A 52,991-nucleotide genomic window follows, 5' to 3' on the forward strand; every position below is an offset into this window, starting at 1 on the left:
CGAGGCAGCCGACGAGGTGGACGAGGTCGGTCAGGAAGTGCCCGGTGACCAGGACCGCGAAGCCCGCGAGGGGCTTTCCGCCGCGCAGGCGCCGGACGGCGGCGCTCATCAGCGGCAGCTCCCCCGCGATGCGCACCACCTCGTGCGCGGAGAGTGCCTGGCGGTGCCATATCTCGGCCCAGCGCTCCAGTGAGGCCGACCCGGGCGCGGCGCCTCGTCCCGAGAGGCGCAGGTTCAGGCGCAGCAGGGGCGACCCGGCCCCGTCGCGGCGCATCTCCGTGGAGACGTACATCGCCGCGTGCAGGCCCGGTTCGAGGCGGGTGGTGAGTTCCCCGCCGGCCTGGGCGAGCACGGCGTCCGGCCCGGCGGCCTCGCACAGGCGGAGGGCGGCGCGGTGCAGGAGGCGCGGACCGTCCTCGGGGTCGCCGGCCACCTCGACCGCCGTCGCCGCGAAGGGGACCGGGCCGTCGGCCGGCCACCCGGCGCGGCGGTCCGGGCGCGGGGCGGTCAGGGTATTCGATTCTCGGTCCACTGGAATTCCCATCCGTTCCGCCCGGCTCGCGCGCACATGAGTTTCCGACAAGGGGATCGTCCGCCGATTTCCCGTGAATTCGGCGGGTTTTCACGGAGTGCCCTGCGCGGAGAATCGGTCAGCAGGTCACAGGAATGAGAATACGGTCATGCCGGAAATAGCCGCCGCATTACGGGTCGAATCATCCTCGAATCGCCCTGGAATCACGGCTCGGTCCCACCTGCCCGGCACATACTCGAGCGACCGATTCCCCATCCGAGGAGGCCCCGTGCCCACGGCACACGACTGGATCGACGCCCTCGGCCTGGAACCGCACGTGGAAGGCGGGTACTTCAGGCGGACCTTCCAGGCGGACCACCGCCCCCCGATCGCGACCGACCGGGGGGACCGCTTCACCCTGACGTCGATCCACTACCTGCTCACCCGGGAGTCGCCGGTCGGGCACTGGCACCTCAACCGGTCCGACATCCTGCATTTCCACCACCACGGCGATCCGATCACCTACCACCTGCTGCATCCGGACGGCCGGTACGCGACCGCCGTCCTCGGCCAGGACCCGGGGCGGGGCGAGGTGCTCACCCTGGCCGTTCCCGGGGGCGTCTGGAAGGCCTCCCACCTCACCGCCGGCGACCACGGCCTGATCAGCGAGGCCGTCTCGCCCGGGTTCGACTTCGCCGACATGACCCTGGGCCGGCCCGACGAGCTCCTGGCCCTGTTCCCGGACCACGAGGACCTGGTGCGCCGGTACTGCCGCCGCCCCGACGGCCCGGACGCCCCCGCCGGGTGAGGCCGCGCGGGGGGGGGCGGGGACGGGGATCGGGAAGGGCGGCGGACACGGGGGTGCACAGTCGTTTACCCTGAGGGTGAACAACTGTGCACCCCTTGGTGTCCCGCTCTCCACCGTCTGGAGCCGCATGCCCTCCGCGATACCCGCCACCGGCCGGCCCTCCCCGCACGCCCGGTTCGTCGTACCCGTCCTCGCCTTCTGCGGCATGGTCGTGGCCGTCATGCAGACCCTCGTGGTCCCGCTGCTGCCGCACGTCCCCGCGCTGACGGGCGCGAGCCCGGGGGCCGCCGGCTGGCTGGTGACCATCACCCTCCTCACCGGCGCGGTCTTCACCCCGGTGCTCGGGCGCGTCGGGGACATGTACGGGAAGCGGCGCGTCCTGCTGGCCTCGCTCGGCGTCCTCACCCTCGGCTCCGTGCTGTGCGCGGTCAGCTCCGACATCGGCGTGCTGATCGCCGGCCGGGCCCTGCAGGGCGCCGCCCTCGCGGTGATCCCGCTGGGCATCAGCATCATCCGCGACGAGCTGCCCGCCGACCGGGTGCTGCCCTCGATCGCCCTCATGAGCTCGACGCTCGGCATCGGGGCGGCGATCGGCCTGCCGGTGGCCGCGGTGGTCATGGAGAACTTCGACTGGCACACCATGTTCTGGGCCTCCGCCGCGCTCGGCCTGATCGACCTGCTCCTGGTGCTGTGGATCGTCCCGGAGTCCCCCGTGCGCTCCCCCGGCCGCTTCGACCTCCCCGGAACCCTCGGCCTGGCCGGCTTCCTCGTCGGACTGCTGCTCGCCATCACGCAGGGAGCGGACTGGGGCTGGACCTCCGGGCGCACGCTCGGCCTGCTCGGCGCGTCCGTCGCCCTGGGCCTGATCTGGGGCCGGTACGAGCTGCGCACCCGCTCCCCCATGGTCGACCTGCGGGTCTCGGCGCGACCCGCGGTGCTGCTGACCAACGTCGCGGCCCTCCTCATCGGCTTCGCCTTCTACGCGAACTCCCTCGTCACGGGCCAGATGGTGCAGGAGCCCACCAGCACGGGGTACGGGCTCGGCGCCTCCATCGTGGTGAGCGGCCTGTGCCTGCTGCCCGGGGGCCTCGCGATGGTCGCCCTCTCCCCCGTCTCCGCGCGGATCTCCGCCGCGTACGGGCCCCGCACAGCCCTCGCGCTCGCCGCCGTCGTCATGGCCGTCGGCTACGTGGTCCGCTTCTACACCAGCCACAGCCTCTGGCTGATCGTGGCCGGAGCCACCGTCGTCTCCTCGGGCACGGCCATCGCCTACTCGGCCCTGCCCGCCCTCGTCATGCGGGCCGTGCCGGTGGGCGAGACGGCCGCGGCCAACGGTCTGAACACCCTGATGCGCTCCGTCGGACAGGCCTGCTGCAGCGCCGTCGTCGCCGCCGTGCTGGCCCATCTGACGTTCACCGCCGAAGGCCGCACCGCCCCGACCCTCCACGCGTACCTGCTGATCTTCCTCATCGCGGCCGGGGCGGCGCTCGCCGCCCTCGCCGCCACCCTCCTCCTGCCGTCGGACCGGCCTCGCGACCGGACCGCCGGGGGCGCTACGGTCACGGTGTCGACGTCCGTGACAGCCGCCCGGGAGAGCGCATGAGCACCACCGACGGATCCGCCACCGCGCGGGCCGCCACCGCCGAGGGCGAGGCGGGCGCGGGGAGCGGACGGGACGCCATCGTGCGGGCCGCACGCCGGGCGTTCACCCTGCGCCCGTACGCCGAGGTCACCATGCGCGGGATCGCCGCCGCCGCCGGGGTGAGCCCCTCGCTGATCGTGAAGCGGTTCGGCAGCAAGGAGGCCCTGTTCAACACGGTCGCCGATTTCGGTGCGGCGGCCGACGCGCTGTTCGCGGCCCCGCCGGCGCGGCTCGGGCGGCACCTGGTCCTGACGATGGTCGAACTGCGGGACCGCTTCGGCGGGGACCCGCTGCTGCGGGTGGTGTTCTCCCTGGGCATCGAGGACGAACGCACCCTGCTGCGGGCGCGGTTCCGCGAGCAGGTCACCGACCGGCTGGCCGCCACCCTGGAGGGGCCGGACGCCGCGCTGCGGGCCGAGCTCATCGCCGGCCAGCTGCTCGGCCTCGGCGCCACCCTGAGCCTGCACCGCCCGGACGGCGCGGGCGCGCACACGGGCGCCGACCGCCTGGCCGACCTGTACGCCCCCGGCCTCCAGCGCCTCGTCGACGGCGCCTGACCCCCCGGCCGCCCTACGCCCCGAAGCCCGTGACCAGGGCGTGCGGCAGGTAGTCGGTGTCGACGGCCGGCAGCCAGCCGTGGGTGCGGTACGCGAGCGCGGCCAGGGCCAGCGGCAGGAGCGGGAGGAGGCTGCGCGGCCGGACGCGGGGGCCGGTCAGGGCGCTGTGGGGCGCCAGCAGCGCCGCCAGCCCGGAGTCGAAGGCCTCGCGCTCGCCGGCGGCCAGGGCGCGCAGGGCCCGCAGCCCCACGGCGTCGGCACGTTCGGGGGCGCCGCCGCTCTCCTCGGCCCAGCCGCGCATCCGCTCCAGCCCGGCGTCGAGGGCGGCGAGCTTCGCTTCGGCGGTCGGCGGATGGTCCTGGTCCTCGTCGCCCGTGTCCCCGATGACCTGCGCCATGAACCCCCTGACGAGCTCCGTGACCGGGTTGCCCCGGGCGTTCCCGTCCCACTCCTCGCGGGCGAAGTGGAAGGCCTCCCCGTGCTGGGCGACCTCGTCCGCGAGGATCGCCAGACAGAACGCGTCGATCCACTCCGAGGGGGTGACCCCGTCCAGCTCGTCGCGCTCGCCGCCGGGCCGGTAGCTCATCCCGAAGTTCACGTGCTCCAGGAAGACGTGGAAGGAGTCGTACGTGTTGTAGGCGGCGTACGATACCGCGCCGGCCGCCGCCGCGGCGGCGTCCTTCAGGACGGCCTCCGCCTCCGGTGTGTCGAGGGCGGGCGTCCCGACGGACAGGGCGCCGAGGTGGTCGAGGAGCTCCTCCGCGAGCAGCTGCCACTCGTACGTGGCCATCCGCCCCGCCCTCGACATCGTGCGGATCTCCCCGCCGATCCGGTCCTCGAAATCGTCGAGGGCCGCCGAAACCGCCGCTTCGCCCACCTGATGACGCTCTATCCGCACAGCCCACTCCTTGATCACTGAACTGGCCCCACCCTAGGCCCAGGCTCCGACACCGGACCGGGGCAGGGCGGCCGACGGGCAGTCAGGGGCCGTGCGGGGGCCGGGGCAGCGGGGGCAGGGACGGTTCGTCCAGCCAGGCCGCGCACAGACCGTCCGTCGGCCCGCTCGCGTAGCGGGCCGCGTGGGCGGTGAAGGCGGCCGTGGTCACCACGCCGTGGCGGTTCAGCGCGGCCCAGTCGCGCAGCATCCGGAAGAAGGCCTCGTCGCCCAGGGCGCAGCGCAGCGCGTGGAGGGTGAGTCCCCCGCGCTGGTAGAGGCGGTCGTCGAACATCAGCTTGCGGCCCGGGTCGGACAGCCTCAGGTCCTGCGGCCGGGAGGCGAGCAGCCGGTGCGCGGCGGCCGCCAGCGCCTGGGCCGTGCGGCCGCCGGAGCGTTCCGACCAGAGCCATTCGGCGTACTTGGCGAAGCCCTCGTTCAGCCAGATGTGCCGCCAGTCGGCGATGGTCACGCTGTTGCCGAACCACTGGTGGGCGAGTTCGTGGGCGATCAGCCGCTCCGAGCCGCGGGCGCCGTCCACGTGGTTGGCGCCGAAGGCGGACAGGCCCTGGGCCTCCACCGGGACGTCCAGCTCCTCGTCGGCGACGACGACCGTGTACTCGCCGAAGGGGTAGGGCCCGAACAGCTCCTCGAACAGGCGCATCATGGCGGGCTGGCGGGCGAAGTCGTGGGCGAACCGCGACAGCAGGTGCGCGGGCACGTGGGCGTTCTGGGGGACGCCGCCGGGGCCCGCGCCCTCCATCGGCACCGTCCGGTACAGGCCGACGGACAGGCCGACCAGGTAGCTGGAGGTGGGCGCGGACTGCTCGTACACCCAGGTGGTGGTGCTGGCCCTGGTGGTCCGCGTCAGGAGCCGGCCGCCGGCCGCCACGGTGTAGGCGGAGGGCGTGTTGAGCGAGATGTGGTAGGAGGCCTTGTCGGCGGGCCGGTCGTTGCACGGGTACCAGGAGGGGGCGCCGACGGGCTGGCTGGCGACCAGCGCGCCGTCGGTCAGCTCCTCCCAGCCGAGGCCTCCCCAGGGGCTGGGCACCGGCCTGGGGTTGCCCGCCCAGTGCACCTCCACGGTGAACGCGGCGCCGGGCGGCAGCGGTTTGGCCGGCCGGATGCGGAGCCGGCCCGCACGGTGGGTGTGGTGCGGGGCCCGGCCGTCGACCAGGACCCGGCCCACCTTGAACCCGGCCAGGTTGAGGAGGAACTCGGGCAGTGCCTCCGGTCCGGCGATCGCGCTGATCCGGGCCCGGCCGGTGAGCCGGTTGGGACCGGGCCGGTACTCCAGGGCGAGCTCGTACCGGTGCGCCCGGTAGCGCGCATCGCCGTTCTCCGGGAAGTACGGGTCCGGTGCCGCTGTCCGCTGACCGCTCACTGCCGTTTCCGCTCCCTGCGCCGTGCTCGTACGGGGTGCCGGCGGGCCGGCCCGCCCGCCGTGCCGGGGAACGCGGATCAGGAGCGCCACGCCTCGATCGGGTTGCCCAGCCAGCGGGTGTCGTCGGGGACGGACTCCCCGGCCATCACGAGGGAGGCGGGGCCCACCGTGCCGCGGGCCCCGACCGTGCTCCCGGGCAGGACGATCCCGCCCGGGCCCAGGGTGGCGCCCTCGCGCAGCACCACAGTATCCGTCCGCAGGATCCGGTCGTGGAAGAGATGCGTCTGCAACACGCAGCCCCGGTTGACGCTGGCCCCGTCGCCGAGCTCGACCAGGTCCGGCTCGGGAAGCCAGTGGCTCTCGCACCACGCCCCCCGCCCGATCCGGGCGCCGAGCCCGCGCAGCCACAGGGTGAGCAGCGGGGTGCCGGGCACCGAACCGGCCAGCCACGGCACGGCGAGGACCTCCGTGAAGGTGTCGGCCAGCTCGCCCCGCCACACGTAGGCGCTCCACAGGGGGTGCTCCCCCACCCGGTGGCGGCCCACCAGCAGCCATTTGGCGGCCACGCCGACCGCGCAGGCGGCCGCGCCGGCCGCGAGCAGGACCACGCCGGACAGCGCCGCGGCACCGGCCGGGCCCGGGCCGCCGGGGCCGGCCAGGGCGCAGAGCGCCGCCGCCGTCAGGACGGCCAGCGCGGCCGAGCAGAAGACGGGTAGGAGCCGGCAGAGCTCGACCAGGCCGCGCGCCCACAGCAGCCGCGCGGGCGGGTCGTAGGTACGGCTGTGGTCGGCGGCCGCCGCCGAACGCGGCAGCCGGACCGGGGGCAGGCCCAGGTAGGAGCCTCCCTTCTTGGCCTTCTTGGGCGTGGCGGACAGCACCCCGACCAGCCCGTCGTCGGGCACCGTGCGGCCGGGCGCTGTCATGCCGGAGTTGCCGAGGAACGCCCGGCGGCCGATCTGCGCCTGCCCGATCCGCACCCAGCCGCCGCCCAGTTCGCACGGGGCGGTCAGGGTGTCGTCGGCGAGGAACGCGCCGTCACCGACGGTGGTGAGGCTGGGCAGCCCGAGGACGGTGGAGACCTCCGCACGGCGGCCGACCCGCATGCCGAGCAGCCGCAGCCAGACGGGGGTGGCCAGCGCGGCGTACAGCGGGAAGAGCGTGTCGCGGGCCAGGTCCATGAGCTGGGTGACGGCCCAGGCCTGCCACCCGGTCCGGCTGTGGGTGGGATGGCTCCCGGTGCGCAGTCCGAGGCTGAGCGCCCGTACGCAGACCAGCACCAGCAGGGCGTACGTGAGCCCGTAGGCGAGCGCCCCCGGCACCACCGCGAGCAGCGCCCCCCGCAGGGCCCGGCCGGGGCCGGCGTCGGCGGGGACGAAGCGGGCCGCCACGCACAGGGCGGGCAGGGCGGCGACCAGGGGCAGGGCGGTCAGGCCCACGCCGGTCGCCCCGTACATCGCCCGCCACAGGAGCGGGCGCGGCGGACGCTGCGGGGGCCAGTCGTGCTTGGCCCGGCCGAGCCGGACGGCGGGGGCACCGGCCCACCGCTGGCCGGTCGGGACGTGGCCGACGACGGCGGAGCCGGGGGCCACCTCGGCCCGCTTGCCGACGCGCGCCCCGGGGAAGAGCAGGCTGCGGGTGCCGACGACCGCGCCCGCGCCGACCCTGACCGGGCCGATGACGAGCCGGTCCCCGTCCAGCCAGTGTCCGCAGAGGTCCACCTCGGCCTCTACGGCGCAGCCGCGGCCGAGCCGGAGCATGCCGGTGACGGGGGGCAGGGAGTGCAGGTCCACGTCGGGGCCGACCCTGGCCCCGAGGGCCCGCGCGTAGCGCTCCAGCCAGGCCCCGGTGAGCGAGGTGGCGCCGGCGCACTCGGCGAGCCGCTCGGCGGTCCACAGCCGCAGGTGCACGCCGCCGCCCCGCGGATGGCGCCCGGGGGTCACCCCGCGCAGCAGCAGGCGCGCGCCGCCCGCCGCGATCGCGAGGCGTCCGGGCGGGCTCAGCAGCAGCACCGCCCCGGCGGCGACGAGCCACCAGGACGCGGTCGGTGCCCACGGGTAGGGCCCGAGCCGGTGCAGGACGTTGCCCAGGGCGAACAGCACCACCGTCCAGCGCAGGCCGGCCAGGGTGAACAGCGGGAGGAGCAGCAGTGTCTGGAGGACGCGGGAGCGGAGCGTGACCGGCGTGACGGTCCGGGGCGCCTCGTCCTCCCGTACGGACTTCTCCAGCCGCCGGGCCAGTTTGCGCAGGACGGGCTGCTGGTAGACGTCGAGGACGGCCGCGCCGGGGTAGCGGGTGCGCAGCAGGGTGACGAGGCGGGCGGCGGCGAGGCTGCCGCCGCCGATGGCGAAGAAGTCGTCGTCGGCGCCGGTGACGGGCACGCCCAGGGCCTCGCTCCACTGCTCGGCGAGCCAGGCCTCGGTGCCGTGCAGTTCCCCGGCGGGCGGGGCGGTCCCGGCTCCGGGCAGGGGCCAGGGCAGGGCGTCGCGGTCCACCTTGCCGGAGGTGCGGGTCGGGAGGGCGTCGACGGGGGCGAGCAGCGGGACGAGCGCGGCGGGCAGCTCGGCGCGCAGCCGGGCGAGCGCGGCGGCGTGGTCCCAGCCGTCCTGGGTGACGAGGTAGCCGACGAGGAGCTGGTTGCCGCCGCGTGCGGTGCGTACGGCGGCGGCCGCGCCGGCGACGCCGGGCAGGGCCTGGAGGGCGGCGTCCACCTCGCCGAGTTCGATGCGGCGGCCGCCGAGCTTGACCTGTTCGTCGCCGCGGCCGAGGAAGACCAGGCCTTCCGGTTCGGCGCGGACGAGGTCGCCGCTGCGGTAGGCGCGCGGCCAGCCGAGGGACGGGAGCGGGGCGTACTTCTCGGCGTCCTTCCCGGGGTCGAGGTAGCGGGCGAGTCCGACGCCGCCGATCACCAGTTCGCCGCTGCCGCCCATCGGCACCGGCTCCCCGGCCCCGTCGACCACGGCGAGCTCCCAGCCGGCCAGCGGCAGGCCGATCCTGACCGGTTCCGCGCCGGTCAGGAGCGCGGCGCAGGCGACGACGGTGGCTTCGGTGGGGCCGTAGGTGTTCCAGACCTCGCGGCCCTCGGAGACCAGGCGCCGGCCGAGCTCGGGCGGGCAGGCCTCGCCGCCGAAGACCAGCAGCCGGACCTCGTCGAGGCTCTCGGGCTCCCAGAGCGCGGCCAGGGTCGGGACGGTGGAGACGACGGTGATCTCCTGGTCGACGAGCCAGGGGCCGAGGTCGGCTCCGGCGCGCACCTGGGAGCGGGGGACGGGGACGAGGCAGGCGCCGTGGCGCCAGGCCAGCCACATCTCCTCGCAGGAGGCGTCGAAGGCGACGGACAGCCCCGCCATGACGCGGTCGCCGGGGCCGATCGGCTCGTCGGCGAGGAACAGGGCGGCCTCGGCGTCGACGAAGGCGGCGGCGCTGCGGTGGGTGACGGCGACGCCCTTGGGCCGGCCGGTGGATCCGGAGGTGAAGATGATCCACGCGTCGTGCTCGGGTGCGGGCGGTGCGGAGCGGACCCGGCCGGGGGTGCGGGGGCCGGTGACCTCGATCCCGGGCCCGGCGCCGAGCACGGCCCGGACCCCGGCTTCGGAGAAGACGAGGTCCGCCCGCTCGTCGGGGTCCTCGGCGTCGACGGGCACGTAGGCGGCGCCGGCGGCGAGGACGGCGAGGATGGACACGTACAGGTCGTTGGTGCCGGACGGCACCCGTACGCCGACCCGGTCGCCGGGCCCGATCCCGCAGGCGGCGAGGACCCGCCGCCTGCGCTCGACCTCGGCGGCCAGGGCCCGGTAGGTGAGCCGGGCGGTGCCGTCGTCGAGCGCGGGCTCGTCGGGGTGGGCGCGCACGGTGGCCGCGAGGACGTCGACGAGGGTGCGGGCGGGGGCGGGGGGGCCGGCCGAGAACCGGGCGGACTTGCCGGTGTCCTCGTCGGGGTGCGGGCGGGGGCCGGGCGGATCGCCGCCGGGGCTGCGCGCCCCGTCCGCCGGCCGGTCCCCCTCCCGCTCCCCGTCGTCGTCGAGCAGATCGAGTTCACCGTGCCCCGGTGTGATTGCCATCGGCCCTCGCGTCTCGTTCCCGGTAGCGTCCGGAGCGCCGCCGGGCCCGGGCCTGCTTGGGTCGTGGCGTTCCGGCGCCGAACAACCCACCAGCCTAGTCCGGCGGTGGGGCGAATCGGGTCGAAGCGCCGCGCCTGGCCGGATCGCACCGCCCTTCGGGTGGTGGCCGGACGTGTCGGCGGGCGGCGCCGGTACGCGTTCGCGATGCTGGGCCGGGCGCGGCAGCAGGGCGACGGCCGGCCCTCCCGCACGGCGACAAGGAGAACGGCATGCCGACGGACTCGGTCGGACGGTTCCTGGCGGCTCTGGATCCCCGGCACCGGGAGGCCGTCGCGGACCGGTCGCGCGAGGAGCAGGAGCGGCTCGCGGCGGCCTGGGAGGAGGAGCTCGCGGCGGACGACGAGCTCGACACCCTCGACGAGCTGTCCCCTCCCGCGGCCGAGTCGGAGGCGGCCCGCCGCGTCATGGACCGCGAGTCCTGATCCCCGGTTCCCGCGGGGGCCCCGGGTCAGGGGCGGGCGGGCAGGCGGTGGAGGACGACCTCGCCGAGTGTGCCGCCGGCGGCGGTGAGGGTCAGGAAGGTGTGGTGCGGCTGCCGCCGGCGGTCGGTGGGCGATCCGGGGTTGAGCAGGCGCAGCCCGCCCGGGGCCGTGGAGTCCCAGGGGATGTGGCTGTGGCCGAAGACCAGGACGTCGGTGTCGGGGAACCGCTCGGCGCAGCGCCGCTCGCGGCCGGAGGCCGGGCCGGTCTCGTGGACGACGGCGAAGCGCAGGCCGCCCAGCTCTGCGCGGGCGATCTCGGGGAGGCGGCGGCGCAGGGCGGGGCCGTCGTTGTTGCCGTGGACGGCGATCAGCCGGCGGGAGCGCGATTCCAGCAGGTCGAGGGTGGCCTCGTCGGTCCAGTCGCCGGCGTGGACGACCGCGTCGGCGTGGTCGACGGCGGCCAGGAGTGCCTCCGGGAGCCGTTTCGCCCGTGTGGGGACGTGGGTGTCCGAGGTCAGCAGGATCCTCACGCGTCCACGGTACGCGCGCGGCGGGCGCGCACCCGCCGGCGGGGGAATCCGTCGGCGGGTGCGCGGCCGGGCCGGGCGGCCGTCAGCAGCCGAGGGTGACCTCGTGGACGACCGGCCTGGCGGGCCAGGGGAACGAGGCCACGCCGAAGGACGCGCGGACGGTCGACCCGCAGGGGACGGCCGCGGCCAGGGCGCGCACCTCGACGGTCGAGGAGGTGAAGACGACGGGCCGGTCCTGGGTGACGGGCGATCCGCTGCCGACGACCTCGACGGACAGCGTGGTGAACAGCTGCTTCGGCGCGGGGGCCGGGCTGCCCGGGGAGGGCGGGCCGGCGAGGCCGACGGTGCCGTAGAACTCGACGGTGGTGCCGGTGACCTCGGCGCACACCCTGGTGGCCAGACCCGCCTGGAGTCCGGAGCCGCCGCAGGAGGTGACGGTCTCGGCGGCGGCCGCGGGCGCGGCGGCGACGGCGGGCGCGGTCGCGAGGACGGTCAGGCCCACGGCGCCGGCGGCCAGAAGGGCTAAGCGGTTCATCGGGATTCTCCTCATCGGCGTGCGGATCACCGCCCGGTGGATGCCCCGGACGGGCTCTATGTCATGTGATATTTCACATCGTACAAGAAGCCGAGGTGATCACGAGCTGAACCGCTCCCGCCGGTGGCGTGACGCCTTCCCCCTTCCCCTGCGTCCGTTACGGCGTCCAGCGCGGGTCGCGGCCGCTCAGCCCGACCGTCCGGTCCAGCAGGGGGGCCTCGTCCGGTACGGGCACCACCCGCCCGAAGACGCCCCCGCCGTCACCGGCCTGCTCGGCGGCCGCCAGCAGGAAGCCGTGGGAGGCCCGGAGCGCGGCGGCGTCGGGGGCGTACTCCTGGCCGGTGGCCCGGGCCAGGTCCCAGCCGTGGACGACCAGTTCGTCCGCCGCGACGGCGGCCGCGACGGCACCGGGCAGGTCCACGCCGCCCGCGCGGGTCATCCCCGTCCAGGCGGCCGGGTCCCTCCAGGCCCCGGCCAGGTCGTCGAGCACCTTCGGGAGCCGTTCGCGCCAGTCGGCCGGCAGCCGGGGCGCCGCCGTCCCCGGCGGCGTGTCGGTGGTGGGGCCGAGGTCCTTGCGGGCGGCGTCGCGGAAGGCCACGGCCAGCCCCGCGAGGTGGCCCAGCAGGTCGCCGACCGCGTACGCGGGGCAGGGGGTGGGCCCGGCGAGCCCTGCGTCGGGCACACCGGACACGAGGCGGGCCACGACGGCCGCCTGGGGTCCGAGATCGAACGTGGTCGTGCCGGTCATCTGGCGCTCCCTCCGGAAGAAACGGGTCTGAAGGGTAGACCGGCGCCGGCGCCGGAACTCGTCGGACATGCCCGGGGCCGTCCGGAACGGCCTAGGATGCGGGCCGGGCGGGGTCGTAGCGCAGAGGTCGACGCGCGCGGTCTCCAAAACCGCGAGGACGCCGGTTCGACTCCGGTCGGCTCCGCCCGATCCCCCGCAGCCCGCGGAGCGCCTCATCCCGCCTGATCGGGCAGGGGCGCGGCGAGGCGGGCCAGTTCGGCCTCGGAGAGCGCGAGCCGGGAGGCACGGGCCGAGTCGGTGATCGAGGCCGGGCGGCTGGCTCCCGGGAGGGGGATGACGGCCGGGGAGCGGGAGAGGAGCCAGGCCAGGGCGACCTGCTGGACGGAGACGCCGCGTTCGGCCGCGACGCGGTGGAAGGCGGTGCCCGTGGAGGTCGCGCCGGAGGGGCCGTCCAGGGAGCTGCGGGAGATGCCGCCCAGGGGGCTCCAGGGGAGGAACGCCAGGCCCAGTTCGGCGGCCAGGCGCACCTGCGGCTCGCTGTCGCGGACGGCCGGAGAGTACTGGTTCTGCACGGAGGCGAGGCCGTCGCCGAGGATCTCGTGCGCCTCGCGGATCTGGACGGTGCTGACGTTGGAGATGCCGGCGGCGCGGATCGTGCCGGCGTCGAGGAGATCGCGCAGGGCGCCGACGGACTCCGCCCAGGGGACGGCCGGGTCCGGCTTGTGGAGCTGGTACAGGCCGATCGCCTCGACGCCCAGCCGCACCGCGGAGGCTTCGGCGGCGCGCTTGAGGTGTTCCGGGGTGCCGGTGACGGTCCAGCTTCCGTCGCCGGGGCGGCCCCGGCCGCCCTTGGTGGCGATCAGGACCCCGGAGGTGTCGCCTCCGTAGCGGGCCAGGGCGCGGGCGACGAGCCGTTCGTTGTGGCCCGCCTCGCCGGCGTGCCAGTGGTAGCTGTCGGCGGTGTCGATGAGCGTGACGCCGGCGTCGAGGGCCGCGTGGACGGTGGCGATCGCCCGGCTCTCGTCCGGGCGGTTCTCGATCGACAGCGGCATGGCGCCCAGGCCGATGGCGCCGACGGCGGTGTCTGCGAGGGTGCGGTACGGGTGCGGCATGGCGGTGCGTGTTCCTCAGTGGGTGGGGGCGGTGGCGGCTGCGGCGAGGGTCTCGGCGACGGCGCCGGGCAGCCAGTCGGCTGTACGGGAGAAGGTGAAGCCCAGGTCCTTCGCACGGGCGTTGCTCATGGCGTAGTGGCGGTCGAAGGAGAAGGGCGACGGCGTCTCGGTCGCGGCGGCCACCCGGTAGCGGGGCTCGCGGCCGACCTGCGCGGCCACGGCCGCGGCGACGGCGCGTCCGTCGAGCGGGCCGTCGGAGCAGGCGTTGAGCGGACCGCTGAAGTCCCCTTCGGTGGCCGCCCACAGCAACAGGTCCGCCAGTTCGCGGTAGTCGATGAACACCGTGGGCAGTTCGTCGGCGCGCACGGTGATCGCCTCGCCCCGGGAGACGCGCTCGGCGTAATGGGCCAGGCGGCCGGTGAACTCCTGGGCGCCGCCGCCGAGGACGTGCGCGCTGCGCACGGAGGCGAAGGTGAAGCCGCCGCAGCGGGCGAGGACGGCCTCCGCCTGGCGCTTGCCCTCGGCGTAGTGGGCCTCCAGGTAGGCCGCGTCGTGCCAGGGCAGCTCCGGGTCCACCGGCCAGGCGGCCGGGTCCACGTTCCCCTCCGGCACCGGGGTGTGCGCCGGTACGGCCGGCAGCGCGGCGGTCGCCGGATCGTAGACCTCGATGGTGGAGGTCATGACGTACCGGCGGGTGCGGCCGGCGAAGGCACGGGCGGCGATCGCCGCCTGCACGGGCGTGTAGCAGACCTGGTCGACGACCACGTCGAAGGTGCGGGAGCCGAGGGCGGCGACGAGGGCCGCCTCGTCGCCGCGGTCGACGACGAGGTGTTCCACACCGGCGGGCGGGCGGCTCGACCCGCGGTTGATCACGGTGACCTGGTGGCCGGCCGCCTGCAACCGCTGGACCAGGAGCTTTCCGAAGTACCGGCTTCCGCCGATGACGCAGATCCTTTGCATGCCCCCACTGTGGGGGCCCGCCGTCATCAGCAGAAGTCGTCGGTTGATGGATGGGTATTAAGGAAAACTGGTGACGGTCAGGGCTTCTGCGGGCCCGGGACGGGGTCCTTGCGGGCGTGCAGGACGTAGGCGTCCAGGGGCAGGGGGCTGCGGCCGTGGAGGTGGAGGCCCGCGTCGGCGAGCAGGCGGGCGTAGTGGTCGGCCCGGCGTTCGCGGCCTCCGACGTTGCAGAGCATGTGCAGGTCCCAGGGGGTGGCGAGGGAGGGGGAACCGTCCGCCGGCAGGAGGCGTTCGACGATCAGCAGGTCGGCGTGGTCGGGCATCGCACGCGCGCAGTGGCCGAGGATCTCCCGGCAGCGGTCGTCGTCCCAGTCGTGCAGGACGCGGGCGAGGAGGTAGACGTCGCCTCCGGAAGGCACGTCGGCGAAGTCTCCCGCCCGGTAGTCGCAGCGCGCTCCACAGCCCGCGGCGTCGAGCAGGCGGCGGGCCGCGGCGACGGCGTGCGGGCGTTCGAGGAGGACGCCGCGCAGGCCCGGGTGGGCCGTGAGGACCTGGCGCAGGAGCTCTCCGTTGCCGCCCGCGACGTCGACGACCGTGGCGGGCGAGGGCGCCTGGGCCGCGGCGGCGACCGCCGGGTGGGCGGGGAGCGGCCCGAACATGCGCGAGCCGGCGGCCATGGACCGGTCGAAGAGGTCGGCGAGTTCGGGGTCGCGGGCGAAGTGGTCGAAGTGGTTCTCGCCGTGCAGGTGGTCGAAGCCGGGCCGGCCCGTCCGTACGGCGTGGTCGAGCTCGCCGAAGGACCGGTAGAAGGGGCCGCCGTACATCAGGGCCAGGGGCCGCATCGACGCCGACGCGTCCGCGCGCAGCAGGGCCCCGAGTTCGGTCAGGCGGAACCCCTCCTCCGGCTCCTCCTCGCGGGTCACGGCGCCGAGCGTCGCGAGGTAGCGCAGGAGCGTGGCCAGGCCCCGGGGGTGGGTGGCCGTCAGGCGGGCGAGGTCCTCGGCGCGGCGCGCGCTGCGCGTGTCCATGGCGTCGGGCAGGTGCAGCCGGGCGAAGGAGGCGAGGGCCTGTGTGGCCCACGCGCCGGTGAGCAGGTGGAGGAGCGTTTCGGCAGGCGGCCGCCCGGCGGTGTGCGGGCGGGAGTGCCCGCCGGGGTGGTCCAGTTGGGCGGCGAGGGCGTCGCGGTGGTCGCCGGGCGCGTAGAGCTCCAGCCGCCGGTATCCGCAGGCCGCCTCGGCGGGGGCGGTGAAGTACAGGACGGTGCCGTCCTCGTGCGGGTTGTAGCCGCCGCCGTCGGGGCTCGCCCCGTAGCGGGCGAGGACCGCGCAGAGGCCGCGCAGCACCAGCGGGTCCGGGCGGTCGATCTCGAAGGCGAGGTGCGCCTCGTGCCCGCGGGCCCGTTCGTGGGCGGCGATCGGCTCCAGGCCCGAGTGCGGGGGCACGGTCAGCGCGAAGACCTCGACCGCCCGGCGCTCCCCGGCGGCACCGCGCACCTGCGGGCGCAGGATCCGCACGTCGAGGTCGGCCGGGTCCCGCCGGTGGCGCCGGGCCAGACGCCCGCGGACGACCACACTCGGGTGGGAGGGGGTGTCCACCGCCAGCCCGCAGTCCGCGAGTTGGGCCCGCAGGCTCTCCTCGTCCGGCGGGAAGACGAGCATCCCGGCGTGGGCGAAGCGGCAGTGTCCGGCCAGCGCCCGCAGGTCCGGTCCGCCGATGCCCGGCAGGAGGAGCGGCAGCAGGGCGGCGCTGTCGTGCTCGCGGACGAACGCGGCCGCCGCGCGCAGGCGGGCCGTGTCGTCCAGCAGCATCGTTTCGTCGGGGAATGTCATCGTCATCGGGGGAACGTCCTCAGGAGCCGGGAGTGATCAACGCAGGGCAGGGCAGGGCGGGGCAACGCAAGGCAGGGCAGGGCAGGGCAGGGCGAGGCGAGGCAGCGCAACGGGGGCGCGGAGCGGGAAGGGGGCGGGCGGCGGCGCGCGGCGGCCGGTCAGACGCAGACGTAGTTCTCGGCGAACCAGTCCCGGTGGATGGACGAGGTGCGCAGCGAGGCGATCCGGGAGCGGCGCAGGGCGGCCTGGAAGAGCGATCCGCCGCCCCCGTCCCTGTCCCCGTCCCCGTCCCCGTCCGCGCCGGGTGCGGCGTGCAGCAGCCGCGTCATCCACCCCGTGAACTCCTGCGCCCTCCAGATGTGGGCCAGGCACCGGTCCGAGTACCCGTCCAGTCCCCCGGTGTCGCCCCGGACGAGGGCCTCGGCCAGCGCTCCGGCCAGGATCTCGGCCTCCAGGACCGCGAGGTTGGCCCCCTTGGCGGCGGCCGGGGCGAGCAGGCTCGCCGCGTCGCCCGCGAGGAGGAGCGAGCCGTACCGCAACGGCTCGACCACGTCGCAGGTCAGGTCGAAGAGGCCGCGCTCCAGGAGCGCGCCCCGGCGCAGCGGCCCGTGGTCCGCGGCGCGCATCCGCACGTCCAGCTCGTCCCAGATCCGCTGCTCCGACCAGGCGTCGGCGGGGGTGCCGCGCTGCCACTGGAGGTAGTAGCGGGTCATCTCCGGGGTGCGGGCCATGTGTCCCGCGAAGCCGCGGTCGTGGAGGGCGTAGCCCACGGCGTCCAGGCTCGGCGGGGCCTGGGCGAGGAGGCCGAGCCAGGTCACGCCGTGGTCGTGGTGGCGGCGGACGGCGCCCGGGGGCAGCGAGCGGCGGGCCGCCCCGTGCCGCCCGTCGCACCCCGCGACGTAGCGGGCGCGCCACCGGGCGGGCCGGCCGTCGGGCTCGCGCGTCGTGACGGACGGCCGGGGGCCGTCCGCCTCGTGCACGGCGAGCGCCTCGGTGTCGAAGTGGATGCGGCCGCCGCGGTGGAGGTAGTGCCGCAGGAGGTCCGCCACCAGGTTCTGCTGCGGGTAGACGTGGTGCGGTCCGGCCTCTCCGAGGGCGCCGTAGTCGATACGGAACCGGCCCTCCTGCGTGCGGAACTCGCAGGTGCCGTGCCGGAGGCCGTAGCGGAGCAGGCCGTCGGCGAGGCCGTGGCGTTCCAGGATGCGTGCGGTGTTCGGGGCGAGGAACCCGGCGCGGGCCCGGGTCAGGACGTGGGAACGGGAGGCGCGTTCCAGGACGACGCAGTCGATTCCGGCGCTGAGCAGGAGGTTTCCGAGGACGAGCCCGGCCGGACCGGCACCGAGGACGACCACGTCGACTGCTGCGCGTAAGGCGCGAGGTGGCTGGCTTTCCGTCATAGCGGGTGAAGCATAAGCACGCGAAGATCAGCGAACCTACGCGAGCAACCCCTTAGCGGGATTAAAGCGACAATCACCCTGGACGTGTTCGACCGGTGCCCCCGGGCCCGCGACGGCCCGACCCGGGCCGGCCGGTAGCGCACGCCGGGCGCGCGGGGCGGGACACGCGCTCCGGCGCACCCCTGCCGCGACGCCGGGCCGCACCACCACCACGACCGGAACGGGGGCGGGCGGGGGAACTCCCCCACGGGGCGGGACGACACGGGTACGGCAGGCGGTTTCTCGTGTAACCTCAGCGCCCGTAGCGTGTTACACGTGTAACAGCATGGCGGACGCGGCTGTGCGGACCCCGTACGCCCGCAGAAAGAAGCGGAAATGACCCAGGCACCTCCCGGAGCCCCCACCGGACAGCCGGCCTTCGACCTCGACCCCGGAGCCTGGCCGCCGCCGCCCTTCCGAGCCCCGGCCGCACCCGTGACCGGCCGCGACGGGACCCGCCGCTTCGACGGCCTCACCTACGCGAGCACCCTCGGGTACCGGCCGTGCCTGCTCGACGTCCAGGTGCCCGCGGCCGACGGCCCGGTCCCCGCCGTCGTGTGGATCCACGGCGGCGGCTGGATCGAGGGCGACCGGCGCTACCCGCCGCCGACCGTGCCCGCCGAGCTGCTGCACGGCACGGTCCTGGGGGCCGGGCTCGCCCTGGTGGGCATCGACTACCGGCACAGCCTGGAGGCACCCTTCCCGGCCCAGCTCCACGACGTGAAGGCCGCCGTCCGGTACGTCCGCCGCCACGCCGCCGAGCTCGGCATCGACCCGGACCGGATCGGCGTCATGGGAGAGTCGGCAGGCGGCCACCTGGCCGCCCTCGCCGGGCTCGTCCGCCCGGACGCGGGCGGCGCCGGCGCCGCACTGGAGGGCGGTGTGGGCGTCCGGGGCGAGGACAGCGGGGTACGGGCCGTCGTCAGCTGGTACCCGGCCACGGACCTCGCCGCGCTACTGGCGCACCCGCTCCCGATGCCGCCCGCGCCGGACGGCGTACCGATCCCCGATCCGTTCGCCTCCCTGCTGGGCGGCACCCCGGACCAGTGGCCGGACCTCGCCCGCGCCGCCAGCCCGATCACCTACGCGGACGCCGGCACCCCGCCGCCGTTCCTCCTGATCCACGGGACCGCCGACCGGCTGCTGCCGTACAGCCAGAGCGAAACCTTCGCGGCGGCCCTCCGCGACGCCGGCGGAGAGGTCACCCTGGTGCCGGTGGAGGACGCCGACCACATCTTCCTCGGCGTCCCCGACGTCACGCCGATCGTCGCCGACAGCGTCGCCTTCCTCGCCCGCCACCTGGGCGGCTGAGCGGAGCCGGCGCGCCCCCCGCACGGGGCACCGCCGGCACGCACCCCGGTCAGGGCACCGTGCCGGCGGCGCCCCGCGAGCCGGCCGACCGCGGGGCGCGCCTCCGCGGCCGGCCGGCTCCGCTCCGTTCCCCGTTCCCCGGACGCGCCGGATCGGATCAGGAGGTCCGGCGGTGCACGAGGACCGGATCCACGCCCGGCACCCGCGGCGGCGTGCCGTGCTCCACCAGTTCGTGGAGGGCGTCGGCGACCTGCGCGGGCGTGGGCAGGTCCAGCCGTACGGACGTCAGCGGGGGCTGTTGCAGGGCCGACAGCACCAGGTCGTCGCATCCGACCACGGCGACCTCGTCGGGGACGCAGACACCCGCGTCGCGCAGGGCGTGCAGGAGCAGTGCGGCGTACTCGTCGTTGTAGGCGAAGAGGCCGTCGAGGCCCGTCTCGCGGCAGCGCGCGGCGACTTCGGCGGCGGATTCCCGGGTGAAGGACAGCTCCACCGCGGTGACGGTGGCGGTACTGCGGGCCGCGACCCCCTCGGCGCCGGCCAGCCTCGGGCGGGCGAACGTCGCCAGGCCGCGTTCCGCCGGCATGACCACGCCCAAGGTCCGCCGCCCCTGGGCGATCAGGTGCCGGGCGGCGATCGCACCGATGCGCCCCTGGTCGAGGTCGATGGTGTGGGCGCCGGCCACCTCGTGGGAGGCGAACGCCAGCACTGCGCGCACCCCGGCCCGGCCGAGCACGTCCACGGCCTGGCCGGACAGCCCGTCGCCGTCCAGGGCCACCACCGCCGCCGGCCGGAGTTCGGCCCAGGCCCGGGCGGCGCTCACGGGGTCGGGGAAGCGTCCGGCGTGCAGGACGAGGACGTAGCCGTGGCGCTCCAGCTCGCTCTCCAGGTCGTCGACCCAGGCGGCGACCAGCCGGCCGGCGGCCGAGACCGACGCCGGCATCAGCACGAGGTTGCTGCGGCCCGCCCGCAGCGAGCGGGCGGCGGCGTGCGGTACGTAGCCGAGCTGCTGGGCGGCCGCCAGGACGCGGGCGCGCGTCGTGTCGCTGACCCGGTGGGCCTGGGTGTTGTTGAGGACGAAGGACACGGTCGCCCGTGACACCCCGGCCAGGCGCGCCACGTCCGCGCTGGTGACGACGGCCGGTGCGGCCGGCTCCTTGCCCATGCTGTTCCCGGCTCCGCTCTCGCCCCGCTCACCGGCCGACTGGACACCGACCTGCAGTTCCTTCCAGGTTACACGCGTTACACGGCAGGGTGCCGGTGCGGACGGGACGAAGGCCGGGGGCAGGGGGCGGGGGGCCGGCGGGGAGGCGGTCGGGCCCGCGCCGAGCCGTCAGGAGTTCGGGACCGGCGGCATTCCCGGTGCCGGCCCCTCGTCCGCCCCGCCCCGACCGCGGTCCGTCGAGGCTCCGGGCACCCGACGGACCCGCAGGTCAGGCGCAGGTGTCCGTGTAGGCCCCGTCCCCCGGGGGGCGGCCGATGTCGGCCCGGATCCGGACGACCACCTCGTCCTCGCCCCCGGTCCGGCTCGGCAGGCCGGGGCCGCTGGAGGAGAACAGGGCGGAGATCTGTTCGGCCGCCTGTACGGCCGCCGACTCCAGGCCCCGGATCTCGATGGTGATCACATTCGCGCTCATGCCGAAGGAGAACGGGCGGACCCCCCTGACGGTTCCGGTCGCGGCCGCCGGTCACCCGAAGGGACGCGCGTCCGGCCGCCGGACCTTCACCCGGTCGGGCCAGGCGGCGGGCGTCCGCTCCTGCGAATGGCCCAGGATCCGGACACCGGGCAGGCCATGAGGCGGGTCTGCTGTCTAGCGTCGCTGTCAAGGAGACCGGTTCCCGACGCTTGGGGAGACGACCATGTCCCGTAGAAGGCGGTGGACGGCCGGCGCCTGCGTCAGTGCGGTCGCTGTCGGCCTGCTCGCCACCGGGGGCGGCCGCGCCCCGCAGCCGCGCGAGGCCTTCGGGGGCGGCTCGGGTTCCGGGGTCGCCGTGGGCGCCTATCTCCACTACGGCTCGCCCGGCATCGACCGGATGCAGGGGCTTTCGCGGTGGCTCGGCGGGACCGAGCTGCGCGCCGGGCACACCTATCTGCCCGGGGACACCTGGGCGAACATCGAGGGGGCGCCCGATTCCCTGCGCACCTGGGCGCGGTGGCGCAAGGAGAGGCGCGACCGGCTGTTCGTCCTGAACGTGCCGATGTTCGAGGGCAACGAGGCCGACGTCCCCGACGACCGGGTCGCCGAGCTGATCCGCGCCGGCGCGCAGGGCGAGTACGACCACCACTTCCGGCGGCTGGGCGAGCGGCTGGTCGGCCTCGGGGTGCCGGACACCGTGATCGTGCTGGGGTGGGAGATGAACGGCTACAACTACACCCACCGGTGCAAGCCCGACCCCGAGAACTGGAAGCGGTACTGGCGGCGCATCGTGGACGCCATGCGCTCCGTGGAGGGACAGAAGTTCCGCTTCGACTTCGCCCCCAACCGCGGCAGGGACTCCATCGCCTGGACCCGGTGCTATCCGGGGGACGACGTGGTCGACATCGTCGGCATGGACTCCTACGACCAGCCTCCGGGCGATTCCTTCGACGAGATGGTCGACCAGCCCTACGGGCTCCAGCAGCACGTCGACTTCGCGAAGGCGCACCACAAGCGGATCTCGTACCCCGAGTGGGGACTCTTCCGCAATGGCGACAACCCCGAGTACATGCGCCGGATGCTGGCGTGGATCGACGAGCACAGGCCGCTGTACCACAGCATCACCGACTACTGCCCGCACGGTGTGTGGCAGTGCGGTGAGAACCCGCGTTCCGCGCGGGTGTTCCGGGAGTTCCTGTCCGACCACCGGAGGGGACACCCGGCGCCTCCTGCGTCCCGTGGGACCGTGTGGGGCGGCGAGGGGTTCACGCCGGGCCGTCCGGGTCGGTGAAGGGGCGGCGGCGCCGGCGGCCGTGAGGCGGGGTGATCCGGCGCGCTGCGGGGGTCTGCGCCGTCCTCGGCGCGGGGCGCGGCGCGCGTCCAGGACGCGTATGACGGGGCCTCACACCGCCCCGGACCCCGCACGGACGCAGGGGATGCGCCCGGCCGCGGCCGGGCCCTGCCTGCCGTAGGCGCTTCCTCCGGCCGGGGCCGCGCGCGTCCGGACGACGCCGTCCGGCCGGCGCGGACGGCCGCTCCTCCATGCCCGCCCGGATCACCGGCCGGAGTCCGACCGAACAGCGGAATGGTCGGACAAATTCAAGGCATATCATCTCGGACGCCTTTGCCCAACCGAGATATTTCCTGTCGTGTCCGGCACCTCAGCCATGGCCATCTCGTGCAAAATGGGCGGTCGTCGGGAGCCGTAACGCAGTCACCGAGAACAGTCACCATCACGGTTTGTTCCTGTATCTGAATGCGGAGGTATCACGATTGCCGAAAACCAAAAAACGCGGGGAGAGTCATCGCTCTCCGGCCCTGTTGCTCGTATTCTCCGTAACCGCCGCAGCTCTATTCACTCCCACCGCCCCCGCCCAGGCCGCTTCGCTCTACGGGATAAAGGCCGTCGCCGTCGCCGCCTCCAAGAAGGGCGCCCCCTACGTCTACGGCGCCACCGGGCCCGGTGAGTTCGACTGCTCGGGCCTCACTCTCTACGCCTTCCGCGCGGCCGGCCGGGTCCTGCCCCGCACCGCGGAGGCCCAGTACGAGAGCACGGACCACATCTCGCGCACCGAGCGCGCACCAGGAGATCTGGTCTTCTTCCCCACCGGGGGAACCATGGGCCACGTCGGCATCTACGCGGGCCAGAACAAGATCTGGCACGCTCCCCGGCCCGGCACCCGCGTCAGGCTCGAACGCATCTGGACGGGCACCGTCCGCTACAGTCGGGCCAATTAACGCCGCCAGGGCGGGACGCCCGGCGATCTCCCGCGCGAAAGCCGCGCCGAAAAGGAATCGGCGCCGCGGGCGCGGACGACGGTGACAGGCGAACGGACCCGTCGGCCTGCGGAAAATCCTGCCCCGGGGGCGCCCGGCGGTCGGGTGGGTGGCGCTCAGTCCGCGTCGGATCCGCTCCGCCATGCGCGATGGAGCTGCTCCGCGGTGTCGGCGGCTTGGCGAAGACCCGCCTGATAGGCCGGCTCCCAGGCCGTCCGGTCGCCCAGGTCCGGGCCGAATGCGCGGAGGGCTGCCGGATCGGGCTCGATGGTCACCACTGTGTGCGCGGCGGCGACTTCCAGCTCCTGCTGGAGCAACTGGGGGGGAAACAGGTGCGCCTGCGGGTCGATCACGACGAGCGTACGGGCTCCGGCCGCGAGTCCGGCATTGGTCGCGGACCGCAGCGAGCCGTCCATGTACCGGCGGCCGTTGAGGGTGATCGGCGGGTAGACGCCCGGGAAGGCCGTGCTCGCCGCCACGGCGGACGGCAGCGGTGCGCCACTCGCCCGGTGGAAGACCTCCCGCTCACCGGTCTCGACGTTCGTCACGGGGATGAGCAGCGGCCGGTCCGGCCACCGGTCCGCGCCCGCCAGGGCGCGCATCCGGGCGACATGGGCCTCCTCGGGGCCGGTCTCGGCGGCGAGCGCGATCCGGCCCACCCGGCGCCGCGCACCGGCCGGGTCCGAGGCGGCGTTGCCGAGCACGGCGAAGGCCTCGCCCAGCCGGCGCCCGTCCACCCGGGGAGGCGTGCCGGAGGAGTCGGCGGGGCGCACCGGGGTGGCGAGCCGTCCGGGGTCCTGGCCGGTGGCGAGCAGTGAGCCGATGATCGCACCGGTCGACGTGCCGACGATCAGATCGGCCTCGCCGAGGTCCACCCCGCCGCGGCGCAGTCCGCAGGCCAGCCCGGCCGTCCAGGCCGCACCGACGGGGCCTCCGGCGCCCAGTGCGAGCGCCCGGTTCAGTGTGTGCACGATGGTCCCCTCCCGTTATTGAAACAGTCGTACCATATATTGGGGCGGGTTCGGATCCGCAGTACCGAGAGGATGGCCAACCGTGGGACGACCCCCAGATCCCGCCCGGCGGGAGCACACGCTGGCGCGGGCGACGGACTACGTACTGGCGCACGGCCTGGCCGGGTTGAGCCTGCGGCCGTTGGCGGCGGCTCTCGACACCAGCCCGCGGATGCTGCTCTACGACTTCGGCAGCAAACAGGAGCTGGTCTCCGCCGTCCTCGCGGAGGCCCGCCGTCGCGGCGCGGCACGGCTGGCCGAGAACCTCCCGCCGGAGGCGGCCTCCGCGGAGGAACGCCTGCGCGGCATCTGGGCCTGGATCAGCGCACCGGAGCGCACCCCGTACGTCCGCCTGATCTTCGAAGTGCACGCCGACGGCCTGGCCCACCCCGAGAACTACCCGGACCGGGCCGAGGCGGTCACGAACTGGTTCAACAGCCTCGGCGCCGCGTTCCGCGACCTCGCCGCCGACCCTGACGACACCGTCACCCCCACGCTGGTCATGGCCGTCGTCAGGGGCCTCCTGTTCGACCTCACGACCACCGGCGACCGCGACCGCACCGACCGCGCCCTGGACCGCTTCTGCGCACTCCTGCGGTATTGAACGAAGACCGGCTCGCGGGCCGGATTCAGGCGGGCCGAACCCCACTGTCACACACGGCGGTTGGGACTCGACCGCCCCCGGATCCACCCCGCGCGAACTGCTGGGGCATAGGGCCTGTTGCGAAAGTGGATCAAGAGGTGGGGTCGTCCTTGGGGAATGTCTGGTCTGGCCAGCCTCGTGACAGTGCGAGGCGGCCGGATCGGCGGGCCTCGCGTTGTTCAGCGACCCATTGCGCGATCTGGTTTGCGGAGTCCGTGATGGGCCTGTCCGTGGTGTCGATCAGGTGGGTGGACCATCGGCGGTCGTCGGCCGTCCACTCGGTCCAGCGTTGCCAGGCCATCTCCGGCCAGCTGTCGTTGATGACGACGTCGGGCCTATATCGGGGGTCCTGCGCATGCTTGCGGTGCCAGTCGGCCCATCCGAGAAATGCATCGACCGCCGACGGGTCCCACCGGCCGGGGTCGCGGTAGCTGAGTCTGCGGCGCCGGATCTCGTCGGACACATCGACCAGGCATACCGCGATGCCGTCCAGCAGTGGTGCCGAAGGCACCGCCAGGACTTCCCCGAGCGGGGACTGGCCGGTCAGCAAGAGGTCAAGGCCGTGGTCCTGGTACTCCAGCGCGCGACGCACCCACATTTCGGTCGTGCGGTTGCGCCATTGGCGGTCGGCGCCTTCCGGCACGCCGAGTTCGTCGAAGTCGTGCACGACGGCCTTCTCAAGGCGTTCGCCCACGGCGTTGGCGAGCGTGGTCTTGCCCGAGCAGCTGGAGCCGGTCAGTTTGAGCAGCATCGTGCCAGGGTGGCAGGTGAGGCAGATCATCCCCAACTGGCTTCTTTTGGTATTTTCTGCCGCGGGCGGGACTGGTCAGAGCCATTCGTTGATGGCTGCGACCAGCACGGTCGCTTCGAAGCGGACGGCGAGCTTGTCGTACCTCACAGCAACAGCACGGTGCCGCTTGAGTCGGTTGATCCCGCACTCGACCGCGTGCCGCTGCTTGTGGTCGTCCTTGTCGAACTTCGGCGGCCGCCCACCGTGTGATCCGCGCTTGAGTCGGTTGCGGACCCGGTCCGCCGGGACAGGGATGGTGGCCTTGATCCCGCGTCTGCGCAGGTAAGAGCGGTTACTGCGAGAGTCGTATGCCTTGTCGGCCCGCACCCGGTCCGGCCGCTTGCGCGGCCTGCCCAGGCCCAGCCTGGGCACCCGGATCGCCTCCAGCACCGGCTCGAACTGCGGCGAGTCACCCTGCTGCCCGGCCGTGATCACCACCGACAGCGGCTTCTGCCCCTGCTCGACCGCAAGGTGAACCTTGGTGGTCAGTCCGCCGCGGGAACGTCCGAGACCGTGGTCGGCCGGCTCGACTAACACTCCGCCAGGCGGTTCCTTCTGCAGGTCCCCCTTGTCGCCGCTCCGGCCGCGTGCTGGTGAGCCCGGCGGACGGTGGAGTCGACGTTCACGTCCCAAGTGATCAGGCCTTTCGCGTCGGCCTCGGCCTGGAGCTGCGTGAGGATACGCACCCACACTCCGTCCCGCTGCCAGCGCCGGAACAGGTCATAGACCCGGTCCCACGGCCCGTAGCGTTCCGGCACGTCCCGCCATGGAGCACCAGTCCGGGGCCGCCACCGTATGCCGTCTATCAGCTGTCGCCGCGTCCACACCTGCGGACGACCCGGCTTGATACCCGCCGGCAGCAACGGCACAAGCCGGGCCCACTGGCCAGTCGTCAGATCACCACGTCCCACAAGACGTGATCATGAAAACGAACAAGATCCACTATCGCAACAGGCCCTAGCGGTGCGTGCGCTGGGCCTCGACGATCCGGCGTACCGGGGCGTCGAGGCCGGCGCGGGCCTGGATCCGCTCGGCGAAGCCGGGGAACTGGCCGGCGACGGCGCTGAGCAGCCGCAGTTCCAGCGGTGCCACGTTGACCTCGCACCGGTCGTGCCGGACCGCCCGTACCACGCCGTCGGCGACCTGCCGGGGCGTGACGGTCCTGATGCCGCCCGGCGGGGTGGCGCCCGTGGCGGCGAACATGCCCGCGTCGCGGACGAAGCCGGGCTGGACGAGCGACACCCCCACCCCGGTGCCCCTGAGTTCCTGGCGCAGGGCGAGGGCGAATCCGCGCAGCCCGAACTTGGTCGCGTTGTACAGCGAGGTGGACCCGGTCGCCGCCTTCCCCGAGAGGGACCCGACCAGCACGATGTGGCCGCGGCCCCGGGCGGTCATGGGGGCCGCGAGCAGCCGGGCCAGCAGGACGGGGGCGCGGAGGTTGACGTCCAGGGCGCGGTCGAGCTGCTCCTCGCTGTAGTCGAGGAGGTCGCCGCTGGCGGGCAGGGCGGCGTTCGCGACGAGGACGTCCGTCTCCGCGCAGGCCTCGGCCAGCATGACGACGTCCGACCGGACGGCCAGATCGGCGACCACGGTACGGGCGCCGATGCCGCCGGCGGCCGCCGCGAGGGCCTCCTCGCGACGGCCGCTGAGGGTGAGGCGGGCTCCCTGCGCCGCCAGGCGGGCCGCGAGGGCGGCGCCGATGCCGCCGGTGGCGCCGGTGAGGAGGACGTTCGATCCGGATAGGTCCACGATGACTCCCGTGCGAAGACGCTGCCCCTGCTGTTCGTTCGAACGAACAGTAGGGATCGGCCCGCCTCCTGTCCACACCCCGGGCTCCCAACTCCCTTGCTCCGCACGGGTGTACGGCCATGGCGGGCCATGGGGCAGAATGTCGTCATGCCCGCCGCTTCCGACACCCGCCAGAGCATCGTCGACGCCGTGCTGCGGATCATCGGGCAGGACGGGATCGCCGCCGTCACCAACCGGCGGATCGCCAGGGAGGCCGGGGTCTCCCTGGGCTCGGTCACCTACCACTTCGCGACCCAGCACGAGCTGCTGCGCGAGAGCCTGCTCCGGTTCGTGGCCGAGGAGACCCGGCACTTCACGGAACTCGCCGACTCCTGCGCGGACGAGTGCTTCGACATCGGGCAGGCGGCCGACGTGGTGGCGCGGGTCGCGGGCGGCAACGCCTTCGACAGCCGCCACATCGCACCCTTCGAGCTGTACGTCCAGGCGGGCCGGGACGAACGGCTGCGCGCCGCCGCGGCCGAGTGCTTCACCGCCTACGACCTGCTCGCCACCCGGGTCCTGTCCCGCCTCGGCGTCCCGGACCCCGAACGCCTGGCCGGCGCGGCCGTCGCCCTGGTCTTCGGGCAGCAGTTGCGCCGCCTGGCCACCGGCGCCCCGGCCGAGGACCTCGTCGACGCCCTGCTCGTCCTCACCCGGCTCGCTCCGGCGCCGGCCCCGTAGGCGCCGGCCGCCCGGGCAGTCACCGGGCCCGGGTCAGGGTCGAGGGGGCGCCGGCGGACTGGGCGCCCTCCAGTTCGACGGTCAGGGTGTCGGGGCCCGTCATCGTGACCACGTAGAGGTTGCCCTTGGGGCAGTCGAAGGTGGCCGTACGGTCGGTGGGGCGGCTGGTCGCGGCGGCCAGGTACACGGTGGCGCCCCGGAGTTGGCGCAGCTCCAGGGCCTCCGTGCAGCCCAGGTCGCGACCGCTGGAGACCTCCCGGACGCTGCTGACCTGACGGCCCGTCACTTCACTTACGGAACCCGCCTGGAAGGTGACCGTGACGGCGAAGTCCCGGGTGCGGGCGCGGGTGATGCCGTCGGCGTCCGGGGTGCCGGGCCCGAGGCCGGTCCAGGTGCCGGCCCAGGAGGCGGGCAGGGCGGAGGCCGCCGGGGACGGGCTCGGGGTGGGCCGGTCGGCCGCCTTGCCGTCCCCGTCGCCACCGTCGCCGCCCGCGAGCCGGAGCAGCAGCAGGACCAGCGCGGCGAGGGCGGCCGACCCCGCCGCACCGCCCAGGAGCAGCCGCCGGCGGGCGGGAGCCGGCGACGCGGCGGGGGGCAGGGGCGGCATCGCCGGGCCGGATCCCGCGGGCTCCGGGGGCACGGGGAGCGGCGCCGGGGGCGCGGCGGGCGGCCGGGGCGCGGTGAGCAGGACGCGGAGTTCCGCCTCGCGGCGGCCCGTGTCGGCCACCAGGGCCGGCGGGGCCGCGCCGGCCCATCCGTCCCCCTCGGCGGGCCCCAGCCGGCTCCCGAGTTCCTCGGCGGTGGGCCGCAGGCCGGGATCCTTGGCCAGGCAGTCCCGCAGCAGAGGCAGGAGCGAGGGCGGCACGCCGTCGAGCCGGGGCTCGTCGTGGACGATGCGGTACAGCAGGACGGGGAGGCTCGGCTCCTCGCCATGGGCCAGGAACGGTCCGCCGCCGGTGGCGGCGTGGACGAGGACGGCGGCGAGGGAGAAGACGTCCGCCGGATGCCCGGCCGTGTCACCGGTGGCCTGTTCCGGCGAGAGGTAGCCGGGGGTGCCGATGACCGCGCCCGTCCGCGTCCGGCGCGGGTCGCGGACGGCGCGGGCGATGCCGAAGTCGATGAGGAACGGCCGCTCCGGGCCGAGCAGTACGTTGGCCGGCTTGATGTCCCGGTGCACCACGCCCGCCGCGCGTACGGAGACCAGGGCGGCCGCCAACTCCCGGGCCAGGATGCGCACGGCCGGTTCCGGGAGCGGGCCCTCGCGGCGCACCCAGTCGGCCAGGGAGGGGGCGGGGACGTACTCCGTCGCGAGCCACTGCGGCGACGAGCCCGCCGGGCTGAAGTCCACCACGGAGACCGTCCAGGGCGAGCGCACGCGGTCGTTGGTGCGGATCTCCCGGTCGAAGCGGTCGGCGAAGCCCGGATCCCGGCTCAGCTCCCGGTGCACGGTCTTCAGGGCCAGCGCCCGGCCCGAGGCGGTCCGGGCGAGGAACACCTCGCCCATGCCGCCCTCCCCGAGCCGGGCGAGCAGGCGGTATCCCCCGATGTCGAGCGGATCACCGGGTCGTAGCGGTTCCACCAACCCACCCCCGTCGAACAAGCGTTGCCGCGCAGAACTGTACGGGGCGACGCCGACGGCCGGGGCCGCCGGCCGGGACGGGGGGGTCCCGTCACCGACCCGGCGTGACACGCCGTTGGTCAGGTGAATGCCCGGCAAGAGGCCCCCGCAGGCGGTGTGATCCTGCTTCGACGTCCGTCATCGACTTTGGAGTGACATGCGTATTCGCACTGCGTTCGCCGCGACCGTGCTGGCCGCCGTCGGCATCCTCGGCGCCACCGGTTCCGCCGTCGCCGACGCCAACGCCAACGGTGCCGCCATCGGCTCCCCGGGCGTGCTGTCCGGCAACGTCGTCCAGGTGCCCATCCACATCCCGATCAACCTGTGCGGCAACACGATCAACGTGATCGGCCTGCTCAACCCGGCGGCCGGCAACACCTGCATCAACACCTGATCCACCCGCGGCCCCCGGGCCGCTGTGACGGCCCCGCCCGGTGAGCACCACGTCCGGGCGGGGCCGTCCGCCGCGTCCGCCGGGTCCGTGCCCCTCCGGCGAACGGGCGGTGCACGGAGCGCTGTCGGTGCCGCTGGCTAGGCTGAGCGGATGACCGAGATGGAGATCGTCGCCGATCAGGGCGCATGGCGGGGCGGGTTCGAGGAGCGGGTGCTGGCCGGCTACCGGGCGGCCGGCTGCTCGGAGCCCCTGGCCCGGGCCCTGCTGGAGCGGGCCCTGAAGGGCGTGGACGGCTGGACGCTGGCCACGGACGGCACCGGGTGGGCGGCCGTCGAGCTGACGCACGAGAACGGCGCCTCCACGGGCCGGATCCACGACCTGACGGTGCCCCGGCACCGCGCGTGGGCCGAGCGGTGGTGCGCGGAGCAGGGGGCCGAGCGGGTCCTCGTCCGGCTCACCGGCGGCGGAGCGGGGGCCTTCGCCGACTACCCCGTACGGGCGCAGAACCGGATGCGTGCCGCCGCCGCGGAGCCGCGGCTGCCGGCCGGGCTGACGGTCCGCCGCCTGCGCGAGGAGGAGTACCCGCGGTGGTACGCCCGCGAGGAGGCCTCGTACGTCGCGGACATCGTCCGGGCCGGGGTCCTGACGCCGCAGCAGGCCCAGGAGAAGTCCGACCGGGACTTCGCCGAGCAGCTCCCCCAGGGCTACCTGACGCCGGGGCACGCCTTCTACGCGATGGAGGCCGACGGCGCGGTCGTCGGCACCGGCTGGGTCGGCCACGGCTTCCTGCCGGGCGTCACCTTCGGCTTCTCCCTCGAGGTGTACGAGGAACACCGCGGCAAGGGCTACGGCCGGGCCGCGATGGCCGTGGGCGAGTGGGCCGCCCGGCAGGGCGGCGACGAGGCGCTGATGTTCAACGTGTTCGGCGGCAACGAGGTCGCGATGGGCCTCTACGACAGCACCGGCTTCACCGTGCTGGACGAGTTCCGCTCCATAGGGCTCTGAGCCGCGGCCCCGGGGGCGGGGCCCGGCCGCCCTACCGGGCGGGGCCCTCGCCCTCGAACGCGTCCGGCGTGCGCCGGGCCAGCGCGGAGTGGCGGAAGGAGTAGCCGAAGTAGATGACCAGGCCGATGAGGAACCAGACCACGAAGCGGATCCAGGTCTCCACGCGCAGGTAGGTGATGAGCCAGACCGAGGCCACGACGCCGAGGGCGGGGAGGAAGGGCATCATCGGGGTGCGGAAGGAGCGGGGCAGGTCGGGACGCCGGTAGCGGAGCACGATGACCGAGGTGCACACGACCGCGAAGGCCAGCAGGATCCCGATGTTGGTGAGCTCCGCCGCCTCGCCGATCGGTACGAAGCCAGCGATGACCGCCGACGCCGCACCCACGATCCAGGTCACGCGGACGGGGACGTGCCGCGTCGGGTGCGTCTTGGCGAACCAGTGGGGCAGCAGTCCGTCACGGCTCATGGAGAACCACACGCGGGTCACGCCGAGCATGAAGGTGAACATCACCGTGAGGATGCCGATGATGGCCCCGACGGCGATGACGTCGGCGACGGCGGGCAGCCCGACCGCCTTGAAGGCGCTGGAGAAGCCGCTCTCCGGGTCGATCTCGGTGTAGGGCTGCATGCCCGTCAGGACCAGGCAGGCGAGGACGTACAGCACCATGGCGATGCCGAGGGAGTAGATGATCGCCCGGGGCATGTGCCGTTGCGCGTCCTTGGACTCCTCGGCCGCCGTGCTCATCGCGTCGTATCCGAAGACCGCGAAGAAGACGGTGGCCGCGCCGGTGAAGGCGCCGCCCACCCCGAACGGGAAGAAGGGCGTGTAGTTGTCGGTGTTGATGTGGAAGAAGCCGACGACGATGACCAGCAGCACCACCAGCACCTTGATGCCGACCACGATCGTCTCGAAGCGGGCCGCGCTCTTCATGCCCAGGTTGAGCAGGTAGGCGGTGAACAGGCACAGGACGGCCGCGATGAGGTCGAAGCGGTGTCCCGCGCCGGTGCCCGGGGCTCCGAGCATCCAGACGGGCAGGGAGGTGCCCGTCTCCTCCACGAGGAAGTTGAAGTACCCGGAGATGCCGATGGCGACCACCGCGACGATGGCCGTGTACTCCAGCAGCAGGTCCCACCCGATGAGCCAGCCCGCCAGCTCGCCGAGGACGGCGTACCCGTAGGTGTAGGCGGAACCGGCCTTGGGGATCAGGCCTGCGAACTCCGCGTAGGAGAACGCCGCCGCGGCGCTGGCCACTGCGGCGATGAGGAAGGAGAGGAGCACCGCCGGGCCGGCGACGCCGTTGGCGACCGTGCCGGCGAGGGTGAAGATGCCGGCGCCGATGATGCCGCCGACGCCGATGGCCGTGAGCTGCCAGAGGCCCAGGGTGCGGGTGAGGCGCTCGCTGGGGGCGCCTTCGGGCTCTTCGATGTGCTCGATCGGCTTGCGGCGGAATACGCCCTGACCTGACCACAAGGTGGCCATGCTCCGTTCCTTTCCGCCGGGGATGACGAGCGCACATCATCTCGGAAGCACCGCCGTTGCGGAATTAGGCGCTCCGGTGGTGGACTTCCGCCCCTCCCTCCCCGCCCGGGACGCGGACCGCCCCCGGCCGCGCGGGCGGCCGGGGGCGGTGACGGGCGGGGCTTCGGCGCTCAGGCCTGCAGGACGCCGGTGCCCAGGAGGCCGAAGAGGAGCACGCCGACGACGAGGCGGTAGACGACGAAGGCGTTGAAGGAGTGCTTGGCGACGAACTTGAGCAGCCAGGCGATCGAGGCGTAGGCGACGGCGAAGGACACGGCGGTGCCGACGATCAGGGGAAGGGTGTCCACGCCGGCCCCGAGCGCGTCCTTCAGCTCGTACAGGCCCGCCCCGGTCAGCGCCGGGATGCCGAGGAAGAAGGACAGGCGGGTGGCCGCGACGCGCTCCAGGTCCAGCATGAGGCCGGTGGACATGGTGGCCCCGGAGCGGGAGAAGCCGGGGAAGAGCAGGGCGAGGATCTGCGAGGAGCCGACCAGCATGGCGTCCTTGAGGGAGGTGTCGTCCTCACCCCGCTTGTGCCGGCCCATCTGGTCGGCCGCCCACATCAGCCCGCTGCCGACGACGAGGGATCCGGCGACCACCCACAGGGAGGCCAGCGTCCCCTCGATCAGGGGCTTGGCCGCCAGGCCGACGACGACGATCGGGATCGTGGCGTAGATGACCCACCAGGCGAACTTGTAGTCGTGGTGGTAGCGCTCCTCGCGGTCGGCCAGCCCCCGCCCCCAGGCGGTGACGATCCGGGTGATGTCCTTGAAGAAGTACAGCAGGACCGCCGCGATGGCGCCGACCTGGATCACGGCGGTGAACGCGACGACGGACTTGTCGTCGACGGGGATGCCCATCAGCCCTTCGGTGATCTTGAGGTGGCCGGTGGAGGAGACCGGCAGGAACTCCGTCACCCCCTCCACGACGCCCAGGACTACGGCCTGGCCCACACTGATCGCGCTCACGTTCCTTCACCTTCGCTTGTTCGGACGGGGGCATCGGGCATCCTGGCGGACGCACGGGACGCATGCGACGCACAGAGTAACTTCTATTCGCGAATAGAAGTTACTCTGGACCCGGACGGCGAACGGAAGGAGGACGACGGTGCGCAGGCGCGAGGAGCCGCCGGGCCGGAGCGGCGGCGGACGGCGGGCGAACGGGGCCCTGGAGAACGAGATCGTCTCCCTCCTGCACGGCGCGGGCCGGGCCCTGACCCCCGGCGAGGTGGCCGAACGCCTCACCGCCTCCCCCGCCCACACCACGGTGGCCACCACCCTGGCCCGGCTGCACGCGCGCGGCGTCCTGGAACGCACCCCGCGCGGGCGGAGCTACGCCTACGCGCCGGTCACGGACGAGCCCGGGCTCACCGCCCGCCAGATGTACCGGGTCATGGAGGGCGGCAGCGACCGCACGTCGGTCCTGACGCGCTTCGTCGACGAGCTGTCCGACGACGACGAGGACCTGCTGCGCCGCCTCCTGGGCCCCGAGGGATAGGGCCCGCCCCCGCCATGCACCTGGCCCTCTACCTGCCCCTCCTCCTCCCCGCGCTGGCCGGGCCCAGCGCCGGACCGCTGGCCCGCCGGCTGGAGCCCCGCCTGGCGACCTGGCTGCTGACCGCGGCGGGCCTGCTGCTCGCCGCCTCCAGCACGCTGGTGCTGGGCCTGCTCACGCTGGCCGGGCTGGTGCGCATCCCGCTCGTCGACGCCCTCGAGGGGTATTCGCCCGGGGTGGTCGCCCGGCAGGACCCCGCCGCGTGGCCAGCCGCGCTCGCGGGCGCCGTCCTGCTCGCCCTCGCCGTCCTGGCCGCCGCCCGGCTGACCGCCCGGCGGGCCGGAGCCCTGTGGTCCGCCGCCCTGGAGGCCGCCTGCATGCCCGGGCCCGGTCCGGTCGTCGTCACGGACGACCCGGGCGCCGACGCCTACGCCGTGCCCGGGCTGCCCGGCCGGATCGTCATCTCCCACGGCATGCTCGACGCCCTCGACCCGGCCGGACGCGAGATCCTCCTCAGCCACGAGCGCGCCCACCTGCGCCACCACCACTACGCCTTCGTCTCCCTCACCCAGCTGGCCGCCGCCGCCAACCCCCTCCTGCGGCCCCTGTCCGGCACCGTCGCCTACACCGTCGAGCGCTGGGCCGACGAGCACGCCGCGCGGCACACCGGGAACCGCCGCGCGGTCGCCGAGACCGTCGCCCGGGCCGCCATCGCCGCCAAGCGCAGCCGCGGCGCGCGCCGCATCCCCGCCGCGGCCCTCGGCATCCTGGGCCGCCGGCCCGGGCCGGGCATGGTCCCCCGCCGCGTCGCCGCGCTCCTGGCTCCCCCGCCGCAGAGCCCGCCGCTGCTCCTGGCCGCCGCCGTGGCCCTGCTGGCGGCCACCGGGCTGTGCGCCCTCGAAGCGGCCCACGACCTCCACCGGTTCCTGGAGCTGGCGCACGCCCGCTGAACCCCGCGGGCGTCTACCGTGGCCCCATGAAGATCATCGACCTGGAACCGGACGATCCCCGGCTCGTAGCCGACCTGCTGCCCGTGCTGCGCGAGCTGCGGCCGCACCTCACCCCCGAGCTGTTCGGGGAGGTCTACGCCGAGGGGCACCCGCAGGGCCTGCGGTTCAGCGCGGCGTACGACGCCGACGGCAGGTGCACGGGGGCCGCCGGCTGGCGGATCGTCGCCGGCACCTGCGACATCCGCAAGCTGTACGTGGACGACCTCGTCACGGCCTCCGGCTCCCGCTCCACCGGCGTCGGACGGGCCCTGCTCGCGTACCTGGAGGACCGCGCCCGGGCGGCGGACTGCCGGCTGCTGGACCTCGACTCGGGCACCCAGCGGACGGCGGCGCACCGCTTCTACTTCCGCGAGCGGATGGGCGTCGTCGCCTTCCACTTCGGCAAGGAGCTCGACGCGGGACCCGAGCCCGCCTGAACCGGGGGCCGTGCCACCAAACGGCTGAGGATCGGGACACACCGGGTGACGAGGGACCTGAGGACGCGCCGGAACCCTAGCTTGGGGCGGGTTCCGCCCATCTGTTGAGAGGTGTCTCCCATGCGTTCCCTGCTGACCGCCCTCGCCGCCGGCGCCCTCGTCTTCGGCACCGCCACGGCCGCGAGCGCCGATGTGAACGTGGACTTCCACCCGCAGCCCTCGTACACCATCGTCTTCGGCCACTGGCTCCAGTTCGCGGCCGACGACGTGTTCAACGCGGGCCACGACAACACCGTCGGCTCCAACAACTGACGCACCGCGCCGGTACGGCGCGTACGGCAAGGGCCGCCACCCTCCGGGGTGGCGGCCCTCCGCACGACGCTGCGGCGCGGGTCAGAACGCGAAGACGGCGTTGCCGTTGAGGGTCGCGGACATGTCGCAGGTGTTGGAGAAGGTGTGCTTCCAGGAGACCCGGCTGCCCTGCCAGACACCGTCGGCGGTCACGGTCACCGGGGCGTAGTGCATGGGGCAGGCGCGGTTGGCGTCGGGGGCGGCGAGGAGCCGGTCGAAGCTGCCGCCGGTGGAGTTGAGGGCGGTACAGGCGGCCTTGGGGTCCGGGTGGGTGCCCTGGGCGGCCGGCATGCAGCTGAGGGTGGCGGCGCGCAGCACCGTGGCGCCGGCGGCGTCGTCGCCCTGGGCGATGGAGAAGACCATGGCGGACGGGGCGTACAGGCTGGTGGGCTTTGCCTCCGCCATGCCGGTGGCGCCGGCCAGGCACAGGAGGGCGGCGGCAGGGACAGCAGCGAAGCGGTAGCGCACGACGAAACTCACTTTCGATACGAAGGTTTAGCGCGGCATTTGGTTGCGTTGTCGCGCCTCGATGCGGCTGAGTCTGTCCGATGTGAAGGCGGGGCGCATGTCGATGACCTATTTACGGACAGAGTGTTCGACTATCGGATAACGCAAGGGTGTTCGGGCAGCTCAGCCGGGGTGCGCTCGCTCCGTGTCCGGGCGGAAACGGGGGGTGATCACCGGGACGGCCGTCCGGGCGGGGCCGCTGACCTGCTGCTGCGCACCCCGCGTACACCTGGAGGTCATTCAGCTTGTCCGGATCGGTACGGTTCCTGCCCCGGTGGAGGGGTCCCAGCGCTCCTCCCGGACCTGGACGGTCTGGGAGACGCCCGCCGCGCCGAGGCCGAGCACGAGGATGACCACGACCAGCACCTTGGCCGGCGTGCCGAGGAGCAGGGGCCGGGTGGCCGACGCGGCGGCCGGGGCGGGGGCGGCCTCCAGGCCCACCGGCGGCCCGTCGCCGAAGAGGCGCTTGGGGTAGGCGGAGGTCAGCATCATCGCGTACGCCTGGTAGCGCATCCGGAACCGCACCACCGCGGCAACGGCGCCGAACACGGGCACGGGCATCCGCCCCAGCACCAGTGTGATCAGCCAGAACACCCAGCTGACGGCCCCGAGGCCGTACTGCAGCAGGCTGGTCACGATCATCACCGGAATCATCAGGACGAGGCGGAACAGCACGGCCAGCCGGTTCAGCTCGCCGGGGCGCAGTTCGATCCGCACGGGGTGGCCCTGCCCCTCGAAGGAGAAGGGCGGGTACCGGTCCACCAGCAGCATCGCGCTCGACGCCACCCGGGTCTCGTACGCCAGGTACCCACCGAGGAACTCCGCGATGCCGGCCGGGAGGCGGCCCTGGAAGAGGGCGGCGAACCAGCCGACGATCGTCACGAGGAAGGCGGCGACGCCGAGCAGGGCCGTGACGATGAACTGGGGCAGGAGCAGGAGCCAGCGCAACAGGACCGTCCAGCGCCGCTGGCGCCCGGGCGGCGGCACGTCGAGCTCGGGCAGGTGCTCGGCCGCCGGGGGGCCGGACTGCGGCGGGTGGGTGTTCCAGCCTGTGGTCATGGGGCGCTCCTGCCGTCGGTGGGGCGCGCGGTCCGCGCCCCGCGGACGGGCTCCGGGCGGGCCGGGCGGCCGGGGGCGGGGACCGCGCGCGTACGCCCTGTCAGGGGTACCTCGCGGAACCCCTCATTCCAAGGATCCCGGCTGTACGGCGGCGCCCGTTGCCCTGAAGGGCCCTCCGCCGGACGTCCGCGCGGGGGTCCGGGTACGGCGGAGCGCCGACCCTCCGCCTCTTCGACGGTGGACCGGCGCTCCGGGTCGGGTACGACGGGGCCCGCTCAGGCCGTGGCCGCCTCCGCGGCCGCGGCGGGGGTCCCGTCGGGGGCGTCGCCCTCCTCGTCCGGCCGCGGGACGCGGTGCAGGCCCCGGCGGTCGTAGAGGGCGGTGACGGCGAAGCCGAAGGCCAGCGCGGCGACGAGGGCGATCCCCATCGAGGTCCAGGCCCGGGTCAGGCCCGCGTCGGCCTGGGCGCCGTAGTACAGCAGGGCGCGCATGCCCTCGGTGATCTGGCGCAGCGGCTCGAACTCGGAGAGCCCGCGGAAGAACCCGGGCAGTGCCTGCAGGGGCACGGTCGCACCGGAGGAGGGGACGGCCATCGCGACGAAGACGATGGTGGCCAGCAGCATGCCGGGCGTGCCGAACGCGGCGAACAGGGCCAGTCCGCCGATGCCCACGACGGCGATGGTGGCGACCGAGTAGAGCCACAGCAGGCCCAGGTGGGAGGCGTCCATGTCGAGGATCGAGACGGTCGCGACCTCGACGAGGGTGCCCATGACCAGCGACATGCCCAGCATCAGCACCACGCCGGCGGCGAGGGTGCGCACCCGGCTGGTGTGCTGGACGGGAACGCGCTTGCGGACCGGGCCGTAGTCGGTGTGCAGGTAGCCGAGGGCGGTGTCGACCTGGGAGTTGACCAGGTTGGCGCCGAGCATGCCGCAGACGACCAGGACGAGCGCGTAGTAGAAGGCGCTCAGGCCCATGGCGCTGCGGGCGCCCACGGGGTGGCCGTCGGCGACGGTCACGGTCACCGGGTCGGCGAGCTTGAGCTGGGCGGCGGTCGGCAGCGGGGCCTTCTGGGCCGCGGCCTGCTTCAGGAGCTCCTGGCCGATGTGGGCGGAGGCGGCGTGGGCGGCCTTCTGGGCGGCCTGGGAGGACATGGAGGAGCCGATGCTGCCGGCGGACTGGTTGGTCAGCACGGTCAGGGTCGGCGGGGCGGGCTGCTTGCCCTGGGGCGCGGGCTGCGGGGCGCCGAGGGCGGTCACCGTGGCGCTGAAGTCCTGCGGGATGACGAGGGCGCCGAAGACCTTGCCCCGGCCGAGGCGCTTGTCCGCCTCCTCGCGGCTGACCGGCTGCCAGTCGATGCTCTTGTCGGTCTCGGCGGCCTTGCGTATGCCCGAGACGACCTGCTCGCCGAGGTTGACGTGGCGTCCGCCCGCGTCGGCGCCGGCGTCGGCGTTGACCAGGGCCACGGGCAGGTCGCGCAGGTTGCCTCGTGGGTTGACGTTGCCGCCGACGTACAGCAGGGCGAACAACATCGAGACCACTGCGGCGATGAGCCCCGTTCCGATCCACAGCTGGGGTCGGCGGAGCACGGAGCGGGACGTGGGGTGGGGCATCGATTCTCCGGATTCTCCGGTGCGGCTGCGATGGGCTGCTTGGGCTGCGTTCCTGTGCTGGATACTTCTGGTATCCAGCTACTGGATAGTGGCAGTATCTTGTTGTGGTGTCCAATCGCCGATGCCGGACGCCGGACCGGATGACCAGCGGGGAGGCCGCGTGAAGATCTCGGAGCTCAGCCGGCGGACCGGCGTGCCGGTCGCCAGCATCAAGTACTTCCGGCGGCAGGGCCTGCTGCCCGCGGGCCGGGCGACCGCCGCGACCCTGGCCGAGTACGGGGAGGAGCACGCGGAGCGGCTGCGCCTGATCAAGGCGCTGACCACGCTCGGCGGCCTCTCCATCGCCGCCACCCGCGAGGTGCTCGGCGCGGTCGACCAGGCCCACACCACCGAGGGCGCCCTCGGGGCGATCAGCTACGCCCTCCCGGTGCCGGTCGCCTCCCAGGGCGGCGCGGGGGCGGAGGAGGACACCGCGGCCGAGGAGGCCGCCGGGGCGGAGGTGGCGGAACTCCTGGCGGCCCTCGACTGGCGGGCGCCGGGCACCTCGCCGCACGTGCGGGGGCTCACGACGGCCCTCAAGGAGCTGCGGCGCCTGGACGCGCAGTACGCCCCGGGCGAGCTCGCCTCGTACGCGAGGCTGGCCGAGTCGGTGGCCCGGCTGGACCTGGAGCGCGCCGAGTGCCTGGACGACCCGGTGGCCCTGGCGGAGCGGGCCGTGATCGTCTTCGCGATCTGCGCCCCCGTCTTCGAGCTGCTGCGCCGCCTCGCCCAGGAGGACCAGGTCCGCCGCCGGATGACGGACGAGGACGCCGCCGGGGCGGCCCCGGGCTGCGGTCCGCACTGAAACGCCCCCCCGGACCCCGGGCGCACGGCCCGTCGGCGGAGCCCGCGGGGAGATCGCCTGGTGGGGGTGGGTGGAGCCGGACGTGGTGGAGGCCTTCGCCCGCTACCGGGCCCTGGGCGGCCGAGCGGTGACGGGAGGGCGGCGGTGCGCGGGCGCGGGTCAGAACGGCGGCGGGGGGCCCGTCGTGAGGGCGGCGAGCCAGGCGCCGTAGGCGGCCCGGCGGGGGCAGGCGGCGACGGAGCGGGGGGTGGCCGCGCAGCCGTCCGGCCGGCAGTCCTCCGGGCCGCGCTCCCGCCGCAGGACGGCCCCGCCGTCCGTGAGGGCGGCGGACACCTGGGCCAGGCGGCAGTCCGGCAGGGCGTCGCGGTTGGCCGGGTTGCGGTAGGAGTGCCCGCCGTCGTCGGTGCGGACGCCGCCGGCGCCGGTGCTCCACCGGGACGGGCCGGCCATGCCCTGCCGGCGCAGGACGGCGGCGGCGAGCCGCCCGGGTTCGGCGGCGCCGAGGCGGTCCCGCAGGCAGGCCGCGAGCCGCCGGCCCGCGCCGGACGGCGGGTCCGCGTCGCCGAGTGCGGGCAGCAGCAGGAGCAGCCGGGTGCCGGGGTCGGTCGTGGTGCCGCCGGGCAGGCCGTTGTCGGCCGCGCCGGCCAGCTCGTCCCAGGACAGGCCCGGTCCCCTCCAGTGCCCGTCGTCCCGGGCGAGGAGTTCGGCGTGCTCCCAGTGGGCGTGGTGGACCGCGTAGTCGACCCCGCCGTCCTCGGTGTCGTTGCGGTAGACGACGTGCAGGCGCAGCCCGCCCGCGAGCGGCACCGTGAACACCGGTTGGTCTCCCCCGGCCCACAGGCGGCGCGAGAACGTCCGGGAGGCTGCCGGGTCGTGCCGCCCCAGCCAGGAGGCCGGTGTCCCGCCCCGCAGGCAGGCGCTCAGGTGCTGCCGCCAGAACAGGGGTTCCTCCAGGAGCTCCGGGCGGTGGGCGAAGGGACCGGCGTCCCGGGGGGAGAGGCGGGCCGGATGCAGGTCGGGAAGCGCGGACACACCGCCATCATGCAGGTCGCCGGCCGGCCAGATGACACAGGGCCACGGCGGCGTGGAGGGCCGTGCCCGCGGCCATCGCGTCCTCGTCGAAGACGACGCGGTCGCAGTGGCAGTCGGGGGCGCCCTCGGCCGGTACGCCGGGCGGGCGGGCGCCCAGCACCGCCATGGTGCCGGGGACCCGTTGCAGGACGTGGGCGAAGTCCTCCGCGCCCATGACCGGATCCGCCAGGTGGTGGACGGCCTCCGGGCCGAGGACGGCGGTCGCGGCCCGCCGCGCGGCTTCGGTGAAGTCGGGGTCGCTCAGCAGCGGCGGGAAGCTCTCGGTGAGGGTCACCTCCGCCTCGGCGCCGTGTGCGGCGGCGATGTGGCGGGCGGTGCGTTCGATGCGGGCGCGTACGGCCCGGCGGGTGGCGGGGGTGAGGGTGCGGAAGGTGCCGTGGAGTTCCGCCGTCGCCGGGATGATGTTGGTCGTGGTGCCCGCCAGGATGCGGGCGATGGTGATCACCACGGGGTCGAAGACGTCCACGGTCCGGGTCACCATCGTCTGGAGGGCCCCGACGATCGCGCAGGCCACCGGGATGGGGTCCAGGGCCAGGTGCGGGGCGGAGGCGTGGCCGCCGCGGCCCCGGACGGTGATGTGGATCAGGTCGGCCGCGGCGTACGTCGGGCCCGGCCTCAGGTGGACGGTGCCGGAGGCGAAGCGGGTGGTGACGTGCAGGGCGAACGCCGCGTCCACGCCCGTGCCGTCGGCGGTGTCCAGGACTCCCTCGTCGATCATGTCGGCGGCGCCGGTTCCGCTCTCCTCCGCGGGCTGGAACATGAACACGACCCGCCCGGCGATCTCGTCCCGCCGGGCGGCGAGCAGGCGGCAGGCGCCGACGAGCATCGCGGTGTGCAGGTCGTGCCCGCAGGCGTGCATGGCGTCCGGCAGCCGGGAGGCGTACTCCAGGCCGGTGTCCTCCGTCAGCGGCAGGGCGTCCATGTCGCCGCGCAGCAGGATCGTCCGTCCGGGGCGGGCGCCGTCCAGGGTGGCCGTGACGGAGCCGGTCCGCCGGCCGGTGGTGACGGTCAGCGGGAGCCCGGCGAGGGCGTCCAGGACCTTCCCCCGGGTGTGGGGCAGGTGGGCGCCGACCTCCGGGTGGCGGTGCAGGGCCCGGCGCACGGCCACGATCCCGGGCAGGAGGAGGCGGGCCTGGTGCAGCAGACCGGCCTGCCGGCCGGCCGGCTCGACGTCGGCGTTCATCGCGGCTCCCCCGGTCGGCTGTCGGCGCCCCTCGCCCCAGCCTGCCCACGCCCACCCGGACCACACCCTCCGCCCCGGCCCCGGGCCCGCCTGCGGGGCACGGTCGGGGGCAGGGGGGCAGGGGGTCAGGGGGTCAGGGGGTCAGTCGAAGCGGTCCTGGTACGGGCGGCCGGGGCAGGTCCGGCACTCGAACAGGTACACCCCGCCCAGGTCGCCCAGGACCAGGCCGGCGTGCCGGTAGTCGGCGCCCCTGTCCTCGACCGGGGTCCAGGTCAGCCGGGAGTGCGCGTCCGCCTCGCGGCTCTCCACCGTCAGCAGGTGCTCCATCGGCTTCCGGCAGTGGGAACAGGCCGGCCACCGCGGGTCCTGGCTCCACCCGGGGTACCCGCCCAGCTTGGTGCCCGGGGCGGTGGACAGGTGGTACTGGTAGTCCCAGCCGGTCTCGGCCTCCACCTGCCCGAACCGCGGCTCCAGCGCGTCCCAGAGGGCGTCCTCCAGGTCCCAACAGGGGTGTTCCGTCACCCGCTCGGGGTGGACGACGCACGGCGCCGGGATCCGCCCGGCCCGCGCCCCGGCGGGCGGGGGCGGCGCCGCACGCACGTCCCCGACCGCTGCCGCGGACCGCCAGTGCACCCCGGGTACGACCCAGCAGCCGTCGTGGTCGAGCGGACACCAGAGCACCTGGAGGAGGTCGCATCCGGCCGGGAACGGCACGAGGCCGAGGGCGTCGGCCTCGTAGACCTGGACGACCGGCACCATCGGCGACCCGGGGTGCTCCGGGCAGACGGGCCAGGGCTCGCACTCGGGCCACAGGAGCGGCCCGCCCACCGAACTCTCCAGCACCGTCGGACCTCCCGCACGGGGGTGCAGCCGCACGGTCTGCCTTCGCAGCGCGACGACCTCGGGGAACAGGAGCTCGACGTCCAGGGGGCGCGGGGGCGTATGACGGGGCACCGGCGACAGCGTACGTGCGACGCCGCCACCGGGTGCGGCCGGGCCGGTACGGCTGGGCTCACACCCAGGTGTAGGTCTCGTCCGTGACCGCGTCCAGGGCCGCGTCGGCCACCGTCGCGCGCGGGTCGGCCAGGGCCGCGAGGGCGGGGCCGACGGGCGGGAAGAGCGGCAGGCCCGCCGTCTCCCGGTGGTCGATCCATTCGATGACGCCGATGTCCTGGCTGCCGTCCGGGAGTTCGTCGTGCTCGTACGCGGCGAGGGTGGCGCGGACCTCGGGTGTGATGTGGAGGCGGTAGACCAGGTGGAGCTTGCGGGGCGGCGGGGTGGGGCCCGGGCGGGTGACCCGCTGGTCGACGACCCAGAGCAGGTCGCCGCCGTCGGCCCGGTCGACGTCGAGGGCGAGTTCCTCCGCGAGTTCCCGGCGCAGCGCGGCGGTGAGGTCCTCGCCGTCCTCGACGTTGCCGCCGGGCGGGGTGTAGTGGACCGATCCGCCGCGGTCGCGGCGGATGAGGGCGACCTCGTCACCGCAGAACACCAGGGCCCCGACGCGGATCTTGATCCGGGAGAACGGGATCGGCGGCTCGGCGGAGGTGTGCGTCATGGGGGCCACTATCGCACAGGCACCCAACCCCGGTGTGCGGTGCCGGGGTTGGGGACCGGGCCGGGTCAAGGGTGGGCCGGGGTGCTCCAGGGGCGGAGCTTGTCCGGGTTGCGGACCGCCCAGATGTGGGTGATGCGGCCCTCGGTGAGGCGGAAGGCCGCCACCGTGACCGTGGCGCCGTCGCGCTGGGCCACCAGGCCCGGCTCGCCGTTGACCGTGCGTTCCAGCAGCGTGAGGTCCGGGGAGAGGGCCGCGATGTGCATCAGGTAGCCCGCGATGTCCGTGCTGCCCTCGATCGTGCGCCGTACGGCACTGGCCAGTCCGCCGCCGTCGGCGACCATCGTGGCGCCGGGGTCCAGGAGGGTGACCAGGGTCTGGATGTCGCCGGCCTGCCACGCCTCCCTGAAGTCGTGCAGGAGCGCTGCCTGCCGCGGGGCGGAGGTGGGGGCCCGGTCCGCGGTGACCCGGCTGCGGGCCGACGACGCCAGTCTGCGGCAGGCCGCCGGGGTCCGGCCGACGATCTCGGCTATCTCGGGGAAGGGGTAGCGGAAGACGTCGTGCAGGACGAACGCCACGCGTTCGGCCGGCGTCATCGTTTCGAGGACGACGAGGAGGGCCATGCGCACCGAGTCGTCGACGGCCACCTGGTCCGCCGGGTCGGCCGTGCCCGCCGATCCGGCGGGCCACTCCGCGCGGTCGGGCAGGGGTTCGGGGAGCCAGGCGCCGACGTAGCGTTCGCGGCGGACCCGCGCGGAGCCCAGCACGTCCAGGCAGATGCGGCTGACCACCGTCGTCAGCCAGGCCCCCGGGGACACGACGGCCGCCCGCTGCCGCCCCGTCAGCGCGTACCAGCGGGCGAACGCCTCCTGGACCGCGTCCTCGGCCTCGGTGAGCGAACCCAGCATCCGGTAGGCGAGGTTGGCCAGGTGGCGCCGCTCTCGGGCGATCACGCCCGGCTCCGGCTCGCGTGGGGTGCTCATGGCCTCGTCCGCTCCTCGGGGCTGCTCGTGGGCCCGGCTCCGCCCCCGCACCTCACACTTCGCGGGGCTGCGTCGTCGGATCAGCGAGACAGTACCGACCACCGCCGCACGGCAGAGACGGGGCCCCTTCCATGACGACCATCGAGACGACGACCACGACGACCGGCACCACCGCCGCCACCGCCCGGCGCGCCACGGCCTTCCTGCGGGCGGCGCTCGCCCTGCAGACCCTGGCCGTCTTCTTCCAGGCCGTCACCGCCGGGCTCCTGCTGTCCACCTCGTACGGCGAGGCGCTCCACGGCGTCGGCGCGCGCGTGATGTACGGCGCGTCGATGCTGTACGTGCTGGCGGCGGTCCTGGCCTGGCGGCCGGGGGGCGGGTCGCCCCGCCCCGTCCTGTACGCGTCCGGGTTCCTCGCACTCGCCTCGGTGCAGGTGGTGCTGGGCATCGCGCACCTCCCCGCGGCCCATGTCCCGCTCGGCGTCCTGATGTTCGGCCTGAGCGTGCTGGACCTGGGCCGCCGCGGGCGGAACCGGCCCTGACGGGCCGCCGGGCCCAGGGCAGTACGGGGGCCCCGGCTCCGGGGGCGTGGACACGGCGTACGCCTTCCGGCGGGAGGACCAGGGTCCGGCCGGGCCGACCATGTCCACGGGCTGCTCACGCCGGCCGTCGGCGATTTCCCGGACGGCGGCCGGGCGGCGGACCGCTGAGGGGTACGGGGAGCGGCTATCCCGGGAGGCGGAAGCCGTTGAAGAGGCCGTCCATGCCCCGCAGGGCCAGACGGGTGGGGGTCGCCCGGACCGCGAGGTCGCGGGCCCCCGCCGCGACGGGGTTGCGCAGCGCGCCCAGGCGACCGGCCCGGCGGGCGCGGACGCGTACGGCGTCGGTGCGGTCGCGGCGGGCCGCCGTGTACGCGGCCAGGGCGGCCGTGACCGGGTCCGCACCAGTCGTGACCGGGTCCGCACCGGTCGTGACCGGGTCCGCACCGGTCGTGACCGGGTCCGCACCGGTCGGCGCGGCCGCCCCGGCCGTCCCCACCGGGCCGTCCGCGCCGTCGCTGCGCGGGAGCAGATGGGCGAGGACCACCGCGTCCTCGATGGCCTGGCAGCCGCCCTGGCCCAGGTTGGGGGCCATGGCGTGGGCGGCGTCGCCGAGCCAGGCGATCCGGCCGCGGTGCAGGGCGGGGAGCGGGGCGGCCAGGTCGTAGAGGTCGTTCTGGAGGACGTCGGCGGGGGCGAGACGGCCGATGCGCTCCAGCAGGGCCGGGATGGGGTCGTGCCACGAGCCGAACCGGCGCGCGAGTTCGGCCCGCGGGTCGGCCGACCGGGTTCCGGCGGGGAGGACGGCGGTGGCGTAGAGGTAGTACCGGCCGTCGGACAGCGGGGTCACGCCGAAGCGCGCGCCCCTGCCCCAGGTCTCGCTCATGGCCGGGACGCGCAGGTCCGGGGCGTCCACGATCGTCCGCCAGGCGGTCTCGCCGAGGTAGCGCAGGCCGGGATGTCCGGGGAAGTGCGCGCGGCGCAGCGGGCTGTGGATGCCGTCGGCCGCGACCACCAGGTCGGCCGGGAGGTCAGGCCCGGCCGCCGTGCGTACGGTCGCCCGCCCGCCGGCCTGGTCGACACCGGTCACGGCGGTGCCGTGGCGTACGGTGCCCGGCGGCAGGCCGGCGGCCAGGGCGGCGGTGAACGCCGGGCGCGGGACGGCGATCGGGGGGATGCCGTAACGGGACGCCAGCCGGGCCGTCGCGGTGCGGATCAGCCACTGGCCACCGGAGCCGCGCACGCCCATCCACACGGGCACGGCGCTGCCGACGGCGTGGGCGGCGTCGACACCGATGGAGTCCAGGGCGCGCAGGGCGTTGGGGGCGAGTCCGATGCCGGCACCGGTGACGGGCGGCTCGGGGGCGCGTTCGCAGACGGTGACGTCCCAGCCCCGGCGGTGCAGCGCGAGGGCGGCGGTGAGACCGCCGATCCCGGCTCCGGCCACCACCGCGTGACGCTTCGCCATCCGACACCCCTCCCCGGCCGGACCCGTACGCCCCCGCCACCGCGCAGGCCCCACTCTACGGCCGGGACCGGCGACCGTCCGGGCCCGGCCACCGCCGGGCTCCACCGGCATGGCACCGGCCGTCCGGGACAGACGAGCGTGTCACCGCGAGGAGGCCGCCACGTCGAACCGGCTGCTCCTGAAGACGCACCCGGGCCCGTCGCTCGGCCCGGGCGACCGGCGCGAGAGCCGTGACGAGCGGGCGGACCGGCGCGAAGAAAGGCCGCAGGCGGATGCGTATCCGGGGTGCTTCCGGGCAGGCGGGGTGGTGAAGCTCTGTCCGAGGAGGTGAACACGCATGGCAGCGGGCAAGAAGGCCAAGAACATCGGCAAGGACGTCAAGGGCAAGGTCAAGGAGACCACCGGCAAGGCCGTCGGCAACGAGAGCCTCGAAGCGAAGGGGCGGACCGAGCAGTCGATCGCCGACGCGAAGCAGGCCGGGCAGAAGGCCAAGGACGCGCTCAAGCACTAGCCGGCGCCCGGTTCGTGTGGAGGCCGCCATCCTCGGGGATGGCGGCCTCCACACGCACTCGGGTGACGTCAGCGTCGGCGTGCCCGACGGGGGCGTTCCACCTCCGGCTCCTCTTCCGCATCCTCTTCCTCTTCCTCTTCGCCTTCCTCTTCGCCGTCTTCGGCTTCTTCGGCTTCTTCGCCGTCTTCGGCTTCGTCCTCTTCCTCGCCGTCCTCCAGTTCGGCGTCCTCTTCCTCCCCCTCCTCCTCGTACTCGGGCTCTTCGCCCTCGTCGTACTCCCCCTCGTACTCCTCGTCCTCGTCCCCGCCCCCGTCCGCGTCCTCGTCCTCCTCCGACTGCTCCTGTTCGAGGGCCTCCTCGTGGGTGGTCACGACCTCGCCGTCGCGGATCTCGCCGCGCCATCCCTCGACCTCTTCGTCGCCGGACAGCGTCACGTGGCGCAGGAAGTGCTTCAGGTCCAGGCGCATCCGGCGGCCCTGGGCGCGCCAGATGTTGCCCGTCTTCTCGAACAGGCCCGAGGGGTAGTACTCGACGACCAGCAGCACCCGGGTGAGGGACGGCGCCAGTTCGTGGAAGCTGACGCATCCGCGCGTGGTCCCCTTGGCCCCCTCCGAGCTCCAGACGATCCGTTCGTCGGGGACCTGTTCCTGGACGGTGGCCTTCCAGCTGCGCGTGGAGGGGCCGACCTTGACCTTCCAGTCGGAACTGGTCTCGTCGCCCTGGGAGACGCTGCGCACGCCCTTGGCGAAGCCGCTGAAGTCCTCCAGCTGCGTCCAGTGGTCGTAGACGGTGCGCAGGGGGAGGCCGACGTCCACGGACTCGGCGATGTGGGTGGGCTTCGAGCCGCTCTTGCGGCTCCTGCCCTTCCCGCCCAGCAGTCCGCTGCCCACCTCCTTGGCCTTGTCGACCAGATTGCCGATCGTGCCGCCCACGGCGGCCTTGACGGGTGAGTCGCCCTGGAGGAGCCGACCCCCTATCTGCGCGAGGGAGCCTCCGCCGTCCGCCACGTCGTAGAGCTGGTCCGTGACGTCGTCGATCTTGTCGGCGGCCTTGTCGACCAGGCTTCCGGCCTGGGCGGTGAGGTAGTCGCCGAGTTCGCCCAGCAGTTGGTCCATGGGCGACGTCTTGCCCCCGGAGCGGGAGCGTTCGGTGATGGCCATGGCGCTACCTCCGGGTCGACGACTTGCGGGTCGACGTCTTGCGGGTCGTCGTCTTCTTCGCCGGTGCGGCGGTCTTCCTCGCCGTGCCGCTCCGGGTACGGCCGGATGCGGTCTTCTTCGCCGGAGCCCGCTTCGCCGGGGCCCGCTTGGCCGCCGCCTTCTTCGCCGGCGCCTTCTTCGCGGCCGTCTTCTTCGCCGCCGCCTTTTTCGCCGCCGGCTTGGGGGCCGGCCGGTCCGCGGCCGCCTTCTTCGCCGGGGCGCGCCGCGGGGAGGCGGACTTCTTCGCGGGCGCGGCCGTCTTCTTGGAGGACGCGCCGCGGGAAGCGGTCTTCTTCGCCGGCTCGGCCGTCCTGCGCGACGCCGAGGAGCCGCGGGAGGAAGACCTGGCGGGCGCGGTGGAACGCGCCGGGGCCCGGCGTGAGTGGGGTGCGCCCCGCGTCCTGCGCGGCTTCTCCTCCTCCTCGCCTCCGTTCTCGTCCTCCTCCGCTTCGGGTTCCGCTTCCTCCTCCTCGTCCTCCTCCTCGTCCTCGTCCGGCTCCGCCTCGTCCCGCTCCTCGTCCTCGTCCTCCTCCTCGTAGGGCTCCTCGTCCTCGTAGGCCCGGTCCTCGTCTTCGCCCTCGTCTTCGTCCTGGTCCTCGTCGTATCCGGCTTCGTCCTCGTCCTCGTCCGCGTCCTGGTCCTCGTCCTTGGGTCCCCGGGTGAGTTCGAGGGTGCGCTCGTGGAGCGTGTCGGCCAGGCCGGACAGCTGGCGGTTGGCGGCCGCCGCGAGGGCCTTGCGGCCCGCGTCGAAGGCCTCGCCGCGCAGCTGTTCGCCGAGTTCCGCGACCTGGGGCATCTCGCCGAGCTTCTTCAGGCCCTGCGTCATGAGCTGCCCCGGATCCAGCCCGAACCGGCGGCCGGCGAGGTAGGTGGCCAGGGACAGGGCCATGCGCCCCTTCTTCGCCCGGCCCAGTACGTAGCCTCCTGCGATGGCGGCTGCCAGGGCGATCTTGCTCGCGTCGTCCATCAGCCTGGTCCCTTCCGAAATCGGTACGTGCGGTACCTAAGGGCCTGCTCGCACCGAAACGGAATATGCGGGCATATGCCAAAAAGTTCTGTTTGTGAGGTGTGATGCGGACACACCTGGGGAGGGGCGCTAGTCCATGGAGATTCGTTCACGAGGGGAGCACATGACCACGCGACGACCAGCCCGCAGGCGCGGCGCGCCCGGAGCGGCCGCGGCGCTGCGCGCAGCCGCCGAGCAGCTGGCAGAGCTGCTGGGACGCCCGCCCGAATCGGTGTCCTCCGTGAAGCCCACGGAGGACGGCTGGGAGGCGGTCGTGGAGGTGGTCGAGCTGGAGCGCATCCCCGACACCACCAGCGTCATGGGCAGCTACACCGTCGCGCTGGACGAGGAAGGCGAGCTGATCTCCTACGAGAGGACCCGGAGGTACAGCCGGGGCATGGTCGACCGGCCGGACCGCTGACGGCGGCAACGGCAGGGAAAGGAAGCGACGCCATGACGATGATGCCGCAGGGAGCGGGCACGACCGTCCGGGGCGACGGCCGAGGCGCCAACACCAGCAGCCTCTACGACGTCCTGGAACTCATCCTCGACCGCGGACTGGTGATCGACGTCTTCGTACGCGTCTCTCTGGTCGGGATCGAGCTGGTGAAGATCGACGCGCGCATCGTGGTCGCCAGCGTCGACACCTACCTGCGCTTCGCGGAGGCGTGCAACCGGCTGGATCTGGAAGCCGGGCGCAAGGCCCCCGCACAACTGCCCGAGGTGGTCGGGGACGTCCTCGAGGGCGGCAGCAAGGGCAAGAGCAAGGGCGCCCTCAGCGGCGCGGTCGAGGCCGTGAAGGAGTCGCTCACCGGCGGGGCCGACGAGGAGCGGGAGGAAGACGAGGAAGACGAGGACGGCACGGGCCGGGAACCGGAAGAGGAAGAGCAGCCCGTCCGGCGCCGCAGGACCGCACGCCGGCCCGCGCGCCGCGAGAGGGAGTGAGCACCCATGGCCGTCTACGTGTACGCCGTGACCCGGCGCGAACACCCCTGCCGGGTGGACGGGACCACGGGCGTCGGCCCGGACGCCCCCGCCGTGCGCACGCTGGAGAGCGGGGCGTTGCGGGCCGTGGTCAGCGACGTGAGCGAGGAGGTCCGCCCCAAGAGGCGGGACGTGACCGCCCATCAGGCGGTTCTGGACCGGCTCCTGGCCGACGGGACCCCGCTGCCGCTGCAGTTCGGCTACACCGCGCCCGACGACAAGGCGGTACGGCAGGTCCTCGACGAACGCGCGGACGTCTACCTCTGCGCCCTGGCCGACGTGGAGGGGTGCGCCGAGTTCAACGTCAAGGCCGAGCAGGAGGAGGGACTGCTGCTCCGCAGCATCCTGGACGAGTCGCCGCGCGCGAGCAGGCTGAACGAGGAGATCCTCGCCGGGGACACGGATCCGCGGCTGCCCCTGGAGCTGGGGCAGCTGGTCGCCGCCCAGGCGGACCTGCGGCGCGCGAAGGCGTCCGAGGTGTTCATCCGGACCCTGGCACCCCTCGCCCGCACGTACGTCGTGCACCCCCCGACCGGCGAGGACTTCCTCAACCTCTCCCTGCTCGTCCCCCGGGACGGCGAGGACTCCCTCCTCGACGCGCACGCCGGTCTCACCCGGGACGTCGGCGTCCGGACCCGGCTGGCCGGGCCGCTCCCGCCGTACAGCTTCGTTCCGTAGGACGTGCCGCAGAAGGTTCCGCAGGAAGGAGCACGGCCATGGGACTGCTCGGCAAACTGATCACCGCGCCGCTGCTCCCGGTGCGCGCCGCGGTCTGGGTCGCGGAGCGCGTGGCGGAGGAGGCGGAGGCCCGCTACTACGACCCCGGCCCCGTATGGGCCGAACTCGCGGCCCTCGAACGCCGGCTGCTCGACGGGGAGATCGACGAGGAGGCGTTCGACCGCGAGGAGGACGTGCTGCTCGACCGCCTGCGGGAGATCGAGGAGTTCCGCGGCCGCGACCGGTGACAGGACCCGACGAGACCGACGACATCCGACGGAGGTGGGCACGGTGACCGACCCGATGGCCCGCAGGTTCGGTTCGGAACCCGCCATGGGCGGCTACCCGGCGGGTTCCTCGGCCAGTCTGGCCGACATCCTCGAGCGCGTGCTCGACAAGGGGATCGTGATCGCCGGCGACATCCGCATCAACCTCCTCGACATCGAGCTGTTGACCATCAAGCTGCGCCTCCTGATCGCCTCCGTGGACAAGGCGAGGGAGATGGGCATCGACTGGTGGGAGCACGACGCCTCGCTGTCCTCCGGCCACGAGAACCGGTCGCTGGCCGCCGAGAACGAACGGCTCCGCGCCGAACTCGACGCACTGCGCCGCACGTCCGCCCTGCCGCCTACCCGCACGGCGGCGCCGGAGAGCACCCTCCGCCGGCAGGACGCGGCCCCGGAACGCGGCGCCGCCCGGCGCAGGCCGCCGTCATGAACGCCCCGTCGGGCCCGCCCGTGCCCCTGCTCACGTACGTCTACGCGGTCACCCCGCCCGCGCCCGCGGTCCGTCGGCTGCTGCCCGGCCTCACCGGCGTGTCGGGCCGTCCCGTCACCCTGCTCCACCCGCCCGGTGGCGACCCGGGGCCGGTCGCGTTCGCCATCAGCGACGTCCCGCGCCCCGAATGGGACGAGGACGCGCTCAAGTCCCGCTTCGAGGACCTGGGATGGCTGGAGGAGGCCGCCCGCCGCCACCACCGCGTCGTCGAGGCCCTCGCCGCGCACACCACCGTCCTGCCCCTGCGCCTGGCCACCCTCTACGAGGACCACGCCGCCGCGCTGGCGGCCCTGCGCCAGCGGGGCCAGGACTTCGCCACCCTGCTGGGCCGCCTCGGCGGCCACACCGAGTACGGGGTCAAGGTCTACGTACGGCCCGCCCCGGCCCCGGACCCCGGCGCCCCGCCCGCCGGGGCGAGCCCCGGCCGGGCCTACCTCCAGGCCCGGCGCAGCCAGCGGCACGCCCACGAGGACCACCACCGGCAGGCCGGGCTGGCCGGCGAGCGCGTCGCCGCCGTCGCCCGCCGCTTCACCACCGACCGGGTGAGCCACCCCGCCCAGAACGGGCCGCTCACCGCCGCGTCACCGGAGGAGAACGTCCTCAACGACGCCTACCTGGTGGCCGACGCCCAAGCGGAGGCCTTCCTGTCGGCCCTGGCCGGTGCGGCCCGCGGCCTTCCCGGCGTACGCGTGGAGGTCACCGGCCCCTGGGCGCCGTACTCCTTCGCCGTCCCGCCGCCCCCGCCCGGGGCGCCGTGACCGCCATGACCCCCGCCGACCGCCGTGACGCCGCCCTGCCGGGCCGGCAGGTCGCCCTCGTCGACCTCCTGGACCGGCTCCTGGCCGGCGGGGTCGTCATCGCGGGCGACATCGTGCTGTCGATCGCCGACATCGACCTGGTACGGATCTCCCTGCGCGCCCTCGTCTGCTCCGTCGCCACCACCGACGGCCCCCGGCCACCGGACGGGGTCCGCGATGGCTCCTGACGAGCGCTCCCCCCGACGCCCCGCCGCCCCCGGCCTGGACGGCGTCGGTGACGCGATGGCGCGGGCGCTGCGCCTGCTGCCGGCCACCCCGGCCGAGACGGCCGGCCCGTCCGCCCCCGGCCGGCGCCTCCGTACGGGCGCCGACAGCGCGGCGGAGGACCTGGTGAAGCTCGTCCTGACCCTGGTGGAACTGCTGCGCCAGCTCATCGAGCGCCAGGCACTGCGCCGCGTCGAGGCAGGCGGCCTCAGCGACGCGCAGGAGGAGGAACTCGGCGCGACGCTCCTCGCCCTCCACGAACGGATGACCGAGCTGTGCGCCCAGCACGGGTACGACCTCGCCGACCTGAACCTCGATCTGGGGCCCCTCGGCCCGCTGCTGCCCCCGTCCGAATGACGTCGGGCCCGGGGCAACCGCGCGTTTCCCGGGGCGGTCCCCGCGCCGCGGCGCTACGCTCCGCAGGATGGAGCGCGCAGAGATACTCAAGCGGGTGATCGGCATCCT

General features: G+C 74.4%; 58 protein-coding genes and 1 tRNA gene (2 of these 59 running past the window's edge). 28 read left to right on the plus strand and 31 right to left on the minus strand.

Annotation, left to right across the window (positions count from 1 at the left end):
* A protein-coding gene (locus ACIRBY_RS05140; RefSeq protein ID WP_403896304.1) for a hypothetical protein crosses the window boundary here: on the minus strand, positions 1-532 show its beginning. 1,067 nt of this gene lie to the left of the window's left edge; 532 of the gene's 1,599 nt are visible here — the first part of the coding sequence; the start codon lies at positions 530-532; its stop codon lies off the left edge, out of view.
* Between the two features lie 268 nt (positions 533-800).
* On the opposite strand from ACIRBY_RS05140, the gene ACIRBY_RS05145 reads away from it, so the two are divergent.
* The 3 genes from ACIRBY_RS05145 (at position 801) to ACIRBY_RS05155 (ending at position 3,518) form a co-directional block, all read left to right on the plus strand.
* On the plus strand, positions 801-1,319 hold the full coding sequence (locus ACIRBY_RS05145; RefSeq protein ID WP_403896307.1) for a cupin domain-containing protein: 519 nt from the start codon (positions 801-803) through the stop codon (positions 1,317-1,319).
* 127 nt (positions 1,320-1,446) lie between these two features.
* Positions 1,447-2,922, plus strand: coding sequence for an MFS transporter (locus tag ACIRBY_RS05150; RefSeq protein ID WP_403896309.1), 1,476 nt, complete (start codon positions 1,447-1,449; stop codon positions 2,920-2,922).
* Positions 2,919-3,518 (plus strand): TetR family transcriptional regulator, encoded by a 600-nt coding sequence (locus tag ACIRBY_RS05155; protein ID WP_403896312.1) that lies wholly within the window; start codon positions 2,919-2,921, stop codon positions 3,516-3,518. The genes ACIRBY_RS05150 and ACIRBY_RS05155 overlap by 4 nt, the downstream gene beginning before the upstream one ends.
* A 13-nt stretch (positions 3,519-3,531) precedes the next feature.
* On the opposite strand, the gene ACIRBY_RS05160 is transcribed toward ACIRBY_RS05155, so the two are convergent.
* The 3 genes from ACIRBY_RS05160 to ACIRBY_RS05170 all read right to left on the minus strand — a co-directional run bounded on the left by ACIRBY_RS05160 (position 3,532) and on the right by ACIRBY_RS05170 (position 9,894).
* Complete coding sequence (locus ACIRBY_RS05160; protein ID WP_403896315.1) at positions 3,532-4,416, minus strand: Imm49 family immunity protein; 885 nt, start codon at positions 4,414-4,416, stop codon at positions 3,532-3,534.
* Between the two features lie 82 nt (positions 4,417-4,498).
* Entirely contained in the window at positions 4,499-5,836 is a 1,338-nt protein-coding gene (locus tag ACIRBY_RS05165) for a M1 family metallopeptidase (protein ID WP_403896317.1), read from the minus strand.
* Positions 5,837-5,913: 77 nt separating this feature from the next.
* Positions 5,914-9,894, minus strand: coding sequence for a Pls/PosA family non-ribosomal peptide synthetase (locus tag ACIRBY_RS05170; protein WP_403896320.1), 3,981 nt, complete (start codon positions 9,892-9,894; stop codon positions 5,914-5,916).
* Positions 9,895-10,163: 269 nt separating this feature from the next.
* Between ACIRBY_RS05170 and ACIRBY_RS05175 the strand changes: the two genes are divergently transcribed.
* On the plus strand, positions 10,164-10,376 hold the full coding sequence (locus ACIRBY_RS05175) for a hypothetical protein (protein WP_390689855.1): 213 nt from the start codon (positions 10,164-10,166) through the stop codon (positions 10,374-10,376).
* Between the two features lie 26 nt (positions 10,377-10,402).
* On the opposite strand, the gene ACIRBY_RS05180 is transcribed toward ACIRBY_RS05175, so the two are convergent.
* The 3 genes from ACIRBY_RS05180 to ACIRBY_RS05190 all read right to left on the minus strand — a co-directional run bounded on the left by ACIRBY_RS05180 (position 10,403) and on the right by ACIRBY_RS05190 (position 12,189).
* Complete coding sequence (locus ACIRBY_RS05180) at positions 10,403-10,906, minus strand: metallophosphoesterase family protein (protein ID WP_403896323.1); 504 nt, start codon at positions 10,904-10,906, stop codon at positions 10,403-10,405.
* An 82-nt stretch (positions 10,907-10,988) separates the two neighbouring features.
* Positions 10,989-11,441, minus strand: coding sequence for a hypothetical protein (locus ACIRBY_RS05185; protein ID WP_403896326.1), 453 nt, complete (start codon positions 11,439-11,441; stop codon positions 10,989-10,991).
* A gap of 157 nt (positions 11,442-11,598) precedes the next feature.
* Entirely contained in the window at positions 11,599-12,189 is a 591-nt protein-coding gene (locus tag ACIRBY_RS05190; RefSeq protein ID WP_403896329.1) for a TIGR03086 family metal-binding protein, read from the minus strand.
* Between the two features lie 109 nt (positions 12,190-12,298).
* On the opposite strand from ACIRBY_RS05190, the gene ACIRBY_RS05195 reads away from it, so the two are divergent.
* Positions 12,299-12,373, plus strand: a tRNA-Trp gene (locus ACIRBY_RS05195).
* A gap of 28 nt (positions 12,374-12,401) precedes the next feature.
* Here the strand turns inward: ACIRBY_RS05195 and ACIRBY_RS05200 are convergent.
* The 4 genes from ACIRBY_RS05200 to ACIRBY_RS05215 all read right to left on the minus strand — a co-directional run bounded on the left by ACIRBY_RS05200 (position 12,402) and on the right by ACIRBY_RS05215 (position 17,487).
* Positions 12,402-13,301 (minus strand): aldo/keto reductase, encoded by a 900-nt coding sequence (locus ACIRBY_RS05200; protein ID WP_403896332.1) that lies wholly within the window; start codon positions 13,299-13,301, stop codon positions 12,402-12,404.
* 15 nt (positions 13,302-13,316) lie between these two features.
* On the minus strand, positions 13,317-14,261 hold the full coding sequence (locus tag ACIRBY_RS05205) for an NAD-dependent epimerase/dehydratase family protein (protein WP_403896334.1): 945 nt from the start codon (positions 14,259-14,261) through the stop codon (positions 13,317-13,319).
* Between the two features lie 77 nt (positions 14,262-14,338).
* Positions 14,339-16,096 (minus strand): methyltransferase, encoded by a 1,758-nt coding sequence (locus ACIRBY_RS05210; RefSeq protein ID WP_403896336.1) that lies wholly within the window; start codon positions 16,094-16,096, stop codon positions 14,339-14,341.
* Between the two features lie 152 nt (positions 16,097-16,248).
* A complete protein-coding gene (locus tag ACIRBY_RS05215) occupies positions 16,249-17,487 on the minus strand; it encodes a 4-hydroxybenzoate 3-monooxygenase (protein WP_403896340.1) in 1,239 nt (412 codons plus the stop codon).
* Positions 17,488-17,862: 375 nt separating this feature from the next.
* On the opposite strand from ACIRBY_RS05215, the gene ACIRBY_RS05220 reads away from it, so the two are divergent.
* Positions 17,863-18,837: an alpha/beta hydrolase fold domain-containing protein gene (locus ACIRBY_RS05220; RefSeq protein WP_403896343.1), complete on the plus strand. Its 975-nt coding sequence runs from the start codon at positions 17,863-17,865 to the stop codon at positions 18,835-18,837.
* 157 nt (positions 18,838-18,994) lie between these two features.
* On the opposite strand, the gene ACIRBY_RS05225 is transcribed toward ACIRBY_RS05220, so the two are convergent.
* Positions 18,995-20,002: a LacI family DNA-binding transcriptional regulator gene (locus ACIRBY_RS05225; protein ID WP_403896345.1), complete on the minus strand. Its 1,008-nt coding sequence runs from the start codon at positions 20,000-20,002 to the stop codon at positions 18,995-18,997.
* A gap of 268 nt (positions 20,003-20,270) precedes the next feature.
* Entirely contained in the window at positions 20,271-20,474 is a 204-nt protein-coding gene (locus ACIRBY_RS05230; protein ID WP_403896348.1) for a hypothetical protein, read from the minus strand.
* A gap of 223 nt (positions 20,475-20,697) precedes the next feature.
* Between ACIRBY_RS05230 and ACIRBY_RS05235 the strand changes: the two genes are divergently transcribed.
* Both ACIRBY_RS05235 and ACIRBY_RS05240 read left to right on the plus strand, forming a co-directional pair.
* On the plus strand, positions 20,698-21,765 hold the full coding sequence (locus ACIRBY_RS05235) for a glycoside hydrolase family 26 protein (RefSeq protein WP_403896351.1): 1,068 nt from the start codon (positions 20,698-20,700) through the stop codon (positions 21,763-21,765).
* Between the two features lie 530 nt (positions 21,766-22,295).
* Positions 22,296-22,712, plus strand: coding sequence for a C40 family peptidase (locus tag ACIRBY_RS05240; RefSeq protein WP_403896354.1), 417 nt, complete (start codon positions 22,296-22,298; stop codon positions 22,710-22,712).
* A gap of 155 nt (positions 22,713-22,867) precedes the next feature.
* Here ACIRBY_RS05240 and ACIRBY_RS05245 read toward each other — a convergent pair whose 3' ends face one another.
* Positions 22,868-23,722 carry a patatin-like phospholipase family protein gene (locus ACIRBY_RS05245; RefSeq protein WP_403896357.1) on the minus strand — a complete coding sequence of 285 codons (855 nt, stop codon included), beginning with the start codon at positions 23,720-23,722 and terminating at the stop codon, positions 22,868-22,870.
* Positions 23,723-23,804: 82 nt separating this feature from the next.
* Here ACIRBY_RS05245 and ACIRBY_RS05250 point away from each other — a divergent pair, with 82 nt between their 5' ends.
* Positions 23,805-24,365 (plus strand): TetR/AcrR family transcriptional regulator, encoded by a 561-nt coding sequence (locus ACIRBY_RS05250; protein ID WP_403896360.1) that lies wholly within the window; start codon positions 23,805-23,807, stop codon positions 24,363-24,365.
* A 130-nt stretch (positions 24,366-24,495) separates the two neighbouring features.
* Here ACIRBY_RS05250 and ACIRBY_RS05255 read toward each other — a convergent pair whose 3' ends face one another.
* The 3 genes from ACIRBY_RS05255 to ACIRBY_RS05265 form a co-directional block, all read right to left on the minus strand.
* Positions 24,496-25,155, minus strand: coding sequence for a hypothetical protein (locus tag ACIRBY_RS05255; RefSeq protein ID WP_403896363.1), 660 nt, complete (start codon positions 25,153-25,155; stop codon positions 24,496-24,498).
* Between the two features lie 75 nt (positions 25,156-25,230).
* Positions 25,231-26,105 (minus strand): IS5 family transposase gene (locus ACIRBY_RS05260; RefSeq protein ID WP_403896365.1). Its coding sequence is split into 2 segments (ribosomal slippage): positions 25,231-25,730 and positions 25,730-26,105, totalling 876 coding nucleotides; the frame shifts between segments, so codons are not numbered across the junction.
* Positions 26,106-26,151: 46 nt separating this feature from the next.
* Complete coding sequence (locus ACIRBY_RS05265) at positions 26,152-26,943, minus strand: SDR family NAD(P)-dependent oxidoreductase (RefSeq protein ID WP_403896368.1); 792 nt, start codon at positions 26,941-26,943, stop codon at positions 26,152-26,154.
* Positions 26,944-27,090: 147 nt separating this feature from the next.
* Between ACIRBY_RS05265 and ACIRBY_RS05270 the strand changes: the two genes are divergently transcribed.
* A complete protein-coding gene (locus tag ACIRBY_RS05270) occupies positions 27,091-27,663 on the plus strand; it encodes a TetR/AcrR family transcriptional regulator (RefSeq protein ID WP_403896370.1) in 573 nt (190 codons plus the stop codon).
* A gap of 19 nt (positions 27,664-27,682) precedes the next feature.
* Here ACIRBY_RS05270 and ACIRBY_RS05275 read toward each other — a convergent pair whose 3' ends face one another.
* A complete protein-coding gene (locus ACIRBY_RS05275; protein WP_403896373.1) occupies positions 27,683-29,242 on the minus strand; it encodes a serine/threonine-protein kinase in 1,560 nt (519 codons plus the stop codon).
* A gap of 196 nt (positions 29,243-29,438) precedes the next feature.
* On the opposite strand from ACIRBY_RS05275, the gene ACIRBY_RS05280 reads away from it, so the two are divergent.
* Both ACIRBY_RS05280 and ACIRBY_RS05285 read left to right on the plus strand, forming a co-directional pair.
* Entirely contained in the window at positions 29,439-29,675 is a 237-nt protein-coding gene (locus ACIRBY_RS05280) for a chaplin (protein WP_403896377.1), read from the plus strand.
* A 150-nt stretch (positions 29,676-29,825) separates the two neighbouring features.
* Complete coding sequence (locus ACIRBY_RS05285) at positions 29,826-30,680, plus strand: GNAT family N-acetyltransferase (RefSeq protein ID WP_403896380.1); 855 nt, start codon at positions 29,826-29,828, stop codon at positions 30,678-30,680.
* A 31-nt stretch (positions 30,681-30,711) separates the two neighbouring features.
* Here the strand turns inward: ACIRBY_RS05285 and ACIRBY_RS05290 are convergent, their stop codons facing one another.
* Positions 30,712-32,160 (minus strand): amino acid permease, encoded by a 1,449-nt coding sequence (locus ACIRBY_RS05290; RefSeq protein WP_403896383.1) that lies wholly within the window; start codon positions 32,158-32,160, stop codon positions 30,712-30,714.
* A gap of 170 nt (positions 32,161-32,330) precedes the next feature.
* A complete protein-coding gene (locus ACIRBY_RS05295) occupies positions 32,331-33,167 on the minus strand; it encodes an undecaprenyl-diphosphate phosphatase (RefSeq protein ID WP_403896386.1) in 837 nt (278 codons plus the stop codon).
* 139 nt (positions 33,168-33,306) lie between these two features.
* Here ACIRBY_RS05295 and ACIRBY_RS05300 point away from each other — a divergent pair, with 139 nt between their 5' ends.
* The 4 genes from ACIRBY_RS05300 (at position 33,307) to ACIRBY_RS05315 (ending at position 35,431) form a co-directional block, all read left to right on the plus strand.
* Positions 33,307-33,696 (plus strand): BlaI/MecI/CopY family transcriptional regulator, encoded by a 390-nt coding sequence (locus ACIRBY_RS05300; protein WP_403896389.1) that lies wholly within the window; start codon positions 33,307-33,309, stop codon positions 33,694-33,696.
* A 14-nt stretch (positions 33,697-33,710) separates the two neighbouring features.
* Positions 33,711-34,643: a M56 family metallopeptidase gene (locus tag ACIRBY_RS05305; protein WP_403896392.1), complete on the plus strand. Its 933-nt coding sequence runs from the start codon at positions 33,711-33,713 to the stop codon at positions 34,641-34,643.
* A gap of 26 nt (positions 34,644-34,669) precedes the next feature.
* Entirely contained in the window at positions 34,670-35,119 is a 450-nt protein-coding gene (locus tag ACIRBY_RS05310; RefSeq protein WP_403896395.1) for a GNAT family N-acetyltransferase, read from the plus strand.
* Between the two features lie 120 nt (positions 35,120-35,239).
* Positions 35,240-35,431, plus strand: coding sequence for a hypothetical protein (locus tag ACIRBY_RS05315; RefSeq protein WP_403896398.1), 192 nt, complete (start codon positions 35,240-35,242; stop codon positions 35,429-35,431).
* Positions 35,432-35,512: 81 nt separating this feature from the next.
* Here the strand turns inward: ACIRBY_RS05315 and ACIRBY_RS05320 are convergent, their stop codons facing one another.
* The 3 genes from ACIRBY_RS05320 to ACIRBY_RS05330 all read right to left on the minus strand — a co-directional run bounded on the left by ACIRBY_RS05320 (position 35,513) and on the right by ACIRBY_RS05330 (position 38,649).
* Entirely contained in the window at positions 35,513-35,950 is a 438-nt protein-coding gene (locus ACIRBY_RS05320; protein ID WP_390689871.1) for a subtilase-type protease inhibitor, read from the minus strand.
* 267 nt (positions 35,951-36,217) lie between these two features.
* Complete coding sequence (locus ACIRBY_RS05325; RefSeq protein WP_403896400.1) at positions 36,218-37,036, minus strand: DUF4389 domain-containing protein; 819 nt, start codon at positions 37,034-37,036, stop codon at positions 36,218-36,220.
* A gap of 275 nt (positions 37,037-37,311) precedes the next feature.
* Complete coding sequence (locus ACIRBY_RS05330; RefSeq protein ID WP_403896402.1) at positions 37,312-38,649, minus strand: YhgE/Pip domain-containing protein; 1,338 nt, start codon at positions 38,647-38,649, stop codon at positions 37,312-37,314.
* A 160-nt stretch (positions 38,650-38,809) separates the two neighbouring features.
* On the opposite strand from ACIRBY_RS05330, the gene ACIRBY_RS05335 reads away from it, so the two are divergent.
* Positions 38,810-39,493, plus strand: coding sequence for a MerR family transcriptional regulator (locus tag ACIRBY_RS05335; protein ID WP_403896404.1), 684 nt, complete (start codon positions 38,810-38,812; stop codon positions 39,491-39,493).
* 159 nt (positions 39,494-39,652) lie between these two features.
* Here ACIRBY_RS05335 and ACIRBY_RS05340 read toward each other — a convergent pair whose 3' ends face one another.
* From ACIRBY_RS05340 to sigJ, 5 genes are all read right to left on the minus strand, one after another.
* Entirely contained in the window at positions 39,653-40,525 is an 873-nt protein-coding gene (locus ACIRBY_RS05340) for a hypothetical protein (RefSeq protein WP_403896407.1), read from the minus strand.
* Positions 40,526-40,532: 7 nt separating this feature from the next.
* Complete coding sequence (locus ACIRBY_RS05345; RefSeq protein ID WP_403896410.1) at positions 40,533-41,768, minus strand: M20 family metallopeptidase; 1,236 nt, start codon at positions 41,766-41,768, stop codon at positions 40,533-40,535.
* A 141-nt stretch (positions 41,769-41,909) separates the two neighbouring features.
* The gene (locus ACIRBY_RS05350) at positions 41,910-42,722 is read right to left on the minus strand and encodes a DUF1963 domain-containing protein (RefSeq protein ID WP_403896412.1); all 813 of its coding nucleotides are present in this window, start codon (positions 42,720-42,722) and stop codon (positions 41,910-41,912) included.
* Positions 42,723-42,780: 58 nt separating this feature from the next.
* Positions 42,781-43,323, minus strand: coding sequence for an NUDIX domain-containing protein (locus tag ACIRBY_RS05355; RefSeq protein WP_403896415.1), 543 nt, complete (start codon positions 43,321-43,323; stop codon positions 42,781-42,783).
* A 65-nt stretch (positions 43,324-43,388) separates the two neighbouring features.
* The gene (gene sigJ, locus ACIRBY_RS05360) at positions 43,389-44,303 is read right to left on the minus strand and encodes an RNA polymerase sigma factor SigJ (protein WP_403896418.1); all 915 of its coding nucleotides are present in this window, start codon (positions 44,301-44,303) and stop codon (positions 43,389-43,391) included.
* Positions 44,304-44,434: 131 nt separating this feature from the next.
* Between sigJ and ACIRBY_RS05365 the strand changes: the two genes are divergently transcribed.
* Positions 44,435-44,845, plus strand: coding sequence for a hypothetical protein (locus ACIRBY_RS05365; RefSeq protein WP_403896420.1), 411 nt, complete (start codon positions 44,435-44,437; stop codon positions 44,843-44,845).
* A gap of 184 nt (positions 44,846-45,029) precedes the next feature.
* Here ACIRBY_RS05365 and ACIRBY_RS05370 read toward each other — a convergent pair whose 3' ends face one another.
* A complete protein-coding gene (locus tag ACIRBY_RS05370; RefSeq protein ID WP_403896423.1) occupies positions 45,030-46,310 on the minus strand; it encodes an FAD-dependent monooxygenase in 1,281 nt (426 codons plus the stop codon).
* A 337-nt stretch (positions 46,311-46,647) separates the two neighbouring features.
* Here ACIRBY_RS05370 and ACIRBY_RS05375 point away from each other — a divergent pair, with 337 nt between their 5' ends.
* Positions 46,648-46,821, plus strand: coding sequence for a CsbD family protein (locus tag ACIRBY_RS05375; RefSeq protein WP_390691352.1), 174 nt, complete (start codon positions 46,648-46,650; stop codon positions 46,819-46,821).
* A gap of 68 nt (positions 46,822-46,889) precedes the next feature.
* On the opposite strand, the gene ACIRBY_RS05380 is transcribed toward ACIRBY_RS05375, so the two are convergent.
* A complete protein-coding gene (locus tag ACIRBY_RS05380; protein ID WP_403896427.1) occupies positions 46,890-47,981 on the minus strand; it encodes an SRPBCC family protein in 1,092 nt (363 codons plus the stop codon).
* Between the two features lie 4 nt (positions 47,982-47,985).
* The gene (locus ACIRBY_RS05385) at positions 47,986-48,987 is read right to left on the minus strand and encodes a histone protein (RefSeq protein WP_403896430.1); all 1,002 of its coding nucleotides are present in this window, start codon (positions 48,985-48,987) and stop codon (positions 47,986-47,988) included.
* Between the two features lie 163 nt (positions 48,988-49,150).
* On the opposite strand from ACIRBY_RS05385, the gene ACIRBY_RS05390 reads away from it, so the two are divergent.
* From ACIRBY_RS05390 to ACIRBY_RS05430, 9 genes are all read left to right on the plus strand, one after another.
* The gene (locus ACIRBY_RS05390) at positions 49,151-49,447 is read left to right on the plus strand and encodes a gas vesicle protein (protein ID WP_403896433.1); all 297 of its coding nucleotides are present in this window, start codon (positions 49,151-49,153) and stop codon (positions 49,445-49,447) included.
* A 32-nt stretch (positions 49,448-49,479) separates the two neighbouring features.
* Positions 49,480-49,971 carry a gas vesicle protein GvpJ gene (gene gvpJ, locus ACIRBY_RS05395; protein WP_403896436.1) on the plus strand — a complete coding sequence of 164 codons (492 nt, stop codon included), beginning with the start codon at positions 49,480-49,482 and terminating at the stop codon, positions 49,969-49,971.
* Positions 49,972-49,977: 6 nt separating this feature from the next.
* Positions 49,978-50,688: a GvpL/GvpF family gas vesicle protein gene (locus ACIRBY_RS05400; RefSeq protein ID WP_403896439.1), complete on the plus strand. Its 711-nt coding sequence runs from the start codon at positions 49,978-49,980 to the stop codon at positions 50,686-50,688.
* Between the two features lie 38 nt (positions 50,689-50,726).
* Positions 50,727-50,975 (plus strand): gas vesicle protein GvpG, encoded by a 249-nt coding sequence (locus tag ACIRBY_RS05405; RefSeq protein WP_403896441.1) that lies wholly within the window; start codon positions 50,727-50,729, stop codon positions 50,973-50,975.
* Positions 50,976-51,018: 43 nt separating this feature from the next.
* Entirely contained in the window at positions 51,019-51,444 is a 426-nt protein-coding gene (locus ACIRBY_RS05410; protein WP_403896444.1) for a gas vesicle protein, read from the plus strand.
* Entirely contained in the window at positions 51,441-52,262 is an 822-nt protein-coding gene (locus ACIRBY_RS05415; protein WP_403896447.1) for a GvpL/GvpF family gas vesicle protein, read from the plus strand. Before ACIRBY_RS05410 ends, ACIRBY_RS05415 begins: the two co-directional genes overlap by 4 nt.
* Before the next feature lie 5 nt (positions 52,263-52,267).
* The gene (locus tag ACIRBY_RS05420; RefSeq protein ID WP_403896450.1) at positions 52,268-52,489 is read left to right on the plus strand and encodes a gas vesicle protein; all 222 of its coding nucleotides are present in this window, start codon (positions 52,268-52,270) and stop codon (positions 52,487-52,489) included.
* The gene (locus ACIRBY_RS05425) at positions 52,479-52,883 is read left to right on the plus strand and encodes a gas vesicle protein K (protein WP_403896453.1); all 405 of its coding nucleotides are present in this window, start codon (positions 52,479-52,481) and stop codon (positions 52,881-52,883) included. The genes ACIRBY_RS05420 and ACIRBY_RS05425 overlap by 11 nt, the downstream gene beginning before the upstream one ends.
* 67 nt (positions 52,884-52,950) lie before the next feature.
* Positions 52,951-52,991, plus strand: partial view of a hypothetical protein gene (locus ACIRBY_RS05430; protein WP_403896456.1) — the start only. The gene runs 328 nt beyond the window's last position; only the first 41 of its 369 coding nucleotides appear in the window; the start codon lies at positions 52,951-52,953; its stop codon lies beyond the right edge, outside the window.

Origin of the sequence: Streptomyces sp. NPDC096136 (assembly GCF_044763325.1) — a bacterium.
Taxonomy (GTDB): domain Bacteria; phylum Actinomycetota; class Actinomycetes; order Streptomycetales; family Streptomycetaceae; genus Streptomyces.

Coding starts and splice junctions, on each gene's coding strand:
- ACIRBY_RS05150 (WP_403896309.1), top strand. CDS start 1,447: ATGCCCTCCGCGATACCCGCCACCGGCCGGCCCTCCCCGCACGCCCGG.
- ACIRBY_RS05155 (WP_403896312.1), top strand. CDS start 2,919: ATGAGCACCACCGACGGATCCGCCACCGCGCGGGCCGCCACCGCCGAG.
- ACIRBY_RS05170 (WP_403896320.1), bottom strand. CDS start 9,894: ATGGCAATCACACCGGGGCACGGTGAACTCGATCTGCTCGACGACGAC.
- ACIRBY_RS05175 (WP_390689855.1), top strand. CDS start 10,164: ATGCCGACGGACTCGGTCGGACGGTTCCTGGCGGCTCTGGATCCCCGG.
- ACIRBY_RS05185 (WP_403896326.1), bottom strand. CDS start 11,441: ATGAACCGCTTAGCCCTTCTGGCCGCCGGCGCCGTGGGCCTGACCGTC.
- ACIRBY_RS05190 (WP_403896329.1), bottom strand. CDS start 12,189: ATGACCGGCACGACCACGTTCGATCTCGGACCCCAGGCGGCCGTCGTG.
- ACIRBY_RS05200 (WP_403896332.1), bottom strand. CDS start 13,301: ATGCCGCACCCGTACCGCACCCTCGCAGACACCGCCGTCGGCGCCATC.
- ACIRBY_RS05205 (WP_403896334.1), bottom strand. CDS start 14,261: ATGCAAAGGATCTGCGTCATCGGCGGAAGCCGGTACTTCGGAAAGCTC.
- ACIRBY_RS05210 (WP_403896336.1), bottom strand. CDS start 16,096: ATGACGATGACATTCCCCGACGAAACGATGCTGCTGGACGACACGGCC.
- ACIRBY_RS05215 (WP_403896340.1), bottom strand. CDS start 17,487: ATGACGGAAAGCCAGCCACCTCGCGCCTTACGCGCAGCAGTCGACGTG.
- ACIRBY_RS05220 (WP_403896343.1), top strand. CDS start 17,863: ATGACCCAGGCACCTCCCGGAGCCCCCACCGGACAGCCGGCCTTCGAC.
- ACIRBY_RS05225 (WP_403896345.1), bottom strand. CDS start 20,002: ATGGGCAAGGAGCCGGCCGCACCGGCCGTCGTCACCAGCGCGGACGTG.
- ACIRBY_RS05230 (WP_403896348.1), bottom strand. CDS start 20,474: ATGAGCGCGAATGTGATCACCATCGAGATCCGGGGCCTGGAGTCGGCG.
- ACIRBY_RS05235 (WP_403896351.1), top strand. CDS start 20,698: ATGTCCCGTAGAAGGCGGTGGACGGCCGGCGCCTGCGTCAGTGCGGTC.
- ACIRBY_RS05255 (WP_403896363.1), bottom strand. CDS start 25,155: ATGCTGCTCAAACTGACCGGCTCCAGCTGCTCGGGCAAGACCACGCTC.
- ACIRBY_RS05270 (WP_403896370.1), top strand. CDS start 27,091: ATGCCCGCCGCTTCCGACACCCGCCAGAGCATCGTCGACGCCGTGCTG.
- ACIRBY_RS05280 (WP_403896377.1), top strand. CDS start 29,439: ATGCGTATTCGCACTGCGTTCGCCGCGACCGTGCTGGCCGCCGTCGGC.
- ACIRBY_RS05285 (WP_403896380.1), top strand. CDS start 29,826: ATGACCGAGATGGAGATCGTCGCCGATCAGGGCGCATGGCGGGGCGGG.
- ACIRBY_RS05290 (WP_403896383.1), bottom strand. CDS start 32,160: ATGGCCACCTTGTGGTCAGGTCAGGGCGTATTCCGCCGCAAGCCGATC.
- ACIRBY_RS05305 (WP_403896392.1), top strand. CDS start 33,711: ATGCACCTGGCCCTCTACCTGCCCCTCCTCCTCCCCGCGCTGGCCGGG.
- ACIRBY_RS05310 (WP_403896395.1), top strand. CDS start 34,670: ATGAAGATCATCGACCTGGAACCGGACGATCCCCGGCTCGTAGCCGAC.
- ACIRBY_RS05315 (WP_403896398.1), top strand. CDS start 35,240: ATGCGTTCCCTGCTGACCGCCCTCGCCGCCGGCGCCCTCGTCTTCGGC.
- ACIRBY_RS05325 (WP_403896400.1), bottom strand. CDS start 37,036: ATGACCACAGGCTGGAACACCCACCCGCCGCAGTCCGGCCCCCCGGCG.
- ACIRBY_RS05330 (WP_403896402.1), bottom strand. CDS start 38,649: ATGCCCCACCCCACGTCCCGCTCCGTGCTCCGCCGACCCCAGCTGTGG.
- ACIRBY_RS05345 (WP_403896410.1), bottom strand. CDS start 41,768: ATGAACGCCGACGTCGAGCCGGCCGGCCGGCAGGCCGGTCTGCTGCAC.
- ACIRBY_RS05355 (WP_403896415.1), bottom strand. CDS start 43,323: ATGACGCACACCTCCGCCGAGCCGCCGATCCCGTTCTCCCGGATCAAG.
- sigJ (WP_403896418.1), bottom strand. CDS start 44,303: ATGAGCACCCCACGCGAGCCGGAGCCGGGCGTGATCGCCCGAGAGCGG.
- ACIRBY_RS05365 (WP_403896420.1), top strand. CDS start 44,435: ATGACGACCATCGAGACGACGACCACGACGACCGGCACCACCGCCGCC.
- ACIRBY_RS05370 (WP_403896423.1), bottom strand. CDS start 46,310: ATGGCGAAGCGTCACGCGGTGGTGGCCGGAGCCGGGATCGGCGGTCTC.
- ACIRBY_RS05375 (WP_390691352.1), top strand. CDS start 46,648: ATGGCAGCGGGCAAGAAGGCCAAGAACATCGGCAAGGACGTCAAGGGC.
- ACIRBY_RS05380 (WP_403896427.1), bottom strand. CDS start 47,981: ATGGCCATCACCGAACGCTCCCGCTCCGGGGGCAAGACGTCGCCCATG.
- ACIRBY_RS05385 (WP_403896430.1), bottom strand. CDS start 48,987: ATGGACGACGCGAGCAAGATCGCCCTGGCAGCCGCCATCGCAGGAGGC.
- ACIRBY_RS05390 (WP_403896433.1), top strand. CDS start 49,151: ATGACCACGCGACGACCAGCCCGCAGGCGCGGCGCGCCCGGAGCGGCC.
- gvpJ (WP_403896436.1), top strand. CDS start 49,480: ATGACGATGATGCCGCAGGGAGCGGGCACGACCGTCCGGGGCGACGGC.
- ACIRBY_RS05400 (WP_403896439.1), top strand. CDS start 49,978: ATGGCCGTCTACGTGTACGCCGTGACCCGGCGCGAACACCCCTGCCGG.
- ACIRBY_RS05405 (WP_403896441.1), top strand. CDS start 50,727: ATGGGACTGCTCGGCAAACTGATCACCGCGCCGCTGCTCCCGGTGCGC.
- ACIRBY_RS05415 (WP_403896447.1), top strand. CDS start 51,441: ATGAACGCCCCGTCGGGCCCGCCCGTGCCCCTGCTCACGTACGTCTAC.
- ACIRBY_RS05420 (WP_403896450.1), top strand. CDS start 52,268: ATGACCCCCGCCGACCGCCGTGACGCCGCCCTGCCGGGCCGGCAGGTC.
- ACIRBY_RS05425 (WP_403896453.1), top strand. CDS start 52,479: ATGGCTCCTGACGAGCGCTCCCCCCGACGCCCCGCCGCCCCCGGCCTG.